General features: G+C 70.8%; 52 protein-coding genes (2 of these 52 only partly in view). 20 read left to right on the plus strand and 32 right to left on the minus strand.

All coding sequences use genetic code 11. From position 1 onward, the window contains the following. The 11 genes from ACIRC0_RS12705 to uvrC all read right to left on the minus strand — a co-directional run. Positions 1-541, minus strand: the 5' end (the start) of a protein-coding gene (locus ACIRC0_RS12705) for an MFS transporter (RefSeq protein ID WP_403615000.1). The gene continues 707 nt to the left of window position 1, outside the view; the window shows 541 of its 1,248 coding nt (coding positions 1-541); its start codon is at positions 539-541; the stop codon falls past the left edge of the window. A gap of 232 nt (positions 542-773) precedes the next feature. Next, on the minus strand, positions 774-1,109 hold the full coding sequence (locus ACIRC0_RS12710) for an RNA polymerase-binding protein RbpA (protein WP_003957010.1): 336 nt from the start codon (positions 1,107-1,109) through the stop codon (positions 774-776). Between the two features lie 221 nt (positions 1,110-1,330). Continuing rightward, positions 1,331-1,567: a preprotein translocase subunit SecG gene (gene secG / locus ACIRC0_RS12715; RefSeq protein WP_103844742.1), complete on the minus strand. Its 237-nt coding sequence runs from the start codon at positions 1,565-1,567 to the stop codon at positions 1,331-1,333. A gap of 98 nt (positions 1,568-1,665) precedes the next feature. Next, complete coding sequence (gene tpiA / locus ACIRC0_RS12720; protein WP_403615003.1) at positions 1,666-2,442, minus strand: triose-phosphate isomerase; 777 nt, start codon at positions 2,440-2,442, stop codon at positions 1,666-1,668. A 3-nt stretch (positions 2,443-2,445) separates the two neighbouring features. After that, positions 2,446-3,657 (minus strand): phosphoglycerate kinase, encoded by a 1,212-nt coding sequence (locus tag ACIRC0_RS12725; RefSeq protein WP_403615006.1) that lies wholly within the window; start codon positions 3,655-3,657, stop codon positions 2,446-2,448. A 177-nt stretch (positions 3,658-3,834) separates the two neighbouring features. Beyond that, positions 3,835-4,842 carry a type I glyceraldehyde-3-phosphate dehydrogenase gene (gene gap / locus ACIRC0_RS12730; protein ID WP_403615009.1) on the minus strand — a complete coding sequence of 336 codons (1,008 nt, stop codon included), beginning with the start codon at positions 4,840-4,842 and terminating at the stop codon, positions 3,835-3,837. Positions 4,843-5,067: 225 nt separating this feature from the next. Then, positions 5,068-8,022 (minus strand): M14 family zinc carboxypeptidase, encoded by a 2,955-nt coding sequence (locus ACIRC0_RS12735; protein WP_403615012.1) that lies wholly within the window; start codon positions 8,020-8,022, stop codon positions 5,068-5,070. Positions 8,023-8,172: 150 nt separating this feature from the next. After that, the gene (gene whiA / locus ACIRC0_RS12740) at positions 8,173-9,162 is read right to left on the minus strand and encodes a DNA-binding protein WhiA (protein WP_103844738.1); all 990 of its coding nucleotides are present in this window, start codon (positions 9,160-9,162) and stop codon (positions 8,173-8,175) included. Continuing rightward, on the minus strand, positions 9,153-10,196 hold the full coding sequence (yvcK, locus tag ACIRC0_RS12745; protein ID WP_403615016.1) for a uridine diphosphate-N-acetylglucosamine-binding protein YvcK: 1,044 nt from the start codon (positions 10,194-10,196) through the stop codon (positions 9,153-9,155). Before yvcK ends, whiA begins: the two co-directional genes overlap by 10 nt. Further along, positions 10,193-11,215: an RNase adapter RapZ gene (gene rapZ, locus ACIRC0_RS12750; RefSeq protein ID WP_403615018.1), complete on the minus strand. Its 1,023-nt coding sequence runs from the start codon at positions 11,213-11,215 to the stop codon at positions 10,193-10,195. Before rapZ ends, yvcK begins: the two co-directional genes overlap by 4 nt. Continuing rightward, the gene (uvrC, locus tag ACIRC0_RS12755) at positions 11,212-13,245 is read right to left on the minus strand and encodes an excinuclease ABC subunit UvrC (protein ID WP_403615021.1); all 2,034 of its coding nucleotides are present in this window, start codon (positions 13,243-13,245) and stop codon (positions 11,212-11,214) included. The genes rapZ and uvrC overlap by 4 nt, the downstream gene beginning before the upstream one ends. A gap of 462 nt (positions 13,246-13,707) precedes the next feature. Between uvrC and ACIRC0_RS12760 the strand changes: the two genes are divergently transcribed. After that, complete coding sequence (locus ACIRC0_RS12760; RefSeq protein WP_403615023.1) at positions 13,708-14,655, plus strand: hypothetical protein; 948 nt, start codon at positions 13,708-13,710, stop codon at positions 14,653-14,655. Positions 14,656-14,674: 19 nt separating this feature from the next. Here ACIRC0_RS12760 and ACIRC0_RS12765 read toward each other — a convergent pair whose 3' ends face one another. Next, a complete protein-coding gene (locus ACIRC0_RS12765; RefSeq protein WP_403615025.1) occupies positions 14,675-15,106 on the minus strand; it encodes a Rieske 2Fe-2S domain-containing protein in 432 nt (143 codons plus the stop codon). Between the two features lie 286 nt (positions 15,107-15,392). Between ACIRC0_RS12765 and ACIRC0_RS12770 the strand changes: the two genes are divergently transcribed. After that, positions 15,393-16,598, plus strand: a complete 1,206-nt coding sequence (locus ACIRC0_RS12770) for a LacI family DNA-binding transcriptional regulator (RefSeq protein ID WP_403615027.1) — start codon at positions 15,393-15,395, stop codon at positions 16,596-16,598. Then, entirely contained in the window at positions 16,595-17,506 is a 912-nt protein-coding gene (locus ACIRC0_RS12775) for a carbohydrate kinase (protein ID WP_403615030.1), read from the plus strand. Before ACIRC0_RS12770 ends, ACIRC0_RS12775 begins: the two co-directional genes overlap by 4 nt. 107 nt (positions 17,507-17,613) lie before the next feature. Here ACIRC0_RS12775 and uvrA read toward each other — a convergent pair whose 3' ends face one another. Then, the gene (gene uvrA, locus ACIRC0_RS12780) at positions 17,614-20,652 is read right to left on the minus strand and encodes an excinuclease ABC subunit UvrA (RefSeq protein ID WP_403615033.1); all 3,039 of its coding nucleotides are present in this window, start codon (positions 20,650-20,652) and stop codon (positions 17,614-17,616) included. A 221-nt stretch (positions 20,653-20,873) separates the two neighbouring features. Here uvrA and ACIRC0_RS12785 point away from each other — a divergent pair, with 221 nt between their 5' ends. From ACIRC0_RS12785 to ACIRC0_RS12805, 5 genes are all read left to right on the plus strand, one after another. Further along, entirely contained in the window at positions 20,874-21,560 is a 687-nt protein-coding gene (locus tag ACIRC0_RS12785; protein WP_403615035.1) for a maleylpyruvate isomerase family mycothiol-dependent enzyme, read from the plus strand. Between the two features lie 45 nt (positions 21,561-21,605). After that, positions 21,606-22,262 (plus strand): MBL fold metallo-hydrolase, encoded by a 657-nt coding sequence (locus ACIRC0_RS12790; protein ID WP_403615038.1) that lies wholly within the window; start codon positions 21,606-21,608, stop codon positions 22,260-22,262. Positions 22,263-22,571: 309 nt separating this feature from the next. Beyond that, positions 22,572-23,459 carry an ABC transporter substrate-binding protein gene (locus ACIRC0_RS12795; protein WP_403615041.1) on the plus strand — a complete coding sequence of 296 codons (888 nt, stop codon included), beginning with the start codon at positions 22,572-22,574 and terminating at the stop codon, positions 23,457-23,459. 44 nt (positions 23,460-23,503) lie between these two features. Continuing rightward, the gene (locus tag ACIRC0_RS12800; protein WP_403616469.1) at positions 23,504-24,385 is read left to right on the plus strand and encodes an amino acid ABC transporter permease; all 882 of its coding nucleotides are present in this window, start codon (positions 23,504-23,506) and stop codon (positions 24,383-24,385) included. A 62-nt stretch (positions 24,386-24,447) separates the two neighbouring features. Continuing rightward, the gene (locus tag ACIRC0_RS12805) at positions 24,448-25,176 is read left to right on the plus strand and encodes an amino acid ABC transporter ATP-binding protein (protein WP_403616472.1); all 729 of its coding nucleotides are present in this window, start codon (positions 24,448-24,450) and stop codon (positions 25,174-25,176) included. Positions 25,177-25,198: 22 nt separating this feature from the next. Here ACIRC0_RS12805 and aroQ read toward each other — a convergent pair whose 3' ends face one another. After that, complete coding sequence (aroQ, locus tag ACIRC0_RS12810; RefSeq protein WP_403615044.1) at positions 25,199-25,672, minus strand: type II 3-dehydroquinate dehydratase; 474 nt, start codon at positions 25,670-25,672, stop codon at positions 25,199-25,201. 291 nt (positions 25,673-25,963) lie between these two features. On the opposite strand from aroQ, the gene ACIRC0_RS12815 reads away from it, so the two are divergent. Further along, a complete protein-coding gene (locus ACIRC0_RS12815; RefSeq protein WP_403615047.1) occupies positions 25,964-27,235 on the plus strand; it encodes an MFS transporter in 1,272 nt (423 codons plus the stop codon). Positions 27,236-27,273: 38 nt separating this feature from the next. Here ACIRC0_RS12815 and ACIRC0_RS12820 read toward each other — a convergent pair whose 3' ends face one another. The 6 genes from ACIRC0_RS12820 to ACIRC0_RS12845 form a co-directional block, all read right to left on the minus strand. Next, positions 27,274-28,374 carry a calcium:proton antiporter gene (locus ACIRC0_RS12820; protein ID WP_403615049.1) on the minus strand — a complete coding sequence of 367 codons (1,101 nt, stop codon included), beginning with the start codon at positions 28,372-28,374 and terminating at the stop codon, positions 27,274-27,276. Between the two features lie 217 nt (positions 28,375-28,591). Beyond that, the gene (locus ACIRC0_RS12825) at positions 28,592-29,584 is read right to left on the minus strand and encodes a TerC family protein (protein WP_403615052.1); all 993 of its coding nucleotides are present in this window, start codon (positions 29,582-29,584) and stop codon (positions 28,592-28,594) included. 297 nt (positions 29,585-29,881) lie between these two features. Further along, entirely contained in the window at positions 29,882-31,837 is a 1,956-nt protein-coding gene (locus tag ACIRC0_RS12830) for a TerD family protein (protein ID WP_403615055.1), read from the minus strand. Between the two features lie 46 nt (positions 31,838-31,883). Beyond that, entirely contained in the window at positions 31,884-32,462 is a 579-nt protein-coding gene (locus tag ACIRC0_RS12835; RefSeq protein WP_403615058.1) for a TerD family protein, read from the minus strand. Positions 32,463-32,620: 158 nt separating this feature from the next. After that, complete coding sequence (uvrB, locus tag ACIRC0_RS12840; protein ID WP_403615061.1) at positions 32,621-34,765, minus strand: excinuclease ABC subunit UvrB; 2,145 nt, start codon at positions 34,763-34,765, stop codon at positions 32,621-32,623. Positions 34,766-34,805: 40 nt separating this feature from the next. After that, a complete protein-coding gene (locus ACIRC0_RS12845) occupies positions 34,806-35,675 on the minus strand; it encodes an MHYT domain-containing protein (RefSeq protein WP_403615063.1) in 870 nt (289 codons plus the stop codon). A gap of 275 nt (positions 35,676-35,950) precedes the next feature. On the opposite strand from ACIRC0_RS12845, the gene ACIRC0_RS12850 reads away from it, so the two are divergent. The 4 genes from ACIRC0_RS12850 to ACIRC0_RS12865 all read left to right on the plus strand — a co-directional run bounded on the left by ACIRC0_RS12850 (position 35,951) and on the right by ACIRC0_RS12865 (position 39,390). Beyond that, positions 35,951-36,823: a glycerophosphodiester phosphodiesterase gene (locus ACIRC0_RS12850; RefSeq protein WP_403615066.1), complete on the plus strand. Its 873-nt coding sequence runs from the start codon at positions 35,951-35,953 to the stop codon at positions 36,821-36,823. 88 nt (positions 36,824-36,911) lie between these two features. Further along, on the plus strand, positions 36,912-37,466 hold the full coding sequence (locus tag ACIRC0_RS12855) for a methylated-DNA--[protein]-cysteine S-methyltransferase (protein WP_403615068.1): 555 nt from the start codon (positions 36,912-36,914) through the stop codon (positions 37,464-37,466). A gap of 116 nt (positions 37,467-37,582) precedes the next feature. Then, positions 37,583-38,488 (plus strand): pseudouridine-5'-phosphate glycosidase, encoded by a 906-nt coding sequence (locus ACIRC0_RS12860; RefSeq protein ID WP_403615070.1) that lies wholly within the window; start codon positions 37,583-37,585, stop codon positions 38,486-38,488. Beyond that, entirely contained in the window at positions 38,485-39,390 is a 906-nt protein-coding gene (locus ACIRC0_RS12865; protein WP_403615073.1) for a carbohydrate kinase family protein, read from the plus strand. The genes ACIRC0_RS12860 and ACIRC0_RS12865 overlap by 4 nt, the downstream gene beginning before the upstream one ends. A gap of 55 nt (positions 39,391-39,445) precedes the next feature. Here ACIRC0_RS12865 and ACIRC0_RS12870 read toward each other — a convergent pair whose 3' ends face one another. After that, positions 39,446-40,240, minus strand: a complete 795-nt coding sequence (locus tag ACIRC0_RS12870) for a methyltransferase domain-containing protein (RefSeq protein ID WP_403615076.1) — start codon at positions 40,238-40,240, stop codon at positions 39,446-39,448. Positions 40,241-40,464: 224 nt separating this feature from the next. Between ACIRC0_RS12870 and corA the strand changes: the two genes are divergently transcribed. Next, positions 40,465-41,592, plus strand: coding sequence for a magnesium/cobalt transporter CorA (gene corA / locus ACIRC0_RS12875; protein WP_403615078.1), 1,128 nt, complete (start codon positions 40,465-40,467; stop codon positions 41,590-41,592). Between the two features lie 30 nt (positions 41,593-41,622). Here corA and ACIRC0_RS12880 read toward each other — a convergent pair whose 3' ends face one another. Together ACIRC0_RS12880 and ACIRC0_RS12885 are read right to left on the minus strand one after the other, a co-directional pair. Continuing rightward, positions 41,623-42,051 (minus strand): CBS domain-containing protein, encoded by a 429-nt coding sequence (locus ACIRC0_RS12880; protein ID WP_200416819.1) that lies wholly within the window; start codon positions 42,049-42,051, stop codon positions 41,623-41,625. 163 nt (positions 42,052-42,214) lie between these two features. After that, positions 42,215-42,856, minus strand: a complete 642-nt coding sequence (locus ACIRC0_RS12885) for a uridine kinase (RefSeq protein WP_403615082.1) — start codon at positions 42,854-42,856, stop codon at positions 42,215-42,217. A 191-nt stretch (positions 42,857-43,047) separates the two neighbouring features. Here ACIRC0_RS12885 and ACIRC0_RS12890 point away from each other — a divergent pair, with 191 nt between their 5' ends. The 3 genes from ACIRC0_RS12890 to ACIRC0_RS12900 all read left to right on the plus strand — a co-directional run bounded on the left by ACIRC0_RS12890 (position 43,048) and on the right by ACIRC0_RS12900 (position 45,853). Then, a complete protein-coding gene (locus ACIRC0_RS12890; protein WP_403615085.1) occupies positions 43,048-43,737 on the plus strand; it encodes a DUF2293 domain-containing protein in 690 nt (229 codons plus the stop codon). Between the two features lie 44 nt (positions 43,738-43,781). Then, a complete protein-coding gene (locus ACIRC0_RS12895; RefSeq protein ID WP_403615088.1) occupies positions 43,782-44,261 on the plus strand; it encodes a DUF1772 domain-containing protein in 480 nt (159 codons plus the stop codon). Between the two features lie 101 nt (positions 44,262-44,362). Further along, entirely contained in the window at positions 44,363-45,853 is a 1,491-nt protein-coding gene (locus ACIRC0_RS12900; RefSeq protein ID WP_403615090.1) for a glutamate synthase subunit beta, read from the plus strand. 163 nt (positions 45,854-46,016) lie between these two features. Here the strand turns inward: ACIRC0_RS12900 and ACIRC0_RS12905 are convergent, their stop codons facing one another. From ACIRC0_RS12905 to ACIRC0_RS12915, 3 genes are all read right to left on the minus strand, one after another. Further along, positions 46,017-46,832 (minus strand): SAM-dependent methyltransferase, encoded by an 816-nt coding sequence (locus ACIRC0_RS12905; protein ID WP_403615093.1) that lies wholly within the window; start codon positions 46,830-46,832, stop codon positions 46,017-46,019. Between the two features lie 88 nt (positions 46,833-46,920). Continuing rightward, positions 46,921-47,175, minus strand: coding sequence for a DUF397 domain-containing protein (locus ACIRC0_RS12910; RefSeq protein ID WP_403615096.1), 255 nt, complete (start codon positions 47,173-47,175; stop codon positions 46,921-46,923). Next, positions 47,176-48,036, minus strand: coding sequence for a helix-turn-helix domain-containing protein (locus ACIRC0_RS12915; RefSeq protein WP_403615099.1), 861 nt, complete (start codon positions 48,034-48,036; stop codon positions 47,176-47,178). A 260-nt stretch (positions 48,037-48,296) separates the two neighbouring features. Here ACIRC0_RS12915 and ACIRC0_RS12920 point away from each other — a divergent pair, with 260 nt between their 5' ends. Together ACIRC0_RS12920 and ACIRC0_RS12925 are read left to right on the plus strand one after the other, a co-directional pair. Continuing rightward, positions 48,297-49,055: an ATP-binding protein gene (locus ACIRC0_RS12920; RefSeq protein WP_403615101.1), complete on the plus strand. Its 759-nt coding sequence runs from the start codon at positions 48,297-48,299 to the stop codon at positions 49,053-49,055. Continuing rightward, positions 49,046-49,504: a hypothetical protein gene (locus ACIRC0_RS12925; RefSeq protein ID WP_403615104.1), complete on the plus strand. Its 459-nt coding sequence runs from the start codon at positions 49,046-49,048 to the stop codon at positions 49,502-49,504. The genes ACIRC0_RS12920 and ACIRC0_RS12925 overlap by 10 nt, the downstream gene beginning before the upstream one ends. A 266-nt stretch (positions 49,505-49,770) precedes the next feature. Here the strand turns inward: ACIRC0_RS12925 and ACIRC0_RS12930 are convergent, their stop codons facing one another. The 5 genes from ACIRC0_RS12930 to ACIRC0_RS12950 all read right to left on the minus strand — a co-directional run bounded on the left by ACIRC0_RS12930 (position 49,771) and on the right by ACIRC0_RS12950 (position 55,358). Then, on the minus strand, positions 49,771-49,944 hold the full coding sequence (locus tag ACIRC0_RS12930) for a hypothetical protein (RefSeq protein WP_403615107.1): 174 nt from the start codon (positions 49,942-49,944) through the stop codon (positions 49,771-49,773). Positions 49,945-50,240: 296 nt separating this feature from the next. After that, a complete protein-coding gene (locus ACIRC0_RS12935; RefSeq protein ID WP_403615109.1) occupies positions 50,241-52,106 on the minus strand; it encodes an FUSC family protein in 1,866 nt (621 codons plus the stop codon). Between the two features lie 179 nt (positions 52,107-52,285). Continuing rightward, positions 52,286-53,068 (minus strand): nucleotidyltransferase family protein, encoded by a 783-nt coding sequence (locus tag ACIRC0_RS12940; protein ID WP_403615111.1) that lies wholly within the window; start codon positions 53,066-53,068, stop codon positions 52,286-52,288. Positions 53,069-53,166: 98 nt separating this feature from the next. Continuing rightward, a complete protein-coding gene (locus tag ACIRC0_RS12945) occupies positions 53,167-53,877 on the minus strand; it encodes an aspartate/glutamate racemase family protein (protein WP_403615113.1) in 711 nt (236 codons plus the stop codon). A 2-nt stretch (positions 53,878-53,879) separates the two neighbouring features. After that, a complete protein-coding gene (locus ACIRC0_RS12950; protein ID WP_403615116.1) occupies positions 53,880-55,358 on the minus strand; it encodes an NCS1 family nucleobase:cation symporter-1 in 1,479 nt (492 codons plus the stop codon). A 279-nt stretch (positions 55,359-55,637) separates the two neighbouring features. On the opposite strand from ACIRC0_RS12950, the gene ACIRC0_RS12955 reads away from it, so the two are divergent. After that, positions 55,638-56,294 (plus strand): GntR family transcriptional regulator, encoded by a 657-nt coding sequence (locus ACIRC0_RS12955; RefSeq protein ID WP_403615118.1) that lies wholly within the window; start codon positions 55,638-55,640, stop codon positions 56,292-56,294. Between the two features lie 55 nt (positions 56,295-56,349). On the opposite strand, the gene ACIRC0_RS12960 is transcribed toward ACIRC0_RS12955, so the two are convergent. Next, positions 56,350-56,758, minus strand: partial view of a uracil-DNA glycosylase gene (locus tag ACIRC0_RS12960; RefSeq protein WP_403615120.1) — the 3' portion only. The gene runs 293 nt beyond the window's last position; 409 of the gene's 702 nt are visible here — the last part of the coding sequence; its start codon lies off the right edge, out of view; the stop codon is at positions 56,350-56,352.

Genomic DNA, 56,758 nt, shown 5'->3' on the forward strand with positions numbered 1-56,758 from the left:
CCGTGAAGGGCATGAACGCTCCGGCCGCCAGGAGCAGCGGCACGAACGGGCCCGCCAGCAGACCGCCCGCGAGCTGCTGTCCGGTCATGAGCCGGGCGTTGGCGCTGCCCAGGGCCTCGCGGTCGACCAGGGAGGGCAGCAGGGCAGTGGAGGCGTTGTCGAAGAGGGTCTGGAGGGTGGTGAGCGTGAAGGCGAGGAGCAGCAGCAGCGGGATCGAGGCGTGCCCGAGCCCCACGACGAGCGCGAAGGCCGCGACGAGCAGTCCGCGCACGGTGTCGACGGCCCACATCGCCCGCCGCTGGTCCACCCGGTCGGCCACGGCGCCGCCGAGCAGCCCGAACAGCAGCCACGGGACATAGCCGCAGGCGGTGACCGAGGCGACGACGAGCGGTTCGTCCGTGAACCGGACGGCGAGCAGGGGCAGCGCCGCCGTCCGCAGCGCGTCCCCGAACCGGGAGACCACCGCAGCGGTCCACAGCCGCCCGAACCCTCCACGCCACGCGGGCCGCCGTAGGGTGCCCGCCACCTCGACCGCTGCCATCGTCCCCCCTCACGATTCGCCGATGCACAAACCGTAGAGGGCACCACTGACAATCGGGCTGAGCTGCGGAAACAGGCCGCTCGGGACTCTCCGGAGCGCACCCCGTGCGGGGCTGCCCCGGCCGTACGAGGCGCCGGCCCGCGGCCTGTGCCGGGCCGCTCCGGCGGCACGCGCTACCGCGGTACCGAACGCGCACCGGCCAGGTGCCCGCACGGCCCCGGCCGGTGAACTCCTAGATTTCGCCCCGCAGTTTGGCGAGCGCCTCGGCGAGGATCGCCTCGCCGTCCGCGTCGCTGCGCCGCTCCCGTACATACGCGAGGTGCGTCTTGTACGGCTCGGTGCGCGGCGGGTCCGGCGGGTTGTCCCGGTCCTGTCCGGCCGGGAAGCCGCAGCGGGGGCAGTCCCAGGTGTCGGGAACCTGCGCGTCGCTGGCGAAGCTGGGCTGCGTCTCGTGCCCGTTGGAGCACCAGAAGGAGATGCGCAGACGCGGCGCGGACTCGCCGCGCTCGGCCTCGCCCATCGGCCCCGCCCCGACCCGGCTTCCTCGGATCGCGTTGCCACTTGCCACGGTCGTAACTCCCTGCGTGATGGTGCCGCGAAGCGAGTCGGCGTTTCGCTTCGCTGCGAGCGCCTCAGTCTACGTAAGGCCCAACGCGCGTCCAGTGATGGGAGTTACCCCCGCCCCCAGACGCAAGCCCCATGATAGGCCGGGTCCGAAGACCCGTACCGAACATGGGGCGTTACGTGCTCTATGTGCGTTTTATGCGGACCTGCCGAAGCCGGCCGACGCTAGTGGTTGGTCTTCATCAGGATGCCGAGCACCACGATGCAGGCGAGCCAGAGCAGACCGATCACGATGGTGATCCGGTCGAGGTTGCGCTCGGCGACCGACGAGCCGCCGACGGAGGACTGCATGCCGCCACCGAACATGTCGGAGAGGCCGCCGCCCTTCCCCTTGTGCATCAGCACCAGCAGCATCAGCAACAGGCTGAAGACGATCAGGGCGATCGAGAACCCCAGAACCACGGCTGGACCAACTTCCTCGGACTCGGATGGACGACGGGGGCGGGGTGGCAGGCCACCTCGCCCCCGCAAGGGTACGACGGATCGCCCCTAAGACACACTCACTGGTCGCGGAAGCGGACGATCTTGACGAACTCGTCGGCGTCGAGCGAGGCGCCGCCGACCAGCGCGCCGTCGATGTCGGGCTTCGCCATGATCTCGGCGACGTTGCCGGACTTCACCGAGCCGCCGTACTGGATGCGGACCTGGTCGGCCACCTCCTGGGAGTACAGCTCGGCGATCTTGCCGCGGATCGCCGCGCAAACCTCCTGCGCGTCGTCGGAGCCGCAGACCTTGCCGGTCCCGATGGCCCAGACGGGCTCGTAGGCGATCACGACGGTCTCGGCCTGCTCGGCCGGGAGGTCCTTCAGACCGCCCTCGACCTGGGCGAGGGTGTGAGAGACGTGCTCGCCCTCCTCGCGGACCTCCAGCTCCTCACCGACGCACAGGATCGGGGTCAGGCCGTGCTTGTAGGCGGCCTTGACCTTGGCGTTCACAAGAGCGTCGCTCTCGCCGTGGTACTGGCGGCGCTCGGAGTGCCCGATCACCACGTAGGTGCACTTCAGCTTGGCCAGCATCGAGCCCGAGATCTCACCGGTGTAGGCACCGGAGTCGTGCGCCGAGAGGTCCTGGGCACCGTACTTGATCTTGAGCTTGTCCCCGTCGACCAGGGTCTGCACGGAGCGCAGGTCCGTGAAGGGCGGCAGGACGGCGACCTCGACGGCCTCGTAGTCCTTGTCCGCGAGGGCGAAGGCGAGCTTCTGGACGTGGGCGATGGCCTCGAGGTGGTTGAGGTTCATCTTCCAGTTGCCCGCCATCAGCGGCGTGCGGGTGCTCAAGGTTCAGTCCTCCAGTGCGGCGAGGCCGGGGAGCGTCTTGCCCTCGAGGTATTCGAGGGAGGCGCCGCCACCGGTCGAGATGTGACCGAATGCCGATTCGTCGAATCCCAGGATGCGGACGGCCGCGGCGGAGTCGCCGCCGCCGACCACGGTGAAGCCCTGGGAGTCGACGAGGGCCTGGGCGACCGCCTTGGTGCCCGCGGCGAAGTCGGGGTGCTCGAAGACGCCCATCGGGCCGTTCCAGAAGACGGTGGCCGCGTCGGCGAGCTTCGAGGCGTACAGCTTGCGGGTCTCCGGACCGATGTCCAGACCCTCCTGGTCGGCCGGGATCGCGTCCGCGGCGACGGCGGTGGGGTTGGCCGGGGCCTTGGTCTTCAGGTCCGGGAAGTCGGGCGAGACGAGGGCGTCGACGGGCAGGACCAGCTCGACGCCGGTCTTCTCGGCGCGCTCGATGTATTCCTGGACGACCGGGATCTGGTCCTCCTGCAGCAGCGACTTGCCGACCTCGTAGCCCTTGGCCTTGAGGAAGGTGTACGCCATGCCGCCGCCGACGAGGAGACGGTCGGCCTTGCCGAGCAGCTGGTCGATGACGGCCAGCTTGTCGGAGACCTTGGCGCCGCCGAGAGCGACGACGTAGGGCCGCTGGACGTCCTCGGTGAGCTTCTTCAGGACGCCGACCTCGGTGGCGATGAGGTAGCCGGCGTAGTGCGGCAGCCGGGCCGGGAGGTCGTAGACGGAGGCGTGCTTGCGGTGGACCGCGCCGAAGCCGTCGCTCACGTACACATCGGCGAGGGCGGCGAGCCGGTCCGCGAACTCACCGCGCTCGGTGTCGTCCTTGGACGTCTCGCCGGGGTTGAAGCGCAGGTTCTCGATGACCGCGACCTGACCCGGCTGGAGGCCGTCGACCGCATCGTGGGCGGCGGGGCCGACGGTGTCCTGGGCGAACGCCACGGGCGCCTTGAGGAGTTCACCGAGGCGCTCGGCGGCGGGCAGCAGGGAGAAGGCCGGGTCCGGGGCGCCCTTGGGGCGGCCCAGGTGGGAGGCGACGACCACCTTGGCGCCCGCCTCGGCGAGGGCCTTGACGGTGGGCAGGACGGCGCGGATGCGGCCGTCGTCGGTGATGAGGCCGTCGGCGAGCGGCACGTTGAGGTCGGCGCGGACGAAGACCCGCTTGTTGTCCACGCCTTCGGAGAGAAGTTCGTCGATCGTCTTCATGGGTCGGACTCCTGGGGAAAGCTCTTGATCGTACGAGGGCTGATCGGTCCGGACGGCCGGTCGGGGCCGATCGATCCGTGGGCGCGCCGGGGCTCGCCGCACGTGCGTCAGGGCTCGGGCAGCGCGACCGTGCGCTGCCCGAGCCCTGCTACCGCATGGGATGCCTGCTTGAAGCGATCAGAGCTGGTTGCCGACGAAGACCGTCAGGTCGACGAGGCGGTTGGAGTAGCCCCACTCGTTGTCGTACCAACCGATGACCTTCACGTTCTTGCCCTCCTGGACCATGGTCAGGGAGGAGTCGAAGGTGCAGGACGCCGGGGCGTTGACGATGTCGGAGGAGACGATCTCGTCCTCGGTGTACTCGAGGATGCCCTTCAGCTCGCCCTCGGCGGCCTTCTGGAAGGCGGCGTTGATCTCTTCCTTGGTGACCTCGCGGCCGAGCTCGACGACCAGGTCGGTGACCGAGCCGGTCGGGACCGGGACGCGCATGGCGATGCCGTCCAGCTTGCCCTTGAGCTGCGGCAGGACCAGGGCGGTGGCCTTGGCGGCGCCCGTGGTGGTCGGGATGATGTTCTCCGCGGCGGCACGGGCGCGGCGCAGGTCCTTGTGCGGGAAGTCCAGGATGCGCTGGTCGTTCGTGTACGCGTGCACCGTGGTCATCAGACCCTTGACGATGCCGAAGTTCTCGTCCAGGACCTTCGCCATCGGCGCCACACAGTTGGTGGTGCAGGAGGCGTTGGAGATGACGTGGTGGTTCGCCGGGTCGTACTTGTCCTGGTTGACGCCCATCACGATGGTGACGTCCTCGTTCTTGGCCGGAGCCGAGATGATGACCTTCTTGGCGCCACCGGCGATGTGCTTCTCGGCGTCTTCCTTCTTGGTGAAGATGCCGGTCGACTCGATGACGATGTCGACGCCCAGCTCACCCCACGGGATGTCGGCGGGGTTGCGCTCGGACAGGACCTTGATGGTCCTGCCGCCGACGGTGATGGTGTCCTCGGTGTGGGACACCTCCTCCTTGAGGCGGCCGAGGATGGTGTCGTACTTCAGCAGGTGAGCGGTGGTCGCGGTGTCACCCAGGTCGTTGACAGCCACGATCTCGATGTCTGCACCCTGCTCCAGCAGCGCGCGGAAGTAGTTACGACCGATGCGGCCAAAGCCGTTGATGCCTACGCGGATCGTCACGAACCGATCTCCTCGTTGGTACGCCGGGTTCGACGCCGGCGAGCTGTATGGGATGTCCCCGACCGCCTACGACCCTACCTCCCTGAGGCTGCCGTGGTGACATCGAGATGCCTCATACACGGCAGGGCGGTCCGTACCCGCCAGTAGGGGTACGGACCGCCCGGGCACGAAGGCCCCGCCACTCTTTCCGGCGACATGGGACCAACTGCCGTTGACTACCGGCCGTCAGAGGCCGAGCGCGTTGAGTGCCTTGCCGATCAGGGCCGTCCGGCCGGCCGCGGAGGTCAGGTGCTCCAGGCCGAAGCCGAGCAGCACCGTGCGGTCCGTGGTGACCGCTCCGTAGGTGCTGAACAGGGTTCCGGTGCGCGCCCAGTCCTTGAGGACGGCCGGGCTGCCGGCGGGCGGTCCCGCCACGTGCCAGGCTCCGAGTGACGTCTCGAAGCCCTCCGTCTCGACGGCCGTTCCGCCGACGACGAGCGAGGCCTCGTCGGCGAGGACGCCGTGGCCGCCGGTGCCCGGGTCGGTGATGTAGCTCAGCGAGACCTCGACCGTCTTCCCCGCGTACGCGCTCAGGTCGAAGCTCACCTGCTGCCAGCCGTTGGACGCGCCGGTCAGGCTGTGCCACGCGCCGGTGGTGCCCTTCGCGCCGCAGCCGCCCGACGCCACGGTCAGATAGTGCTTGAGCCAGGGGTGCTCGCCCACCAGGAACCCGGCCTCGCAGTCTGCCGGTACGGCGTCGCTCGTCGCGCCGCCGGCCTCCGGCAGCGTGGTCCAGTCGTCGGCCCCGACGGTGTGGACCTCGACCACGGCGTGGTCGTAGCCCGGTTCGGTGTCCCACAGCAGCCGGGTCCGCAGGGTGGGTGCGTCGCCCGCGCTCACCTTGGTGAGGTCGACGGTGCGGGTGAGCCGCTTGTAGGCGTTGTCGGTGTGGGCGGCCGCGGCCATGTACGAGCCCGCGTAGGGCTGGTACGGGTTGGCCGCCCCGGTGAACAGGCCCGCCCCCGCACTGGCGAACTGCGGGTACTTGTCCGCGGGCAGTTCCTCGGAGGTGACGCCGTACGCCCCCGCCTTGTCCAGCGGGTTGCCGGGCGCGTCGCCGAGGCCGGCGGTGAAGCCGCCGAGCTTGCCGGAGCCTGCGAATCCGGTGACCCCCGGCGCCGGCGTACGCGAGTAGGCGCCGAGGTAGTACTGGCTGAAGTCGTCCGAGAGGTTGCCGTCGCCGAGGTCGACGGTGCCGCCCGCCTGCTCCCCCGCCTCGATCAGCTTGCCGCCCTCGTTGAGGTAGGCGCGCAGCTGGAGCTGGGTGGCGTTGCCCGGGACACTCGCGCCCGTGTAGTGGACGACGGCCTTGAAGTGGTCGAGCACCCCGAGCGCGTCGGGCGCCCCCTGGGTGGCGACGTCCCAGACGATCGCCTTGCTGCCCGCTGCCTTCAGGGCGTCCACGTAGGTCTGCGCCTGGGTGGCCTTGGCGCCCTCCTCGGCGACGACGAGGACGTCCGCCTTGGGCCGCTCGGCCACGGTGTAGGTGAAGTGCTTACCGGCCGTCTTCCGCCCACCGCGGGTCTCGCCGGTGAACCAGACCTCGACCTTGTCGCCCGGGTCGCCGCCTCGGACCTTGGCCCGGTACTCGTCGAAGTAGAGGTTGTCGTCGCCGCCGTAGGTGTCCCCGCCCCTCCAGGGCCTGAGCGCCCGGCTCTCGACGCGGCCGCCGTTGACGCGGTACTTCAGCTCCTTGTCGCGTACGGACTTGCGTACGACGACGGAGACCTCCTGGTCGGCGCCGCGCGCGTAGGAGGTGGAGAACGCCGCCGGGGTGAAGTCGGGAGCGTCGATGCCGACCGAGGAGGATGGCCGGTCCGGGTGGGAAGCGGTCTCGGCGACGGAGAGCGCGAACGGGATGTTCTTCTGGAACTCCTGCTGGATCAGCTTCTCGTCGTCGGGGAAGTTGAAGACGGACTCGCAGTCGGCGGCGTTCCAGGCGTCGTTCGGGTCGATTGCGGACGCGGTCTGGCAGGTGGACATCTCGGGGGTGAACATCGCCATGCCGTTGACGTTCGACGCGTGGCCGTCCGCCTCGCCGTTGGTGGTGTACAGCTCCGAGGACACCTGCGAGTGGTAGCCGGGGATCGCGGGCTTGTCCGGGGTGCCGGCGAGCGCCTTGTAGAGGACGTCGTCGGGGGTCGGGGTCGCCACCTGCCAGCCGACGCCGTAGAGAAGCAGTTCGGCGGCGGAGTGGTAGTTGATGCCGTATTTGAATCCGATGCGCTTCTCGAACCTGTCGAGCGCCCGGGTCTCGGGCTCGGACTCAGGGCTCGCGCCGCGGTAGGTCTCACTGGTGGGCAGGGGGGACGAACCCTCGTCGTCGTAGCCCCACTTGTAGGCGAAGTTGCGGTTGAGGTCGACTCCGTCTCCGACACCGATCACGCCGTCGCCGTTGACGTCCCGCAGGTTCTTGCGCCACAGACGGGTGTCCGGGCCCTTGAACGTGTAGTCGTAGCCGTCCGGGTTGGCCGAGAGGACGAACCATAGTTCGGTGGAGTCGACGATCTTCTTGATGCGCTTGTCCGTGGCGTAGTGGTCCAGGTAGTAGTGCATCAGCCGGCGGGTCATCTCCGGAGTGATCCACTCGCGTGCGTGCTGGTTGGACATGTACAGCACGGAGGGCTTGGAGCCGTCCCTGGACTTCCTCGCGTTCCTGGTCAGTTTGAGCGCGAGAATGTCCTGGCCGTTGATCGTCCTGCCGAGGGAGACGACCTTGGTGAGACCGGGGTGGGCCTGGCCGGTTCTGACCATCTCTTCCTTCAGACCGCCGCTGCCGCTGTACGGGCGGAACACGCCCTCGGCCGCGTTCTCGACGCGCGTCTCGGCCTTGGCCGACAGTGTGTGTTCGGTGAGGCGGACGCCCTGCTTCCTGAGCTTCCCGGCCTGCTTCTCGGTGAGGTAGACCTCGACGGTGCTCCTGCGGCTGCCGGTCACCTGTTCGCCGAGTTCGTGGCCGTCCTGGCCGGCCTCCAGTAGCAGGGGTATCTGCTTCTCGGTGACCGTGGCGCGGAAGACCCTGACCTCGTCCGGGTCGGGTGCGGAGGACGTCCCGCTCTGTGCCTGGGCGATGGGTGCGAGGCCCGCTGCACCGAGCAGGAGTGTGCCGACAGCGAGGATCGATCTCGCTCTGTGTCTCATGGATCCCCCTAGCAATGGTTCGCCACAGCGGCGAATCAGGTGCCAGGCTCATGACAATCCATGATCGAGTCAAGGGCGCCTCAAGGACGGACGAAGGCCGGTGGCGGCGCCTCAAGTGGGCGTCGGCACCGGCCGGTTGGGCTTACGGGGTCACCCCACCATGTTGTCCGCCATCTCCTCCGTGAGGTTGGACTCCGTGCCCGGGATGCCGAGGTCCGCGGCGCGCTTGTCGGCCATCGCCAGCAGCCGGCGGATACGGCCCGCGACCGCGTCCTTGGTCAGCGGGGGGTCGGCAAGGGCGCCCAGCTCCTCCAGCGATGCCTGCTTGTGCTCCATGCGCAGCCGGCCCGCGGCCGCGAGGTGCTCGGGGACCTCGTCGCCGAGGATCTCCAGGGCGCGCGCCACCCGTGCGCCGGCGGCGACCGCGGCGCGGGCCGAGCGGCGCAGGTTGGCGTCGTCGAAGTTGGCGAGGCGGTTGGCCGTGGCGCGGACCTCGCGGCGCATCCGCCGCTCCTCCCAGGCCAGTACCGACTCGTGCGCACCGAGGCGGGTCAGCAGGGCGCCGATCGCGTCGCCGTCCCGTACGACCACCCGGTCCACGCCGCGCACCTCGCGGGCCTTCGCGGCGATCGACAGCCGCCGGGCGGCACCCACCAGGGCGAGCGCGGCCTCGGGGCCGGGGCAGGTGACCTCCAGGGACGACGAGCGGCCGGGCTCCGTCAGCGAGCCGTGCGCCAGGAACGCGCCGCGCCAGGCCGCCTCCGCGTCACACGTGGCCCCGGATACCACCTGCGGGGGCAGGCCGCGGATCGGGCGGCCCCGCCCGTCCACGAGGCCGGTCTGGCGGGCCAGCTGGTCACCGCCCGCCACCACCCGCACCACGTAGCGGGAGCCGCGGCGCAGACCTCCGGGCGCCATCACGATCAGCTCGGAGCTGTGACCGAAGATCTCGAGGATGTCCCGCTTGAGCCGTCGGGCCGCCATCGCGGTGTCCAGCTCCGCCTCGATCACGATGCGGCCGCTGACCAGGTGGAGTCCGCCCGCGAAGCGCAGGATCGCCGAGACCTCCGCTTTCCTGCAGCAGGTCCGGGTGACGGGAAGCCGGGAGATCTCGTCCTTCACCGCTGCCGTCATCGCCATGGGCCGATCCTTCCATGCATCCGAAAAATACGGTCGTACGCGGCGGCCAACAGCTCCGGGTCGTGCCGCGGGGTTCCGTCGGTCCGGGCCACCGGGGCCAGCTCGACCGCGGCACCGAACCGCTGGGCGGCCTCGGTCAGCAAGGCGCGGTCGAGCACGGCGGCCTGGTCGGCCAACACCACATCCAGGGCGAGTTTAGGGGCGTGTCGTCCCAAAACCTCCAAATGACGCTGCGGGGAGAAGCCCTCGGTCTCTCCGGGCTGCGGGGCGAGGTTCAGAGAGAGGACCCGGCGCGCCTTCGTCTCGACGAGGGCGTCCAGGAGCTCGGGGACCAGCAGATGCGGAATCACCGAGGAGAACCAGGACCCGGGACCGAGCACCACCCAGTCGGCGTCCAGGACCGCTTCGACGGCCTCCGGGACGGCGGGCGGGTCGTTCGGCACCAGGTGCACGGACTGCACCTCGCCCGGGGTGAGCGCGACGGTCGCCTGGCCCCGTACGGTGTCGATCTCGTCCGGGCGCTCCGGGTCGTGGCCCTTGACCAGCGCCTGGAGCTCCAGCGGAACAGCGGACATGGGCAGCACCCGGCCATGCGCGCCCAGCAGCTTGCCGACCAGGTCCAGGGCCTGGACGTGGTCGCCGAGCTGCTCCCACAGGGCCACGATCAGCAGGTTGCCGACCGCGTGGTCGTGCAGGTCGCCCTTGGAGTGGAAGCGGTGCTGGATGACCCGGGCCCAGGTCTGGCCCCAGTCGTCGTCGCCGCACAGCGCGGCCAGCGCCTTGCGCAGGTCCCCGGGCGGGAGCACGCCCAGCTCGTCACGCAGACGCCCGCTGGAGCCGCCGTCGTCGGCGACGGTGACGACGGCGGTGAGGTCGCCGGTGATCCGGCGCAGCGCGGCGAGCGAGGCGGACAGGCCCATGCCGCCGCCGAGGGCGACCACCTTGGGCTGGGCACCACGGCGGCGCGCCCGGCCGCCACGGCCCTCGGGCACCACTCGGCGTAGCCTGCTCAGCCGCGGAGTACGTCCGGTCACTCGCGCCCCATGTCCCGGTGCACGACCACGGTCTCCACTCCCTCGGCGGCCAGGCGGGCGGCCAGCTTCTCCGACATGGCGACGGAGCGGTGCTTGCCGCCGGTGCAGCCGATGGCGATGGTCACGTAGCGCTTGCCCTCGCGGCGGTAACCGGCTGCGATCAGCCGCAGCAGCTCGGCGTAGCGGTCGAGGAACTCCTTGGCGCCCGGCTGGTTGAAGACGTACGCGGCCACCTCCTCGTTGAGGCCGGTGTAGGGGCGCAGCTCCGGTACCCAGTGCGGGTTGGGCAGGAAGCGCATGTCGGCGACGAGGTCGGCGTCGACCGGGAGGCCGTACTTGAAGCCGAAGGACATGACAGTGGCCCTCAGCTCGGGCTCCTCCTCCCCGGCGAACTGGGCGTCCATCTTGGCGCGCAGCTCGTGGACGTTCAGGCTGGAGGTGTCTATCACGAGGTCGGCGTCGCCGCGCAGCTCGCGCAGCAGCTCGCGCTCGGCGGCGATGCCGTCGACGATGCGGCCGTCGCCCTGGAGGGGGTGCGGACGGCGCACGGACTCGAAACGGCGCACCAGGGCCTCGTCGGAGGACTCCAGGAAGACGATCCGCCGGGTGACGTTCTTCGCCTCCAGGTCCGCGAGGGACTCGCGGAGGTTGTCGAAGAAGCGGCGGCCTCGGACGTCGACGACGACCGCGATCCGGGCGACGTTGCCCTGGGAGCGGGCGCCCAGCTCCACCATGGTGGGGATCAGGGCGGGCGGCAGGTTGTCGACGACGAACCAGCCGAGGTCCTCCAGACACTTGGCGGCCGTCGAACGGCCGGCGCCGGACATGCCGGAGATGATCACCAGCTCGGGGATGGCCGCCTCGGGGATCCCGGCCGTTTCACTGCCCGTACTCACCTGTGCTCCGTTGTCCTGGGCGGCCTGCTGCCGCCCCTGGTCCTGGCCCGACTCCCTGGGATCCGGGCGATCCGGCTGGTTCAGCGCCGGTCGTTCTTCTGCATGCTGGTCGTGCTCGGTCATGTCTCCTGCCCCCGTCGCTCGTGCGGGGCGCCCGCGGACACGGGTTCCCCGGTGGAACCCGCCGTCGTAACGGGTTCCTCCTCTTCCATGATCTCTCCAGTCGCCATGTTGACGGCGGGTGCGGCCGGGGCCGCCTGGGCGAGGGCCACGGCGATGGTCTCGGCCGTCTTGCGGCCGATGCCGGGAACCTCCTGAATCTGGTCGACTGTCGCGGAACGCAGTCTCTTCACCGAGCCGAAGTGCTTGATCAGCGCCTGCTTGCGGGTCTCGCCGAGGCCCGGCACGTCGTCCAGGGGGCTCGACCTGAGGCGCTTGGTCCGCTTGCTGCGCTGGTAGGTGATCGCGAAGCGGTGGGCCTCGTCCCGGACCCGCTGGAGCAGGTAGAGACCCTCGCTGGTGCGGGGCAGGACCACCGGGTCCTCCTCGTCCGGCAGCCACACCTCCTCCAGTCGCTTGGCGAGGCCGCACACGGCGATGTCGTCGATGCCGAGCTCGTCCAGGGCCCGCCGGGCCGCGGCGACCTGCGGCTGCCCGCCGTCGACGACGACGAGCTGCGGCGGGTAGGCGAACCGCTTGGGCCGCCCGTCGTCCTCGGCGGGCGCCTCGCCGTCCGCCCACTCCCCCGTCTTCTCCTTCTCGGCCAGGTAGCGCCGGAAGCGGCGGGTGATCACCTCGTGCATGGACCGGACGTCGTCCTGCCCCGCGAAGCCCTTGATCTGGAAGCGGCGGTACTCGCTCTTGCGCTGCAGCCCGTCCTCGAAGACGACCATGGAGGCCACGACGTCCTCGCCCTGCAGGTGAGAGATGTCGTAGCACTCGATCCTGAGGGGGGCGCTGTCCAGGTCGAGGGCGCCGGCGATCTCCTCCAGGGCGCGGGAGCGGGTGGTCAGGTCGGAGGCGCGCTTGGTCTTGTGCAGCGCGAGCGCCTGCTGGGCGTTGCGCTGCACGGTCTCCATCAGCGCCTTCTTGTCGCCGCGCTGCGGGATGCGCAGCGACACGTTCGACCCGCGCCGGCCGGTGAGCCAGTCCTGGACGGGCTCTATCGGGTCGGGCAGCGCGGGGACGAGGACCTCCTTGGGCACCGAGTCGCCCGTCTCGTCGCCGTAGAGCTGCTGGAGGGCGTGCTCGACGAGGGCGCCGGTGGTGATCTCCTCGACCTTGTCGGTGACCCAGCCGCGCTGGCCGCGCACGCGTCCGCCGCGCACGTGGAAGATCTGCACGGCTGCTTCGAGTTCGTCCTCGGCGACCGCGATGAGGTCGGCGTCGGTCGCGTCCGTGAGCACGACCGCGTTCTTCTCCATGGCCTTCTTCAGGGCCTCTATGTCGTCGCGCAGTCGGGCGGCCCGCTCGTACTCCATCTCCTCGGCCGCCTCCATCATCTGCTTCTCCAGACGACGGAGGTACGTCCCCGTGCGGCCCGCCATGAAGTCGCAGAACTCCTCGGCGAGTTCGCCGTGGTCCTCGGGGGAGATCCGGCCCACACAGGGCGCGGAGCACTTGCCGATGTAGCCGAGCAGGCAGGGGCGGCCGGTGCGGGCCGCGTTCTTGAAGACGCCGGCCGAGCAGGTGCGCACGGGGAAGACGCGCAGCAGCAGGTCCACGGTGTCGCGGATCGCCCAGGCGTGCGAGTACGGCCCGAAGTACCGCACGCCCTTGCGCTTCTGGCCGCGCATCACCTGCACGCGCGGGAACTCCTCGTTCATCGTCACCGCGAGGTACGGGTAGCTCTTGTCGTCGCGGTACTTGACGTTGAACCGGGGGTCGAACTCCTTGATCCAGGTGTACTCCAGCTGCAGGGCCTCGACCTCCGTGGACACCACGGTCCACTCCACGGACGCGGCCGTGGTGACCATGGTGCGGGTGCGCGGGTGGAGGTTCGCCAGGTCCTGGAAGTAGTTCGCCAGGCGCTGACGCAGGCTTTTCGCCTTTCCGACGTAGATCACCCGGCGGTGCTCGTCACGGAACCTGTAGACCCCGGGAGAGTCCGGGATCTCTCCTGGCTTGGGGCGGTAGCTGGAGGGGTCGGCCATGTCTCACACCCTACTGGCGGGGGCCGACAGCGCGGCGCCCCTGTGGACGGCGGCCTGGGTGGCACAGGCCGGCTCGAGCGGGACGTCCCGGCCGACGGCCACCCCACCGGCGACGGTCCGCCCCGCGGCCCGCCGGGGCTGCCCACGGCCGGCGGCGGGCGGCGCCCGGGGCGCCGGGAACGCCGGTCGCACGTCGGACACCCTCCGCTGCCGCGCAGCCACCCACGGTTCCAGGAGCGGGGGTTCGTGCCCGTCCCACCGAGCGCGTTCCGGACACCGCCCGGCGAGGGGCCGGCATCAGGTGTTGTCGGGGCTTGGTCAACACGCTTCAATGCGGGGAAACTTCGGGCCGCGAACGGAGAGGTTCGCTTGTGAACGAGCCTCGCACGCCCCGGCGCCCCGGCACGACCCTGCGCACGGTCTGACCAGCCGTCGCGCACATTCACAGAAAGGCCCCCCTGTATGCGGCACGGCACACAGCATGCGGACGTCGTCCCGGTGGAGTTGGAGGCGGCTCTGCGCGGCGGCCCCTTCCACGTCGCACTGCGCGCCGCGATCGCTGCCCGAGGACTGCCGCTGCAGCGCGTGCAGCACCACCTGTCGCGGCACGGGGTCAGGGTCGGAGTGACGAGCCTGAGCTACTGGCAGCAGGGTGCGCGCCGCCCCCAGCGGCCCGAGTCCCTGCGCGCGGTGCGTGCCCTGGAGGAGATCCTGCAGCTGCCGGACGAGTCCTTGATCCGGCTGCTCGCCACCTCCGACGAGGAGCCGGGTCCCGACCGTCCCGCGGGCCGTTCTTACCGGGCCCTGGTGGAGGCCTCGGGCGTCCTGGAACAGCTCCTCGCCGAGCTGGAGTCGCCGCTCGACGACGGACTGCTCACCATCGGCCACCACGACCGGGTGCGCATAGGATCACGCCGGGAACTGCTGGCACGGGAGTCGCACCACATCGTGCGCGCCCACCGGGACGGGGTCGACCGGTACATCGCCGTCCACCACGGCGATCCGGGGTGCGCCCCCGAGCGGGTCGCGGTGCACGCCCTCGAGAACTGCCGCACGGGACGTGTGCGCCGGCACCACGACACGGGCCTGCTGGTCGCCGAGCTGCTCTTCGACACGCGGCTCCACTCCGGCGATACGTTTCTCTTCCGCTACGCCTTCGAGGACGGCACCGCGGGCACCTCCTGCGAACACGTCCGCGGGTTCCGCGTGCCGGGCGGGCAGTACGCGCTCCAGGTGCGCTTCGACGAGACGGCGCTGCCGGTGCGCTGCCACCGGTTCACCCAGCAGTCCGCGGCCGCCCCGCGCAGCGGCCGCCAGGAGCTGCGACTGAGCGGGCTCCACCACTCGGTGCACCTGGTGGAGCCGCGGGTGCGGTCGGGGATCGTGGGGATCTGCTGGGACTGGGACTGACCCGGGCCGGGCGGGCGTTTCAGGCCGCCGGGCCCGCCACGATCCCGCCGTTCTTCACCTGTACGGGCAGCTCGTGCAGCGGCTCGGTGGCCGGGGCCTGCACCACCTTGCCGGTGAGGGCGTCGAACTCGCTCCCGTGGCAGGGGCAGACGAGCGTCGTCCCGGAGAGTTTGTTGATGGGGCACCCCGCGTGCGTGCAGATCGTGCTGTACGCCTTCAGGGAGCCGTCCGCCGCGCGGCTCACCACCACGTTCTCGTCCCGGTACAGCTTCGCGCCGCCCTTGGGGACCTCGCTCTCGGCGCCCAGCGCGACCGGTGCGGTCGGAGTCGCGTCCGGTGCCGTTCCGCCCTCGCCGGCCGCCGAACAGGCCGCGAGGCCGAGTCCGGCGACCGGGGTGAGCGCCGCCCCGCGCAGGACGGTGCGACGGGTCGCGGAGGGACGGGTGGGCATGGCATCTCCACTGGTCGGGGTTGGCCCCGCCAGGACGGCGCGGGCACACCGACGATAGCGGCACGAATTATTCCGCTTTCGGCCGGGGCGCAGGGCCCGCGCACGGAGACCGGCAGCGCCGGGGCGACAGCCATGGCACAGAGCCGAGGCGGCGAGCCCGCAGCCGGACGAGCCCGCACACGCCCCGAAGTGACGTAAACGCTTGCGCAAGCGTTTACGTCGGCCGCCGAATGGGATACGTTCGCCGCCGGGCCTGAGAAGGGAAGACGGCCGAGGAGGGGACCCGATGGCAACCATGGCCGATGTCGCACGGAGTGCGGGCGTGTCCGTCGCGACCGTCTCGCACGTCCTGAACGGCACCCGCCCGGTACTGCCCCGCACCCGCCAGGCGGTGCTGGACGCCATCGACGAGCTGGGCTACACACCGAACACCCTCGCCCGTTCCCTGGTGACCTCGCGCACCCGGTCGATCGGGCTCGCCGTGTCGGCGATCAGCAACCCGTACTTCACGGAGATCCTCCAAGGCGTGGAGGCCGCCGCCCTGGAACGGGGCTACAGCCTGCTCATCGCCGATCCGCACGACGACCCGGAGCACGAGCGCAAGGTGGTCCAGCTGCTGCACGAGCGCCGCGTCGACGGCCTGATCGTCGCGCCCTCGGCGGACCCGCGCGGGCTCCTCGCCCTTCTGGGACGGCACGGCGTACCGACCGTGTTCCTGGACCGGCTGGTCGACGGCATCCCCGTCCCCACGGTCACGCACCGGCAGAACGCGACCACCCGAAACGGCGCCCCCGAGGACACGGCTGCCGAGCCCGCTGCCAAAGCCGGGGACGCCGGGGCCGGCGACGCCGGGGCCGGGGACGCCGCTGGGGCCGGAGACGCCGCCGAGCCGGGCGAGTCCTCGGCCGCGGCCTTCCGCTTCGACCAGGTCTGTGCCGAGAACGCCGAGCCCATGGCCCACCTCGTCACCCACCTCGTCCGGCTCGGCCACCGGCGCATCGGCCTTGTCGCGGGCCTGCCCGGCCTCAGCACCACCTCCGAGCGGATCAGCGGTTACCGGCACGCCCTTGCGGCCGCCGGGCTGCCGTACGACGAGCGGCTGGTGGTCCACGGTGACTCCGCGGCCGAGGGCGCGGAGCGCGCCACCGCCGCCCTGCTGACGCTCGCGGCGCCACCCACCGCCCTGGTCACCGCCAACAACGCGATGACCATCGGTGCGCTGCGCACCCTGCGCACACGGGGCCTGTCCGTACCGGACGACCTGGCGCTCGCCTGCTTCGACGACTTCCCCTGGGCGGATCTGTTCTCCCCCCGGCTGACCGCGGTCTCCCAGCCCAGCCGGGAGATCGGCGCCCGGGCCGTACGGCTCCTCCTGGACCGGCTCGAGGCCCCGGACCGTCCCTCCCGCACCGTGCGGCTCCCCTGCGCCTTCGTCCACCGCACGTCGTGCGGCTGTCCCGACACCCCGTCCCAGAAGGGAACCCTCTCGTGATCGTCGTCGCCGGTGAGGCCCTGATCGACCTGGTCCCGCAGGGCCGGGGCGCACTCGCACCGTTGCAGCCGGCGCTGGGCGGCGGCCCGTACAACACCGCCGTCGCGCTCGGCCGGCTGGGCTCCCCCACCGCCTTCTGCTCCCGTACCTCCTACGACGCCTTCGGCGAGGCCCTGCTCGACGGGCTGCGCCAGGCGGGCGTGGACGTGTCGGCCGTACAACGCGGCACCGAGCCGACCACGCTGGCGGCCGCCACGATCGACGAGCACGGCTCGGCCAGCTACTCCTTCTACGTGGAGGGCACCGCCGACCGGCTCTTCACGGCACCGGCGCGCCTTCCCGAGGGCACGCGGGCCGTGTCGTTCGGTACCTGCTCGCTGGTCCTGGAACCGGGGGCGAGCGCGTACGAGGAGTTGATGCGCAACGCCGCGGCGCAGGGTGTGTTCACAGCCCTCGACCCGAACATCCGCGCAGGCCTGATCCCGGACCCCGACGCCTATCGGGCCCGTTTCAAGAGCTGGCTGCCGTCGGTTTCGCTGCTCAAGCTCTCCGCGGAGGACGCCGCGTGGCTGGGCGGCAGCCCACGGGAATGGCTCGCCTCCGGCCCCGCCGCTGTGGTGATCACCCATGGCGGCGACGGGATCACCGCGTACACCGGGGACGGGGCGGAGTACACCGTGCCGGGGGTGCGGGTCGACGTCGTGGACACGATCGGCGCCGGCGACACCGTCAACGCGGCCCTTCTGCACGGCCTGGCCGCCCGCGATGCCCTCTCCCCCGCCGCCATGGCGAGCCTGGGCGCCGACGGCTGGACGGAACTGCTGGGCTTCGCGGCCCGCGCCGCGGCGATCACCTGCTCCCGGGCCGGCGCGGAACCGCCCTACGCGTCCGAACTCGCGGGCGCTTAGCTCTTGGAGTCGAGTCGGCCGTACCTGCGGTTCGTGAAGCCGCATGGGCAGGGCAACCGGCTGTGCGACGTGCGGCGCCCCGCGGGGCGCCGCACGTTCGGTGTCTGTCAGGCCTTGCGTGCCCGCGTGGTCCTCTTCGCGGGTGCCGCCTTCTTCGTGGTGGTGGCGGCCTTCTTGGTCGCCGTGTTGTTGGCGGTCGTCACGGCCTTGGCCGTCGCCGTCTTCTTCGCCGTCGAGCCCGCGGCGACCGCGTTCTTGGCCGCGCTCCTGCGCGGTGCCTTCACCGAGGCGGCGTCGCTGATGCGCTCGGCGCCGAGGATCTCGCGCAGGAACTTGCCGGTGTGGCTGGCCGGGATGCCGGCGACCTCCTCCGGCGTGCCCTCGGCCACGACCAGGCCGCCGCCCGCGCCGCCCTCGGGACCCATGTCGACGACCCAGTCGGCGGTCTTGATGACGTCGAGGTTGTGCTCGATGACGATGACCGTGTTGCCCTTGTCGACCAGGCCGCCGAGCACCTTGAGCAGCTTGCTGATGTCCTCGAAGTGCAGGCCGGTGGTCGGCTCGTCCAGAACGTAGACGGTGCGTCCGGTGGACCGCTTCTGCAGCTCGCTGGCCAGTTTCACGCGCTGGGCCTCACCGCCGGACAGGGTCGTCGCGGACTGGCCGAGTCGGACGTAGCCGAGACCGACGTCGTTCAGCGTCCTGAGGTGACGGGAGATCGCCGGGACCGCCTCGAAGAAGTTCATGGCCTCCTCGATCGGCATGTTCAGGACGTCGGCGATGGACTTGCCCTTGTAGTGGACCTCCAGGGTCTCCCGGTTGTAGCGGGCGCCGTGGCAGACCTCGCACGGGACGTAGACGTCCGGGAGGAAGTTCATCTCGATCTTGATGGTGCCGTCGCCCGCGCAGTTCTCGCAGCGGCCGCCCTTGACGTTGAAGGAGAAGCGACCGGGCTGGTAGCCGCGGACCTTCGCCTCGGTGGTCTCGGCGAACAGCTTGCGGATGTGGTCGAAGACACCGGTGTACGTCGCCGGGTTCGAGCGCGGAGTGCGGCCGATGGGCGACTGGTCGACGTGCACGACCTTGTCGACGAGGTCGTCGCCGTCCACGCGCGTGTGCCGCCCGGGGACGTTCCGCGCGCCGTTCAGCTCACGGGCCAGGTGCGTGTACAGGATGTCGTTGACCAGCGTGGACTTGCCGGAGCCTGACACACCCGTGACCGCCGTGAACACGCCCAGCGGGAAGGACACGTCGATGTCCTGGAGGTTGTTCTCCCGGGCGCCGTGCACCGTCAGCTGCCGCGAGGGGTCGCGGGGACGCCGGATGTCCGGCAGCGGGATCGCCTTCTTGCCCGACAGGTACTGGCCGGTCTGCGACTCGTCGTTGGCGAGCAGCTCCTTCAGGGAGCCGCTGTGCACGACCTTGCCGCCGTGCTCGCCCGCGCCGGGGCCGATGTCGACGACCCAGTCGGCGGTCTTGATGGTGTCCTCGTCGTGCTCCACGACGATGAGCGTGTTGCCCATGTCGCGCAGCCTGACCAGGGTCTCGATCAGCCGGTGGTTGTCGCGCTGGTGCAGGCCGATGGACGGCTCGTCGAGCACGTACAGCACGCCGACGAGGCCGGAGCCGATCTGGGTGGCCAGACGGATGCGCTGGGCCTCGCCGCCGGAGAGGGTGCCGGCCGCGCGGTTCAGCGAGAGGTAGTCCAGGCCGACGTCGACCAGGAACCGCAGTCGCTCGTTGACCTCCTTCAGGACCCGCTCGGCGATCTTCTTGTCCCGGGCGTCGAGCTTCAGCTCGCGCAGGAAGTCCGCGCAGTCGCTGATCGACATCGCGGAGACCTCGGCGATCGACTTGTCCATGATCGTGACCGCGAGGACGACCGGCTTCAGGCGGGTGCCCTGACAGCTGGGGCAGGGCACCTCACGCATGTACCCCTCGAACCGCTCACGGCTCGCGTCGCTCTCGGCCTCGCTGTGCCGGCGCCGCACGAAGGGCACCGCGCCCTCGAAGGGCGTGGTGTACACGCGTTCGCGCCCGTACCGGTTGCGGTAGCGCACCTCGATCTGCGTCTTGTGGCCGTAGAGCAGGGCCTTCTTGGCGCGCTGCGGCAGGCCCGCGAAGGGGATGTCCGTCCGGAATCCCAGCGCGTCCGCGAGGGCGCCGATGAGGCGGCCGAAGTAGTCCTTGGTGTGCCCGTGCGACCAGGGGTGGATGGCGCCCTCGTCGAGGGTCTTCTCCTCGTCGGGGACGATCAGCTCGGGGTCGACCTCCATGCGCGTGCCGATGCCGGTGCACTCGGGGCAGGCGCCGAAGGGCGAGTTGAAGGAGAAGGAGCGGGGTTCCAGCTCCTCGAAGGACAGGTCGTCGTACGGGCAGTAGAGGTGCTCCGAGTACATGCGCTCGCGCTCGGGGTCGTCCTCGGGGAGGTCGACGAAGTCGAGCACGACCATGCCGCCGGACAGGCCGAGCGCGGTCTCCACGGAGTCGGTGAGGCGGCGCTTGGCGGAGTCCTTGACGGTGAGGCGGTCGACGACCACCTCGATGGTGTGCTTCTCCTGCTTCTTCAGCGTGGGCGGCTGGGACAGCTGGATCGTCTCGCCGTCCACCCGGGCGCGGCTGTAGCCCTTGGTCTGGAGATCGGCGAAGAGGTCGACGAACTCACCCTTGCGCTCGCGCACCAGCGGCGAGAGCACCTGGAAGCGGCTCCCCTCCGGCAGCTCCAGGACTCTGTCGACGATGGCCTGAGGGGACTGGCGCGAGATCGGGCGACCGCACTCGGGGCAGTGCGGCTTGCCGATGCGCGCGAACAGCAGACGCAGGTAGTCGTAGACCTCGGTGATCGTGCCGACCGTCGAGCGGGGGTTGCGCGAAGTCGACTTCTGGTCGATCGAGACGGCCGGCGACAGGCCCTCGATGAAGTCGACGTCCGGCTTGTCCATCTGCCCGAGGAACTGCCGGGCGTACGAGGACAGCGACTCCACGTAACGGCGCTGCCCCTCGGCGAAGATCGTGTCGAAGGCCAGCGAGGACTTGCCCGACCCCGACAGGCCCGTGAAGACGATGAGCGCGTCACGTGGCAGGTCGAGCGAGACATTCTTCAGGTTGTGCTCGCGCGCTCCACGGACGATGAGACGGTCGGCCACGCCGGTCCGCACCTTTCTTGAGAGAAGCGACAGGGGCGAGGCCCCCGCTTTCCCAGACTAGGGGGAGCCACTGACAACGCCGGTCGGATTCCAGGGTTCACAACAATCCCCGGCCATCCAGCATGCCCGACGCCGGACTCGACCATATAGCACGTGCATTCGATTTGCGGGTCGGGGCCACCTCCTTCACCCGAAGGAGTGGCGGGGCTAGGGTCGGCGTCATGATGGATCACGCGCGCGACCTGGCATCTGTACGCGATGCGACCGAGCGACTGCTGACCGCAGCCACCAAACTGGACAACGCCGCTGTGGCCGAACCGTCACGGCTGCCCGGCTGGAGCCGCGGCCATGTCCTCGCCCACCTCGCCCGCAACGCGGACGCCCTTGTGAACGTGCTGCAGGGGCGTCCCATGTACGCGTCGGCCGAATCCCGGGACGCCGACATCGAACGGGACGCTCCACGGCCCCTGGACGTCCAGCTCGCCGACCTGCGCGAGAGCGAGGCCCGCTTCCAGGAGGCGGGAGCCGCCCCCGCGGACTGGTCGCGCACGGTCGAGCTGCGCAACGGGGTCACCGACAAGGCGGCCCGGGTGCCGTTCAGGCGCTGGGTCGAGGTGGAACTGCACCATGTCGATCTCGGGATCGGGTACGAACTGGAGGACCTGCCGGCGGAGTTCGTCGAGCGGGAGATCGGCTTCCTCGCGGAGCGTTTCACCGGACACCCCGATGTGCCGCCGACGCACGTCACCGACGGCACGCGCGCGTGGAGCACGGGCCGCGAGGCGGCCGAGCCCGAGGTCACCGTCCGGGGCCCCGCACCCGACCTGCTCGGCTGGCTCTCCGGCCGCCGCGACGGAGCCTCCCTCACAGCCGAGGGAGGACCACTGCCGACGCTTCCGCCGCTGTAGGTCTCGGACGGCCACCGCGGCCCTTGGCCGCTATAGGCTGCGGATATGACGTACAGCGGACAGGTGACGGTCGGCGGCCCGGCGGATGTGCACGAGCTGAAGGACCTGATGATCACCAAGATCGCGGTCGGCCCGATGGACAACAACGCCTATCTGCTGCGCTGCCGCGCCACCGACGAGCAGTTGCTGATCGACGCGGCCAACGACGCCAGGACGCTCCTCGGCATGATCGGTGACGACGGCATCGCGTCCGTCGTCACCACCCACCGGCACGCCGACCACTGGCAGGCGCTCGCCGAGGTCGTGGCGACCACGGGTGCGCGCACCTACGCGGGCCGGGACGACGCCGAGGGGATTCCCGTGCCGACCGACGTCCTGGTCGACGACGGCGACACGATCCGGGTGGGGCGCGTGGAACTCACCGCGCGCCACCTGGTGGGCCACACACCCGGCTCGATCGTCCTCGTCTACGACGACCCGCACGGCCACCCGCACGTGTTCACCGGGGACTGCCTCTTCCCGGGCGGTGTGGGCAACACGCACAGGGACCCGAAGGCCTTCGCCAGCTTGATCCACGATGTCGAGACGAAGATCTTCGACGTGCTGCCGGACGAGACCTGGGTATACCCCGGGCACGGCAACGACACCACGCTGGGCGACGAGCGCCCGCACCTGCCGGAGTGGCACGCCCGCGGATGGTGAACGGCCCAGCTGTTGTGCGCCCGGCGTGACAGCCGGGCGCACGCGCCCCGTGTGAACCGTTCGCACGCGCTGGTCTCGTGCGCGCGCTCCCGGCACGCCCAATGGTGCAGTCCACTGGAAGCAGCCCCGCACAGGATGACGGCTCCTGCGCGGTGACGGGCCGCCGGTCTCCCGATCCCCGCCCTCGACCGGCGGCCCCGGCCCGCGTTCCGCCCCAGCGTTCACAGGAATGCAACACTCGTTCCCACCATGCGGACAGTTGCTGACCTGACCTCGACAAACAGGGCGTCGCGCTGCCAATCTCCGGCCATGCATCTCGCCCAACGCGCCCTGCGCCGCGCCGCGTCCGGCGCCACCGTTGCCCTGCTCGTCGCCCTTGCCGTGGGCTGCGCCCCGCAGCCGGAGGAGAACGCTTCACCAAAGGCGTCAGGGACGGGCGCCCAGACGTGCGCGAAGGGCAAGTTGGCCACGAAGGCGTCCGGGAAGCTGACGATCGCGACCGACGAGCCCGCCTACGAGCCCTGGTTCAAGGACGACAAGCCGGCCAACGGCAAGGGCTTCGAGTCGGCCGTCGCCTACGCCGTGGCGCAGCAGCTCGGCTACAGCCAGAGCACCGTCGTGTGGCAGACCGTCCCCTTCAACAAGGCCTTCGCCCCTGGGGAGAAGACCTTCGACTTCGACATCAACCAGGTGTCGATCAGTGCCGAGCGCAAGAAGGCCGTGGACTTCTCCTCCGGCTACTACGACGTACGCCAGGCCGTCATCGCCCTGAAGGGTTCCAAGGCCGCGAAGGCGAGGAGCATCGCGGACCTGCAGGACGTCAAGCTGGGTGCGCAGGTCGGCACCACGAGCCTCGACTACATCACCAACGTGGTGAAGCCGAAGCGGCAGCCGGCCGCGTACGCCAAGAACGACCAGGCGAAGTCGGCCCTGAAGAACGGTCAGGTGGACGCCATCGTCACGGACCTGCCCACCGCGTTCTACATCACCGCGGCCGAGGTGACCGACGCGAAGATCGTCGGCCAGTTCGAGAACCAGGGCGGGACGCCCGAGCAGTTCGGGCTCGTCCTCGACAAGGGCAGCGCGCTCACCTCCTGCGTGACCTCCGCCGTGGACGCCCTGCGCAAGGACGGCACCCTGGCGAAGCTGGAGAAGCAGTGGCTGTCCGACGCCGTCGACGCTCCGGTGCTCAAGTGACCGCCGTCGAGGAGGAGTCGAGCGAGGACTCCGGCGAAGCCGGTATGCCGCGCACGGGGGTGGTGCCCGGCGGGGACGACACGTACGTCCCCTCGCGGCGGCGGATCGAGCGCGAGCGCCACAAGCGCGCACGCGCCCGGCGCGCCACCGCGATCGCGGCACTGTCGACGCTCGTCACCGCGGCCGTCGTCTACCTGATCGTCGTCAACGCGCCCGGCTGGCCGCGCACCAAGGAGACGTTCTTCGACGCGCACTACGCGCGCGAGGCGCTCCCGAAGGTGCTCGACGGGCTCTGGCTCAACGTACGTCTGCTGCTGGTGTGCGGTGTCGCGGTCCTCGTCCTCGGCATGCTGATCGCCGTCGCCCGTACCCTGCGCGGCCCGGTGTTCTTCCCGCTGCGCTTCCTGGCCGCCGCATACACCGACTTCTTCCGCGGACTGCCCCTGATCATCAACCTGATGATCGTGGTCCTGGGCGTGCCCGCACTACGGCTGCAGGGCGTGACCGTCGATCCGGTGCTGCTCGGCGGGACGGCGCTCACGCTCACGTACTCGGCGTACGTGGCCGAGGTGTTCCGAGCCGGCATCGAGTCCGTCCACCCCTCGCAGCGCGCCGCGGCCCGCTCCCTCGGCCTGACGAATCGCCAGGCGCTGCGCCATGTGGTGCTCCCCCAGGCAGTACGCCGCCAGGTGCCGCCCCTGCTCAACGATCTGGTGTCACTGCAGAAGGACACCGGGCTGGTCTCGATCGGCGGCGCGGTGGACGCCGTCCGGGCCTCCGACATCATCGTGGGCCGGAGCCTCAACTACACGCCGTACATCGTCGCGGGGCTTGTCTTCGTGGCGCTGACCATCCCGATGACCCGCTTCACCGACTGGGTGACCGCCCGGATGGACCGGCGGCGGGCGCAGGGAGGGAACCTGTGAGCGACATCCTCGAGAAGTCCGATGCCGGATCCGGTGCGCCGGGCGGCACCCCCGTGCTGCGCATGGAGTCCGTCCGCAAGACCTTCGGCGACTCGGTCGTTCTGCGGAACGTCGATCTGGAGGTCGCCCCGCACACGGTGACGGCCCTGATCGGCGCTTCCGGCTCGGGCAAGTCGACGCTGCTGCGCTGCGCGAACCTCCTGGAGGAGATCGACGACGGCGCCATCTGGCTGGACGGCGAGGAGATCACCGACCCGCGTGTCGACCAGGACGCCGTACGGCGCCGGATCGGCGTCGTCTTCCAGGCGTACAACCTCTTTCCGCACATGACCGTCCTGGAGAACATCACGCTCGCCCCGCGCCGGGTGCACGGCGTCGCCCGGGCGGCGGCCGAGGAGCACGCCCGCGAGCTGCTGGAGCGGCTCGGACTCGCTGCCAAGGCGACCGAGTTCCCGGACCGGCTCAGCGGCGGCCAGCAGCAGCGCGTCGCGATCGTGCGGGCGCTGGCCGTACGCCCCCGGCTGCTGCTCCTGGACGAGATCACCGCGGCCCTCGACCCGGAACTCGTGGGCGAGGTCCTCAGCGTCGTCCGGGACCTCAAGGACGACGGCATGACCATGGTGCTCGCCACTCACGAGATGGGCTTCGCCCGCGAGGTCGCGGACCAGGTCTGCTTCCTGGAGGGCGGCGTGGTCCTGGAGCGCGGCACGGCCGAGCAGGTCTTCGGCGATCCGCAGCAGGAGCGCACGCGGCGCTTCCTGCACCGGATCGTGGAGGCGGGGCGGCTCTGAGGCAGGGGCTACTCCCCCGAGGTCACGCCTCCGTCCGCCCCGTCCCCGCGAGCGTCGCGACACGCTCCACCGCGAACGCGTAGCCCTGCACCCCGCACCCGGCGATGACCCCGTCGGCCCTCAGGGACACGTAGGAGTGGTGCCGGAACTGCTCACGCTGGTGGATGTTGGAGATGTGGACCTCCACCACCGGCAGCCCGTCACAGGTGTTGAGGGCATCGAGGATCGCGACGGAGGTGTGCGAGTAGGCGGCCGGGTTGATCACGATGCCGGCGTGGTTCAGGCGCGCCTCGTGGATCCACTCCACCAGCTCGCCCTCGTGGTTGGACTGCCGGAAGTCCACCGTGCCGCCGTAGGCGGCCGCCGCCTTCACGCACAGCGCCTCGACGTCCGCGAGCGTGTCGGAGCCGTAGATCTCCGGCTGGCGCTGCCCGAGGAGGTTCAGGTTGGGGCCGTTGAGGATCATGATCGGGGCGTCGGCGAGGGTGCGGGGCACTTTTCCTCCGGTCCGTTTCAGGTCTCCCGGTCCTTGGTCGGACCGCTGATCAGCCCCCGGTCTATCACGAGGCGTCGAGCGCGTGATCCGGCCCGGTGCGGGCTGGGCCGGGCGCCGTGCGCGCGCAGGGCCCGCCTGGCGCATCAGGGCACCCGTCGACCGCGCCGTTCGCTCGGGCGCACGCCCGCCCCATCGGTCACGGCGCCGAGCCCCCGTGCGCCCCCGTAGCAATTGGTTACGGTGGGTAGTTGACTCGGCATGCACGATGCACGCTCAGTAAAGGCTCCCTCCATGCTCCGGCTCGCGGCCGCCTCGCTCGCCGGAACAGCCGTCGAGTTCTACGACTTCTTCGTCTACGGGACCGCGGCCGCCCTGGTCCTCGGCCCGCTGTTCTTCCCGACGTTCTCCCCGGTGGCGGGCACACTGGCGGCGTTCGGGACCTTCGGGGTCGGCTTCGTGGCGCGGCCGCTGGGCTCGGTGCTGTTCGGGCACATCGGGGACCGGCGCGGGAGACGGCCGGTTCTCATCGCCTCCCTGGTGCTGACCGGCACGGCGACGGTGGCGGTCGGCTGTCTTCCGACGTACGAGGTGATCGGTACGGCCGCTCCCGTGCTCCTTCTGGTCCTGCGCTTTCTGCAGGGTCTGGGGCTCGGCGGGGAGTGGGGCGGGGCGGTGCTGCTCACCGTGGAGCACGCGCCCGCCGGGCGGCGCGTGCTGTGGTCCAGCTTTCCGCAGATCGGCCCGTCCCTGGGTTTCCTGCTGGCCAATGGCGTGATGCTGGGGCTGTCGGCGACGTTGTCGGACGCGCAGTTCGCCTCCTGGGGATGGCGGATTCCCTTCTGGGCGGCGGGGGTGCTCGCGACGGCAGGTCTGTGGCTGCGCGGCGCGCTCGCCGAGAGCCCCCTCTTCCTGGACCTCGACGACCACGCGCGCGTGCCGCTCGTCGAGGTCGTGCGCCGCCACTGGCGGCTCGTCCTGCTGACGGCCGGCGCACTCGCGATCGGGTACGCGGTCTTCTACACCACGACGACCTGGTCCCTGGCGTTCGCCACGGAGCGGCTCGGTGTGAGCCGCACGGTCATGCTGGCCTGTGTCATGGCCACCGTCGTGGTGCAGGGGATCCTGACCCCGCTGTTCGCCCTCGTGGGCGATCGCTACGGGCGGCGTCCACTGTGTCTGACGGGCTGTGCCTGCACCGCGCTGTGGATGTTCCCCATGGTGGCGTTGCTCGCCACGGGTGAGCCCCTGCTGATGTTCCTGGGGTTCCTGGGGGCGGGGCTCGCCCTCATCACGATGTTCGCGGTGATCGCCGCGTATCTGCCGGAGCTGTTCGAGCCCCGGGTGCGCTGCACGGGTGCGGCCGTCGGTTACAACCTGGGCGGCGTGCTCGGCGGCGCCCTCACCCCGATCGTGGCCACCACGCTGGCCGAGCGCGGGGGCCGGGTGCCCTGGGGTGTCGGCGCCTATCTGACGGCCGTGGCCCTGCTCAGCCTCGGGTGCTTCGCACTGCTGCCGGAGACCCGCCCGGTGCAGGTGCCGGTGTCGGAGCCGGCTCCCGGATGAGGCGCTGGGGCAGACGATGGTCGCCTGTCGCGCCCCGGCTACGGATTGACCGCCAGTTCCAGGTACGCCGCGAACACCACCAGATGAACACCACCCTGAAGCGGCGTGGCCCGCCCGGGCACCACCGTCAGGGAGCTCACGACCACGGTCAGCGCCAGCAGCACCATGTGCACCGGGCCGAGACCGAGGACGAGCGGTCCGGGGAGCCACACGCTCGCCAGGGCGACCGCGGGGATGGTCAGGCCGATGCTGGCCAGCGCGGAGCCGAGACCCAGGTTGAGGCTGGTCTGCACCCGGTCGCGGCGCGCCGACCGCAGCGCGGCGATGGTCTCGGGCAGCAGCACGAGCAGCGCGATGACGACCCCGACCACGGCCTGCGGCATCCCGGCCGCCGCCACCCCGGATTCGATGGTGGGCGACACGCCCTTGGCGAGCCCGACGACCCCGACGAGGGCGAGGCCGAGCAGGCCCAGGCTGAGGGCCGCGGTACGCGCGGACGGCGCTTCCGCGTGGTCGTCCGCGTGGATCACCTCGCCCTGCCGGGTGATGGGGAGGAAGTAGTCGCGGTGACGCACGGTCTGGGTCGCCACGAACAGGCCGTACAACACCAGTGAGGAGAGCGCGGCGAAGGTGAGCTGGGCCGGGGAGAACTCCGGACCGGGCTTGCTGGTGGTGAACGTCGGCAGGACCAGGCTGAGGGTGGCGAGCGTCGCGACGGTGGCCAGGGCAGCGCCGGTGCCCTCGGGGTTGAAGACCGCGATTCCGTGGCGCAGAGAGGCGACGAGCAGGCACAGTCCGACGACGCCGTTGCAGGTGATCATCACGGCCGCGAAGACGGTGTCCCGGGCCAGGCTCGCGCTCTTGGCTCCGCCGTCCGCCATCAGGGCGACGATGAGCCCGACCTCGATGATCGTGACGGCGACCGCGAGAACGAGCGAGCCGAACGGCTCACCGACCCGGTGCGCGACCACTTCGGCATGGTGGACCGCGGCCAGCACGGACCCGGCGAGCACGAACGTGATCAACGCGACGACCGCGCCGGGCACGCCGCCGCCCCAGGTGAGGGCCAGCAGGACCACGGCGGCCACTGGCACGACGGCGGCCCACCGCGCCGCGAGTGACCGAAGCCCCACGATCATGCGGCGATCGTCGCAGACACGCCCGGAGCCCGCATTCCGGCTCCTGCCCACCGGATGACCCCGATGGCCACCTTGTGGTCTGTATGCACGTCACCGAGTCGGTCATGGCACTCCTGGGCGCGCCCCGCGCCGGGAATGCTCCGCACTCGCACGGTCGTCCGGAGGGGTGCCCGGCAAGGTGCTGGGCACCCCTGTCAGCCGTATCGGCCGTGACGCGTCAGGCCTCGACGCTGTCCTTGGCAGTGCTCTGTGTGGCCTTGTCCGTCGCGTCAGCCGCCGCCTCCTGTTTCCTGGAGGCGATCAGGCTGGTGATCGTCGTGACGATCAGGACGGCACAGATCACGCCGAGGGAGACCGGGATGGAGATCTCGGGGACATGGACCCCGGACTCGTGGAGCGCGTGCAGCACCAGCTTGACACCGATGAAGCCCAGGATGATCGACAGGCCGTAGGACAGGTGGACCAGCTTCTTGAGCAGACCGCCGATGAGGAAGTACAGCTGCCTCAGACCCATCAGCGCGAACGCGTTGGCCGTGAAGACGATGTACGGGTCCTGCGTCAGGCCGAAGATCGCCGGGATGGAGTCGAGGGCGAACAGTACGTCGGTGGTGCCGATCGCGAGCATCACGACCAGCATCGGCGTCATGACCCGCTTGCCGTTCTGCCGTATCCACAGCTTGGTGCCGTGGTAACGGTCGGCCACGCCGAAGCGGCGCTCGGCGGCCTTCAGCAGCTTGTTCTCCTCGTACTCCTCGTCCTTCTCATCGGCCCTCGCCTCCTGAATCAGCTTCCAGGCGGTCCAGATCAGGAACGCGCCGAACAGGTAGAAGATCCATGAGAAGGACGCGATGATCGCGGCGCCCGCGGCGATGAATGCCGCCCGCAGGACCAGGGCTATGAGCACCCCGACGAGGAGCACGCGCTGCTGGTACTGCGACGGCACCGCGAACTTCGCCATGATCAGGACGAAGACGAAGAGGTTGTCGACGCTCAGCGACTTCTCGGTGATGAAGCCGGCGAAGAACTCCCCGGCGGGCTGGCCGCCGCCGAAGACGAGCAGGCCCACCCCGAACAGGCCGGCGAGGGCGATCCAGACGACCGTCCAGATCCCGGCTTCCTTGATCGATACGTCGTGCGGCTTGCGGCCGATGAAGAAGTCGACCGCGATCAGGGCGGCAAGGCCCACAATTGTCAGGACCCACAGGGTCATCGAGACATCCACTGCGCCTCCGGTAGTACGTACGTCACGGCAAATGTCGGCGTCGTCGCCACCGGAGGTCTCTTCCACCCACCGTCGCGGGCGCATGATGCGCCCGGTGCCGTGGGCCGACGCCCCGGGATCTGGCCTGATCCGTACTGACGGGTGCGCCGCAGCAGATAGGGAGTACTCCCCTCCGTGCCATCAACAGTACCGGAATTACCAAGGAAAGGTAAAGCAATTGGCAAAAGAAAGGTCAAAGTACCTGGTCAAGGGCCGTCCGTAGCCCAGCGGGCAGAGGGGGACGCCTCAGCGGTTCCAGGAGCGACGGGCCTCGGCGACCTCGGTGAGCACTCGGTCGAGCACCTGGCTGCCCTTCGGAAGCCGCGGCGGCTCATAGGTCCAGGCGTGGCCGACCCAGGGGTCCGCGAGATGGTCGTCGGGCACCGCGGTGAGCCGCAGCAGTGAACGCCAGAGCGGGTCGAGCAGCGGCCCGTAGGCGGCGGCGTCCTCCCGGTCGGCGACCATCATCAGATGGACACCGACCTCCGGGCCTTCGTCCGCGAGGTAGCGCAGCTGGTTCACGGCCCGGTCGTCGAAGCCGTGCGGGAAGTCGTTGACGACCAGCAGCTGCTGGGCCGTGTCGAGGCCGGGCGGCAGGGAGTCGGACGCGCCGCCCCGCGCCGCCATCTGCACCAGATCGACGCGCCGGGTGAGCCGGGTCAGCACGTCGGCCACCCCCGAGGCGCCGACGGCAGGCGCAGTGGCGAGCACCCCGGAGTTCACGAGGGGCGCGAGCGCGGAAGCGCCGGAGCCCGCCGGATCGATGACGTGCACCGCGAACGCGCCGGGCGGGTACACGGCAAGCAGCCGGGACGCGTGTGTGACCGCCACATCCATCGCGAGGCGGCGCAGCTCGTCCGGGTCCACGAGCGGGTCGGGGGATCCGGAACGGCCGCTGTCGATCCACAGACCGCGCTGCAGGGGCAGCCTGACCAGCATGGGAATGCGGAGGCTCTCGCTCTCCGGCAACTGCAGGTCGCCGAGGCGCACGGCCATGGGGAGCTCCCTCGGTACCCGGTAACCCTGCCAGACCGGGCTGTCCCAGCGTGCGAACGCCTCAGGCAGCGCCGGTTCGACGACGTCGGCCTCGGCGATGAGCTGCGTGAGGTCCCGGTCGAGCGCGGCTCTCGCCTGGTTGACGAGGTGGGCGTGCTTGGCCTCGGCCGCGTCGCGTGCGGCGTCGCCCTGCCCGCCGAGGCGGGCGCGCGGATCGGCCAGGGCCTTGTCCAGCTCGTGCTCCAGGCGCGAGTCGGCGAAGTCGACGGCGCTGCGGTACGCGGCCACCGTACGCGCCAGGTCCTCGAACATGCCCCACACCTGGTTGTACAGGCGCTCCTCCAGGGACCAGCCGGTCGCGTCGCCCGCGACCGGCTGCGCGACCTGACCGGCCGGCGCGGAGGGCGGGGGTGGCGGCGTGGCCTGGCGACCGGGGTGGTGGTAGTCGACCGGCCCGCCGAGAGCGGGCTGTGCGACAGGGAGCGGGGCGTCGGTGGCGTCGTACGGGGATCCCTGCTGCGGTACGCGGGGAGGCCCCTGGTGCTGTGCCGGCGCCACGGTGCCGGCCGGTCCCTGGGGAGGCGCGGGGGCGGTCGCCTGCCGTGTGCGGTCGCCCTTGGGCGGGCGCGGCGGAGGCGGGGCCACCGAGCGGGCCAGGCCCTGGACCACCGCTTCGTTGATGCCGTCCGCGAGCTGCCGGGCTTCGGGCAGGCCCTGGTCCGTGAAGAGCGCGGCGAGCCCGCCCGCGTACCCCTGGCCGACCGCACGCACCTTCCAGCCACCCTGCCTGCGGTAGAGCTCCAGTGCGATGACTGCGGACTCGGAGTCCAGGCCGGTGATGCTGTAGGTGGCGACCTGCGAGCCGTCGAGGCCGGTGACCGCCACGGAGGGAGCGGCGACGGTGCCGAACCGCACCGGGCCGCCGATGCCGGTCGGCAGGGCCAGCAGCACCGTGACGCGATGCACGCGCTCTGGGAGGGCGTCCAGGTCGAAGGCGAGGCGGTGGTCGGCTGCCGCCTGCCTGGAAACCTCCAGACCCGGCAGGATGGGTTTGCCCGGATGGGCCACCCACTCTGTGCCGGGCACCCTGCCCTGCTCGTCGCTGAGCGCGGCCCCGGCCACGATCGGCGTGCCGGCCGACACCCGGACCTCAAGTCGGACCTGGGGAAGCGGATGGTTCTGCCCCCGGACCAGCTCGGCCGTCATCGCCTCGTCCCCCCGCGTCGCTTCTTGTGCCGGGCGTCCGGCCGGCCTACAGATGCGGCAGGATCGCCGGCATCAGGTCCTGGAAGGTGCGGCCGTTGGCCGCGGTGCCGAGAGCCGTCATCGTCCAGCCCCCGCCCGCACGGTGCACCTTCGCCATGATCTGCGCGGTGTAGGCGCCGCCGCCCGCCAGCGTGTAGCGGGCCAGTTCCTGGCCGTTGGTCTCGTCGACGAGGCGGCAGAACGCGTTCTGCACCTCCTGGAACGTCTGGCCCGTGAACGAGTTCACGGTGAAGACGATCTGGTCGATGTGGACCGGGACGCGCTGGAGGTCGACGAGGATCGCCTCGTCGTCTCCGCCCTGGCCCACACCGCCGACGAGGTTGTCACCGGTGTGCCGGACGGAACCGTCGTCGCTCACGAGGTGGCGGAAGAAGACCACGTCCACGGGCTGCTTGTCCGCGAACAGGACCGCTGACGCGTCCAGGTCGATCTCCCGGGTGCGCGAACCGAACAGCCCGCGTCGGGGAGCGGCCTGCCAGCCGAGTCCCATGCGCACCGCGGTCAGCGTGCCTCCGTCGTTCTTCTGAAGACTGATGGCCTGACCCTTGGTCAAGTTGACGGTCACGCGCTGTTCCCCTCTCGAGCGTCCCCTGTTGGCCGCGGACTCCGCGGATGTCAAAACCCTACGCAGCGGCACTGACAGTGCCGAACCCCGGCTCGCTCTTTGTGTCGGTCTTGCAACACACCGCGCGCGTGCCGGGGTCCGGCACGGTGGTGGGGACGTCAGGCCAGCCCCGCCTCCCTCATCTGACGCAGTTCCTTCTTCATCTCGGAGACTTCGTCACGCAGCCGGGCCGCGATCTCGAACTGCAGGTCCGCGGCGGCGGCGCGCATCCGCTCGGTCAGCTCCTCGATCTGCTGGGCGAGTTCGGCGGCCGGGCGGTCGGTCGGGACCGTCTCCTTGGCCTTCGCCTTGCCCTTGGCCGGCTTGGCCCCCTTGACGGCGTGGTTGGCGAGTGCGGGCACCGGGCTCTTGGTGCCCTTGCCGTCCTTCGCCTTGCGGTAGCCCGTGCCCAGCAGCTGTTCCGTGTCGACGTCCTCGCGGGCGATCTGCGCCACGATGTCGTTGATCTTCTTGCGGAGCGGCTGCGGATCGATGCCGTTCGCCGTGTTGTACGCGACCTGCTTCTCCCGGCGGCGGTTGGTCTCGTCGATGGCCTTCTCCATCGCCGGGGTGATCTTGTCGGCGTACATGTGGACCTGGCCGGAGACGTTGCGCGCCGCGCGGCCGATGGTCTGGATGAGCGAGGTGCCCGAGCGCAGGAAGCCCTCCTTGTCGGCGTCGAGGATCGCCACCAGGGAGACCTCCGGGAGGTCGAGTCCCTCCCTGAGGAGGTTGATGCCGACCAGGACGTCGAACTCGCCCGACCGCAGCTCCCGCAGCAACTCCACACGGCGCAGGGTGTCGACGTCGCTGTGCAGGTAGCGCACCTGGATGCCGAGCTCCAGGAAGTAGTCGGTGAGGTCCTCGGCCATCTTCTTGGTGAGCGTGGTGACCAGGACGCGCTCGTCCTTCTCGGTGCGCTTGCGGATCTCGTGCACCAGGTCGTCGATCTGGCCCTCGGTGGGCTTGACCACCACCTCGGGGTCGACGAGGCCGGTGGGGCGGATGATCTGCTCGACGACGCCGTCCGAGCGGGACAGCTCGTACGTTCCCGGGGTCGCCGACAGGTACACGGTCTGGCCGATGCGCTCCTGGAACTCCTCCCACTTCAGCGGTCGGTTGTCGAGTGCGGAGGGCAGCCGGAAGCCGTGCTCGACGAGAGTGCGCTTGCGGGAGGCGTCGCCCTCGTACATGGCACCGATCTGCGGCACGGTGACGTGCGACTCGTCGATGACGAGCAGGAAGTCCTCCGGGAAGTAGTCCAGCAGCGTGTTCGGCGCGGAGCCGGGCTCGCGGGCGTCGAAGTGCATCGAGTAGTTCTCCACGCCGGAGCAGGTGCCGATCTGGCGGAGCATCTCGATGTCGTACGTCGTGCGCATCCGCAGCCGCTGGGCCTCGAGGAGCTTGCCCTGCTTGTCCAGCTCGGCGAGGCGCTCCTCCAACTCCTTCTCGATGCCTCTGATGGCCCGCTCCATGCGCTCGGGACCGGCGATGTAGTGGGAGGCAGGGAAGACGTACAGCTGCTCGTCGTCGCTGATGACCTCGCCGGTCAGCGGGTGGAGGGTGGACAGGGCCTCGATCTCGTCGCCGAACATCTCGATCCGGACGGCCAGCTCCTCGTAGACCGGGAAGATCTCGATGGTGTCGCCGCGCACCCGGAAGGTGCCGCGCGTGAACGCCATGTCGTTGCGCGCGTACTGGATGTCGACGAAGCGGCGCAGCAGCTCGTCGCGGTCGATCTCGTCGCCGACTCTGAGACTGACCATCCGGTCCACGTACTCCTGAGGAGTACCGAGGCCGTAGATGCAGGAGACGGAGGCGACCACGACCACGTCGCGACGGGTGAGCAGCGAGTTGGTGGCGGAGTGGCGCAGGCGCTCCACCTCCTCGTTGATCGAGGAGTCTTTCTCGATGTACGTGTCCGACTGAGGGACGTATGCCTCGGGCTGGTAGTAGTCGTAGTACGAGACGAAGTACTCGACCGCGTTGTTCGGCAACAGCTCGCGGAACTCGTTGGCCAGCTGCGCGGCCAGCGTCTTGTTCGGCGCCATCACCAGGGTGGGACGCTGAAGCCTCTCGATCATCCACGCGGTGGTCGCGGACTTGCCGGTGCCGGTCGCGCCCAGCAGGACGACATCCTTCTCACCTGCGCGGATGCGCTTTTCCAGCTCGGCGATGGCCGTGGGCTGGTCACCGCTGGGCTGGTAGGGGCTGACGACCTCGAAGGGCGCCACCGTGCGTTCGATCTGTGAAACGGGCCGCATGGAATCCACCGTACGACCCCGCACTGACAACGGGGGCCGGTCACCAGTCCTGAGAGGTGCGGGAGCCCCGGTGTCCGGCGCGCGGGGCGGAGCGGGACAGCGGACGGCGTCCCATGCCCGTGGGGGCCAGCTCGGGGTGAGCCGGTACGCCGGGCTTGCGCTCGACGATCCGTCCGGGCTTGCCCATGACCATCATCGGGTCGAAGAGCACGACGACGCCGGCCAGGACCAGGAAGACGATCGGGCCGATCATCATCGGGGCGAGCAGGGTCGCGGGCGAGTCGCCGCCCGGGCTTCCGGCGGCGCCGTGCAGGTGGACGCTGACGGCGGCCATGCCGGTGTAGTGCATGCCGCTGACGGCGAGTCCCATGACGAGGCTCGCGCCGATGCTCCAGAGGAATCCGCGGATCTGTCCGGCGGCCCACAGAGCGGCGGTCGCGGCGACGACCGCTATGACGACGGAGGCGGCGACGGTGAGGGTGTTGTACTCGAGCACGCCGTGCAGGCGCATCCCGGCCATGCCCAGATAGTGCATCGAGGCGATGCCCAGACCGGTGATGGTGCCGCCGGTGAAGAGCGCCACTCCGGTCGCGCCCCGGTAGCCCACGATGAAGACGCCGATCCCCACCATGACGATGGCGACGCCGAGGCTCGCGAAGGTGATCGCCTTGTCGTAGTGGATGGGGGTCTGCTTGACGGTGAACCCCATCATGGCGACGAAGTGCATGGTCCAGATGCCGGACCCGATGGCGGCCGATCCCAGGGCGAGCCAGCCGGGCCGCCAGGACTGGGCGACCAGCATCGATCTGGTGGTGCAGCGCAGACCGAGCGCGCCGCCGAGGCTGGCCATGAGGTACGCAACCACCGGTGTGACGAGTCCGTAGCTGAAGCCGTCGACGGTGCCCTGCATGCGCGGCTGCCCTTCCCACCCTGATGTTCTCTGATTTCCGGAAAGTACCCCCATCCCCAGGCCGTGACGACGGTCAGGGCTGAGGCAGAGAGTATGACCCTCACCGGGGCGGTCGAACGATTTTCCGGCAAAGAATCACGGCGCTTCCGCACTTGTGCGGCGCCTGTGACCAGTGTCGGGCAATCCCGGTCCACTTGCGTCCTTGCTGTGCCGAGCCACGGCCCCGTGCTGCCATTCTTGTGCTTTCCGTGACCGACAAGCCACCAGGAGTGAGCATGCACGCGCGCGTTGCCGCCGCCACGATCATGGCCCTCTTCGGGCTCGGCGTCGCCATACTGCCCACCCCGCACGCCCGCGCCACGGGCGGTCAGCGCCCGGTCGTCATCGCCCACCGCGGCGCTTCGGCGTACGCGCCGGAGAACACGCTGGCCGCCGTCGACAAGGCGGCCGCCATGGGCTTCAGCTGGATCGAGAACGACGTGCAGCGCACCAGGGACGGCCGGCTCGTCGTCATCCACGACGCCACGCTGGAGCGCACGACCGACGTCAAGCAGCTGTTCCCCGGCCGGTCGCCCTGGCGGGTGAAGGACTTCACCGCCGAGGAGATCGCACGCCTGGACGCGGGAAGCTGGTTCGGCCCCCCGTACGCAGGCGCGCGCGTGCCGACGCTGTGGCAGTACATGGCACGCGTGTCCCAGCGCCACCAGAACCTGCTCCTGGAGATCAAGAATCCCGAGCTGTATCCGGGGCTCGAGCGGCAGATCCTCAAGCTGCTCGCCAACGAGGGCTGGCTCGACGCGGACCACCTCAGGAACCGGCTGATCGTGCAGAGTTTCAGCGCGGACAGCGTGCGGATGGTCCACGACCTGCGCCCAGGGATCACAACCGCTTACCTGGGCACGCCGCCCACGACGGAGCTGCCGCTGTACGCGCGGTTCGCCGACCAGATCAACTCGACGCAGACCAAGCTTTCCGCCCGCTACGTCTCCGCGGTCCACGCCCTCAAGGGACCGCACGACCGGCCGATGAAGGTGTTCGCCTGGAACGTCGACACCGCGGAGGCGGCCCGGCGGGTGTCCGGCTTCGGCGTGGACGGCATCATCACGAACGCACCCGACGTGGTTCAGGCCGTGATCGGCGCTCACTGAACCGGTGGCGCGCTGCGCCCGCGGGGCGCACCGCGCCGCCCTGTCCGCGCCTGGGGTCGTTGTCAGTGCCGCGCCGTACGGTGGGCGCATGGACAGGCATGGGCAGGACGAGCAACAGCTGGTGTGGACCGTCGTCCCCACCGACATCGGCCCTCTGCTGCTGGCCGCCACACGCGAGGGCCTGGTGAACGTGGTGTTCCACGCCTCGGACACCGTGCGCGACAAGGCCCTGGAGCGGCTCGCGTCCCGGCTCGGGACCGAGCCCGTGGAGGACCCCCGTTCGCCGCTGCTGGCAGAGGCGATACGCCAGGTGACGGCCTACTTCGCGGGCAGGCTGCACGCCTTCGCGCTGCCCCTGGACTGGTCCCTGATCACCGGCTTCAACCGCCAGGTACTGCGCGAGCTGGCTTCCGGCGTGCCGTACGGCACGGTGGTGGGGTACGGCGACCTGGCAGGCCGGGTCGGTCAGCCGGGCGCCGCCCAGGCCGTGGGTGTGGCGATGGGATCGAATCCGCTGCCGGTGGTGGTGCCGTGCCACCGCGTGGTCGAGAGCGGCGGCGGCATCGGTGGGTTCGGAGGGGGTCTGGAGACCAAGCGGAAGCTGCTGGCGCTCGAAGGGGTCCTGCCGGAACCGCTGTTCTGATCGGGTCCGCGACCGTCATGCGCTCAGGTGGTGTCGCCTTCCGGACCTCGTAGGGGTTTGGCCGGGTGTGCCGCCCGCCAGAGATGAGAGAAGACCCGGAGACAGGAGGCAGGCGCGTGCTGGTGGTGTCCGAAGAGGTACGGGAGGCGCTCGCCGCCCGTCGGCCAGTGGTGGCTCTGGAGTCGACGATCATCGCGCACGGGCTGCCGCGCCCGCGCAATCTCCAGGTCGCGCTCGAGTTGGAGGACGTGGTCCGGCAGGAGGGCGCCGTCCCGGCGACGATCGCGGTGCTGGACGGGCGGCCCCATGTCGGCCTCGGCAAGGACCAGGTGGAGCGGGTCGCGAACGAGGACGGGATCCGCAAACTGGGCCATCGCGATCTGCCCCTCGCGGTGGCGGCGGGCGTCAGCGGGGCGACGACGGTGTCCGCGACGGCGCTGCTGGCCTCCCTCGCGGGCGTACGGGTGTTCGCCACGGGTGGGCTGGGCGGCGTCCACCGGGAGTGGACGGTGACGCAGGACGAGTCCGCCGACCTGGGCCTGCTGGCGCGGACCAGGATCACCGTGGTCTGCGCGGGCGTGAAGTCGATCCTGGACGTGCCTGCCACGCTTCAGCGCCTGGAGACGCTGGGTGTGGCGGTCGCCGGGTATCGCACGGACCGCTTCCCGGGCTTCTACCTGTCCGACTCCGGCCATCCGGTCGACTGGACGCTGGAGACGCCCGGGCAGGTGGCGGAGGTCATGCGGGCGCAGGACGCGCTCGGCACCCCCGAGTCGGCGCTCATCGTCGCCAATCCGGTACCGGAGGCGGAGCAGCTCGATCCGGAGCTTCACGCGCGCGTGCTCGCCGACGCGCTGACCGCGTGCCACGAGGAAGAGGTCACCGGTCAGGCGGTCACGCCGTTCCTGCTGGACTATCTGGTGCGGCACACCGACGGCGCGTCGCTCAGCGCCAATCTGGCGGCGGTGCGCGGGAACGTGCGGCTCGCGGCGCGCATCGCGTCGGCCTGGGCGGGGAGGTGAGCGGGGCTCTGCTGGTCGTCGGGGACGTCGTCACGGACGTCGTCGCACGGCACCTCGGCCCTCTCGCGTCGGGTACGGACACGGCCGCCGTCATCCGCACGCTGCCCGGTGGCGCGGGCGCGAACGTGGCGTGCTGGGCGGCTCGGTGGGGCTGTCCGGACGTGCGGCTGCTCGGACGCGTCGGGGCCGATTCCGCCGCCTGGCACGAGCGGGAGCTGACGGAATCGGGCGTACGGCCACACCTGGTCGTCGACCCCGAGGCCCTTACGGGAACGGTGATCTGTCTGGTGGACACGGGCGCCTCGGCGGAGCGGACGTTTCTCACGGACAGCGGGGCGTCGCTGCGGCTGGCCCCCGGTGACTGGTCGGACGAGCTGCTGGACGGTGTCGTACGACTGCACCTGTCGGGCTACCTGCTGTTCTCCGAACCCAGCCGGGCGCTGGCGACGGTGGTCCTGGAAGCGGCACGCGCGCGTGGAGTGCCGGTCAGCCTGGATCCGGCGTCGGCGGGGTTCCTCACCGAGCTGGGCGTGGACCGGTTCCTGGCGTTCGCCGAGGCCGTCGATGTACTGCTGCCCAGCCGGGACGAGGCGTGTCTGCTGACCGGACTGCCCGACCCGGCGGACGCGGCGGCCAAGCTGAGTCGCCATGTGCCCCTGGTGGTCACCAAGCAGGGTGCGCAGGGAGCACTGGTGGCCGCGTCGGGGGCAATCGCCGCGCGGATCCCGGCGGCCCCGGCCACGCCCCGGGACACGACGGGCGCGGGGGACGCGTTCACCGGGGCGTTCCTGGCGGCGCTGCTCGCGGGGGCCGAGCCGCAGGAGGCGGCGACGGAAGGGTGCGAGGCGGGGGCGAGGGCGGTGGAGACAGTGGGAGGGAGACCCCCGAGGAGCGCGCGGTAGCCCCGGCAGGCTCCACCGTACCCGGCGAGGCCCTTCCCCCTTCGCCTCCCGGCCCTTACTCCTTGCGGCCCCACGCCGAGATCATCGGAGCGGTCGCCAGGTCCATCGTGCCGGAGCCGACGTTGGCCAGGTGACGGTCGATGTCCTCGTCCGTGGCAAGGCCCGCGGAGACGAGCTGGTCGCGGATCTGCCGGATCGTCGCGGATTCGAGCGCCGCACAGTGCGGAGAGGTGAGAGGGAAGTAGGCGTCGGCCTCGACCCGGCTGAGACCCGCCTCCCGCAGCAGACGCGGGAGTCTGCGGCCGTAGGAGAGGTCGGCGCCGCGTTCGGCGAGCAGCGTACGGAAGCCCTCGCGCAGGCGGTTGGCGAGCCGCTGCTCGGGGCCGTACTCGTCCGGGCAGCTCAGGGGCTGCAGCGCCGGGTCCGCGTCCTCGATCAGAAGGCGTCCGCCGGGGCGCAGCGCCTTGATCATGGAATGCAAGGCTCTGTCCCTGTCCGGGACATGTACGAGGACGAGCCGGGCGTGCACGAGGTCGAAGTCCTCGCCGGGGGGTTCTTCCGTGCCCACGTCGTGAGTGCGAACCTCGATCGGAGGCTGCGCGGCCTGGGCCGCCCACGAGGTGTCGATGTCGGTCGCGACGACCTGCCCGGTCGGTCCGACCTTCTTGGCGAGCCAGGAGATCACGGAGGTGCCGCCGGCGCCGACCTCCCAGCACCGCCAGCCGAGTCCGATGCCGAACCCCTCGATGCGGCGGAAGGTCGTGGGGTCGAAAAGGGCGGACAACGCCTCGAACCGCCGGCCGGCCTCGGTCTGCCGGTTGTCCAGAAGGTATCCGTCGTTGTGCGTCATGCGGAGATCATCGCAGTCGGCGTGCCGGTCCACGCGAGGCGACGCTCCGCAGCGCCTCCCAGGCCCGAGCGCCTCCCTGGCCCGCCCAGAGCGGCGGGCCAGCCCAGGCACCAAAGCGGAATGTTCCATTTCCACAGGCTTCTCCGGCGATCGCGGCGGACTGGCAGACTGGCTCCGCGACGGCGCAGAGTGCGGCGCGAGGAGATCCACGCAAGGAGATCCAGATGTCCATGGCAGGGAATCTGCGGAAGGTCACGAGTCTCGGCAGGGTCGGCGGCCTCCGCAAGGTGGCACAGTTGGGGCGGCGGCGTGCGCGCGTCGATCTGAGCCACCCCGCCCGTTCGCCGCTCGGCTCCGCGGTGGTCAACTGCGTGACCTATCAGGACGGCGTGCGCGTTCCTGGGGGCGGTGATCTCGTCGAGGCCGTGGAGCGGGTCCGCAAGAGCGACGACGGTTTCGTCTGGCTGGGACTGCACGAGCCGACGGACCGGGAGATCGCGGGCATCGCCGAGCTCTTCGACCTGCACCCGCTGGCGGTCGAGGACGCCGTGGAGGCGCATCAGCGTCCGAAGCTGGAGCGGTACGGGGACACGCTGTTCGCGGTGTTCAAGACCGTCTGCTACGTCGAGCACAAGGAGTTGACGGCGACGAGCGAGGTGGTGAACACCGGCGAGATCATGGTGTTCATCGGCCCCGCCTTCGTCATCACGGTGCGGCACGGCCGGCACGGTTCGCTCGGCCCGCTGCGCGAGGAACTGGAGGCCAATCCGCAGCAGCTCGCGAAAGGGCCGGCCGCGGTGCTGCACGCGATCGCGGACCATGTGGTGGACGACTACCTCAGCGTCACGGACGCGGTGCAGGAGGACATCGACCAGGTCGAGACGGGCGTGTTCGCGGAGAACGGCGCACGGCTGGATCCGGGACGCATCTACCAGCTCAAGCGTGAACTTCTGGAGCTGAAACGTGCGGTGGCACCGTTGCACCGTCCCATCCAGGAGCTGGCCACCCGGCCGATCCGGGTGATCGACCCGGAGATACAGGCGTACTTCCGGGACGTATCCGACCATCTGCTGCGCGCCACCGAGCAGATAGCCGCGTTCGACGAGCTGCTCAACTCGATCCTGCAGGCGCATCTCGCCCAGGTGAGCGTCGCGCAGAACGAGGACATGCGGAAGATCACGGCCTGGGCCGCGCTGATCGCGGTGCCCACCATGGTCACCGGGGTCTACGGCATGAACTTCGCGTACATGCCGGAGCTGCACTGGAAGTTCGGCTACCCGCTGGTCCTCGTCGTGATAGCCGTGGCCTGTGTGGTGCTTTACCGAGGGTTCAAACGCAACGACTGGCTGTGACCCCGGCGTGGCTCCCAGCGGGTTGCCGGGTCAACGCGAGGCCGTCCTCGCGTAGACGCTCTCGACCCAGGTGGCGAGCTGATCATCCGTCAGGTGCTCGGCGAGGTCCGACTCGCTGATCATGCCGACGAGGCGCTTGTTGTGGATGACGGGAAGCCGGCGGATCTGGTGCTCCTCCATCTCGTGGAGCACGTCGCCGACATCGGCGTCCGCGTCGATCCAGCGTGGCGTGCCCTTGGCCAGGTCGCCCGCGGTCACGCGCGAGGGGTCGTGGCCCATGGCCACGCAGCCGACGACGATGTCGCGATCGGTGAGGATGCCGCACAGCCGCTCGTTCTCGTCGCTGATGGGCAGGGCACCGACGTTGAGTTCGCGCATCAGCTGGGCGGCGCGGTCCAGCGTCTCGTGGGCGGGGATCCACTGGGCACCACGGTGCATGATGTCTCCGGCGGTGGTCATGGCTACCTCCCGGGGCCGGTCGGCCGGCGCGGCACGGGACGCACCGCAGGTCCCGGCGCACTTCAATTCTCGCCGGGGCTTCGGGCGAACGCACCTGGAGCCACCGGACGGCAGGAGCGCCTCGGGGGGCGGCACGGAAGCGGCTCTCGCCGCCGGGCGGGTGTCAGCCGTTCCAGGCCGGGTGGCGGGGATCGTCCGCGCGGATCAGCACGTCGGCGACGGCGCCGGGGTCCGTCTCCGCCTCGTAGCGCTCGAACGCGGGCAGGGTCCAGTGTTCCGGCTCGGGCGTACGGCGGCGCAGCGCGCCCGGTGAGAGGAGCACGTGGACGGTCAGGTCGAAGGGGAACCAGTGCCGAAGGAGGAGGGGACCGTGGAGCAACAGCAGGCCACCGGGCGGAAGGTGGACGTAGGGGCTGCGGGTCGCACGGTCGGTGACCGGGTCCCAGAGGTCGGGCAGGACGCGGCCGTCACCGCCGGGCTCGAGGGGGCCGAAGACCTCACGCCACAGGGCGCCGGTGTCGAGCCAGCCGTCATAGTAGGAGTCCAGGTCCCGATGACCGTGCTCGAGGCGGACCGACGCGGGCCGCAGAAAGCCCTCCGCAGCGACGACGAGCGAGGGGCGGCCACGTACGCGCAGGGCGTCGGACACGCGCTGGGCGAGGTCACCGGGGCGCGCGGGCGGGGCGCCGTCGAAGGCGATGCGCGGCCAGGGGCTGCCGTCGCCCGGCTTCAGGTCGAGCAGCCGGTCGGCGAGGGTGTCGCCGAGCCGTTCCCAGGTGATCGCTTCGAGTCGCACAGGGCCCATGATGCCGCTCCACGCCGGCAAACCCACTTCACGGCTTGTCCCAGGCGGGCGGTACCGCGCTCGGCCGGAAGCGGAGCGCTGAAGCTGGGCAGGGGCCGTCGACGTCGCCCGCGGAGCCAGGTGGGAGAAGGCCAGAGGGCGAGCGGCGCCCGTTGCGGTCGGCGCCCGGATGGACGGGGAAGGAGACGGATATGGCACCGAGCCCAACTCCCTCGCCATGTGGCGCACTTCTGGTCTTCCAGCCGGTCAAGCGGCGACACTGTGCCGAGTGCCGGAGGGGACCGTTGCCGTTGCTGGTGCTGGAGGAGGGGGCGCCGTGGTGCCTGGAGTGCGCGGATCTCGGGCATCTGGTGTTCCTGCCGCGGGGTGATACGGCGCTGACCCGGCGGGCGCGGGAGGCGAGCGGCCTGTCGGCGGTGGTGGTGCGGTTCAACCGGCGCCGCGGCCGGTACGAGCGCCAGGGTGTGCTCGTCGAGGAGGCTGCGCTCGCCCTGGCCGAGGAGCGGTGCCTGGCGGACGCGGAGGCGCGGCGCAGGCGGCGGGCGCGGGACGCGCGGCGGCGGGCGGAGGAGGACGCGCGGTTCGCTCAGGCGTTCGCAGCGGAGATCCGGCGGCTGTTTCCCGGATGCCCGGCCGAGCGGGCGCGGGCGATCGCGGGGCATGCGTCGGTGCGCGGCAGTGGGCGGGTGGGGCGCAGCGCGGCGGGACGAGCCCTGTCCCCGGAGGCGGTCACGGCGGCGGTGCGGGCGTCCGTACGGCACTTGGAGACGCCGTACGACCAACTGCTGATGGACGGCGTGGCGCGGCCCGAGGCGCGACGGCGCATCGCGGCACGTGTGGAGGCGGTGCTGCGGGAGTGGAGTCTTCGAGAGGCGGCGTGATCCGGGGCCGCCCGGGTTCCGGGGAAAGCATGCGGGGAGTTGACATGATCGATGGGCCTTATTTCGTGCTGATCATGGTCGGGGTGCTCGCGGCCGGGCTGGTGGCGGGGGTGTGCTGCGCGTTCTCCACCTTTGTGATGAGGGGGCTCGGCTCGCTGCCCCCGGCGCAGGGGGTCGCCGCGATGAACGCGATCAACAGGGCCGCGATGGCACCGGCGTTCATGATCGTTTTCCTGGGGGCGGCGGTGCTGTGCGCCGTGCTCGCCGTGGTGACGGTCGTGCTCTGGCCGGACGACGGGAAGGCGGCGCTGCTGGTGGGCAGTGCCTTGTACCTCATAGGCGTCTTCGGAGTGACCGCCATGGCGAACGTCCCCCGCAACGACACCCTGCTGCGGATGGACCCCGGCTCTCCCGAGGCGGCCGTGTACTGGCGTGCGTACCTGAGGGAGTGGACGCTGTGGAACCACGTCCGGGCGGTCGCCGCGGCCGGCGCCGCGGTGTCCTACGTCCTGGCCCTCACCTGAGGCATCAGCCGTCGCGGAGGCCCCGATGGCAGGGCGCGCACGGGACCCCGGCGTCGTATCGTGGCACGAGACGATCCGGTATGGACGCAAGGGGGACGGCGATGGCCGATCCCAAGGGTTTTATGACCACACCCCGCGAGGAATGGCCCCGCAGGCCGGTCGAGGAACGGGTGCGGGACTGGAACGAGGTGTACGTCCCCGGTGCGCTGCTGCCGATCATCAGCCGGCAAGCGAACCGGTGCATGGACTGCGGGATCCCGTTCTGCCACGACGCCTGCCCGCTCGGAAACCTGATTCCCGAGTGGAACGACCTCGTCTCCCGCGAGGACTGGCGGGCGGCGAGCGACCGGCTGCATGCCACCAACAACTTCCCTGAGTTCACAGGGCGGTTGTGCCCGGCTCCCTGCGAAGCGGGCTGCGTGCTCGCCATCAACCAGCCCGCGGTCACCATCAAGAACGTGGAGGTGGCCATCGCCGACCGGGCCTGGGCGGAGGGGTTCGCACCACCGCGCCCGCCGGAGCGGCTGTCTGGGCGCACCGTCGCGGTCGTCGGATCCGGGCCCGCGGGCCTTGCCGCGGCCCAGCAGCTCACCCGGGCCGGTCACACCGTGGCCGTCTACGAGCGGGCGGACCGGATCGGGGGGCTGCTGCGATACGGGATACCGGCGTTCAAGATGGAGAAGCGGCATCTGGACCGCCGGCTGGAGCAGATGCGTGCGGAGGGGACGAAGTTCCGTACGTCCACGGTCATAGGGCAGGACATCGGGGCGGCGGAGCTGCGGTCGCGGTACGACGCCGTGGTGATCGCGACCGGCGCGACGGCCTGGCGTGAACTGGGCGTGACCGGACGCGAGTTGGCCGGAATCCATCAGGCGATGGAGTATCTGCCGCTGGCGGACCGGGTGTGCGAGGGGGATCTGGAGGTCTCGCCGCTGTCGGCGGCCGGGAAGCACGTGGTGATCGTGGGAGGTGGGGACACCGGAGCGGACTGTCTGGGGACGGCGGTGCGCGAACGGGCCGCGTCCGTGACCCAGCTCGACATCTATCCGCAGCCGGAGACGGAGCGGAACCAGGACGCCGAGCCATGGCCGACGTATCCGAAGATCTACCGGTTGTCCGCGGCGCACGAGGAGGCGCGCGATCTGCGTACGGCGCCAGCGGCGGACGCGGACGCACGGCTGTTCGCGGCGTCCACGCTCCGCTTCACGGGAGACGCGGACGGGCACGTTCGGGAGCTGCATCTGGTCGAGGTCGACGAGCGGCGCCGGCCGCTGCCGGGCTCGGATCGGACGCTGCCCGCCGACCTCGTACTGCTCGCGCTGGGGTTCTCGGGGCCCGACCGGAAGGACGGGATCATCGAGCAGCTCGGACTCGCACTCGACGCTCGCGGCACGATCGCGCGGAACGAGGACTTCGAGACGAGTGTCCCGGGCGTGTACGCCGCTGGGGACGCGGCGCGCGGGCAGTCACTGATCGTATGGGCGATCGCGGAGGGGCGGGCCGTGGCGGCGGCGGTGGACCGGCGGCTGTCCGGCGGGACGTCACGCCTGCCCGCACCGATCGGGCCGTACGACCGCCCGATGACGGCGTAAACCAGGCGGGACCCGCCGTGAACCCGGCGATGGACCCGCCGGGTGCTCGACCCGGACGACCGAGGGCGCGACCGCCACATACGGCCGTGCCTCGGCGAGCCGCGGTCGCGGCCGCTGTGGCGCCGCTGCGCCGCGCACGACGTGCCCTGGCCCTGCCGCCGGGCTATGCCTTGCGCCCCACCGCCCCATACCCCGGAATGACCCCGTCGTCCTGGCCAGGGACCGGTTCGCCGAGTTCCGGGTGCCATTTGTGGACCACCTCGACGCCGGGGTCGACGAGGTCGAGGCCGTCGAAGAAGCGGGCGAACTCCTCGCGGGAGCGGAGCGCCAGCGTGACCCCGGCCGCCTTGAGCTTCTCCGTGGCCGCCGCCGACTCCTCCGGGGTGAAGTCGGCCGTGGCGTGGGTCATCACCAGGTAGCTGCCGGAGGGCAGTTCGGACAGCAGGCGGCCGACCAGGTCGTGGGCGCCGTCCTCGTCGGAGACGAAGTGCAGCAGCGCGACAAGCGACAGCGCCACGGGCCGGGAGAAGTCCAGGACCTTCCTGGCTCCCTCGACGATGGCCGCGGGGTCCCGCATGTCGGCCTGCAGGTACTCGGTCGCGCCCTCGGGCGTGCTGCGCAGCAGGGCAGCCGCGTGGGCCAGCACGATCGGGTCGTTGTCGCAGTAGACGACGCGTGCCTCGGGCGTGATCCGCTGGGCTATCTGGTGCAGGTTCGGTTCGGTCGGGATGCCGGTGCCGATGTCCAGGAACTGCCGCACGCCGTTGTGGGCCAGCCAGCGTGTGGCGCGGTGCATGAACGCGCGGTTGACGCGTGCCATCACCGGCACCCTCGGGTCGAGGGCGAGCATCTGCCGGCCCATCTCCTCGTCGACGGGGTAGTTGTCCTTCCCGCCGAGGTACCAGTCGTACATGCGCGCGGGGTGCGGCTTGCTCGTATCGATGACGACGGCGTCCTGGGCGGGGTCCTGCCCGGTCATGAGGAACTCCGTAAGTGTCTGGGGAACTCAGTGGTCAACTGAACGCCAAGTTAGTGATGCGGATAACAACGTGGGGACAACAAGGTGGTTATGACAGCAGGAAGTCCGCCTCTCCCGCCTTGGCCCCCTCGATGAACGCGGTCATCTCGTCGGAGGTGTAGATCAGCGCGGGCCCATCCGGGTCCGTGGACTGGCGGACGGCGATCCGGCCGTCGGGGAGCTTCATCGCCTCCAGGCAGTTGCCGCCGTTGCCTCCGCTCCACGGCTTGTGCCAGCCCTCGCTGCCTAGTTCACGGGCCGGCATGCCGTTGTAGACGCGTTTGCGCGGCTTGATGCGGTCCATTCACAGCTCCTTGCGGAGATCCTCGAGGATCTCCTTCGTGCGTTGTGCAGGGGCGGCCTGGGCCGCCATGCGGTCCATGACCTCGAGGTGGGTCGCCACCTCGGCGCGCGCGTCCAGGTAGACGGCGCCGGTCAGGTACTCGCTGTAGACCATGTCCGGCAGTTCTGACATGGCGAACCGGAACAGGACGAAGGGCCCGTAGGTGCCGGGGTGCGGGCCCGAGGAGAACTCCAGCACCTGCAACGTCACATGGGGCAGTCGCGTGACCTCCAGCAGCCGTTCGACCTGGGCCCGCATGACCGCCGGACCGCCGACAGGGCGGCGCAGCGCGGTCTCTTCCATCACGACCCAGATACGGGGCGCGTCGTCGCGCGTGAGCAGTTCCTGACGCTGCATGCGCAACGCCACATGACGCTCGATGTCCTCGGGTCTGGTCTGCCCGATGGCGCCCGACTTCAGGACGCCCCGGGCGTACTCCTCGGTCTGCATGAGGCCGGGTACGAAATGGGGCTCGTACTGGCGGATGAGCGCGGCAGCGCCCTCCAGGCTGACGTACATCGAGAACCAGCCCGGGAGAATGTCGTGAAACCGCTGCCACCAGCCCGGCCTGTTGGCCTCCTCGGCCAGTTGGACGAAGGCCTCGGCCTCCTCGTCGCTCACCCCGTATGCCTTCAGCAGGAGTTGCAGGTAGGGGATTTTGAGGGCGACCTCGGCGGTCTCCATGCGGCGCACGGTGGCGGATGCGACGCGCAGGATGCGCGCGGCCTCCTCTCGCTTGAGGCCCGCACGTTCACGCAGGTCCAGCAGGCGTCGGCCGAGGACCACCTGACCGACCGTCGGCGCCGAGCGCGGCTCGCTCACCTCGCACCTCCTCCCGTCCTTGTGGCGCTGATTGCCCGGGCGGCACCGTTCGAACTCTTTCCGCACCGCCGCCCACACACGTTCGATTACGGTTCACGGACTTTCGACGCGGGCTCCGGACTCTGGCGTCCGCACTTCACATCCCAACTGGCGTCGTTCGGCGTGCCGTTGCGAGCAGTGTGCCATGCCCCTTCTCGGAGTCACACAGCACTCTGCAATTTTCAGAGTGACCCTTGCCAAGTGTCCATGTCACGGCGATAGTGGCAAGCGTGATTCCGCCCGCGTCGTTAGGGACAGACGCCCCCGCAGACCGGTCCGGCCTGGGTGGCGCCTCCGGGCTGCGCCCCGGCGCGGCCGCCGAACGCCGGTTCCGCTTCGAGCTGGCCGCGCACCCGGCCTCCGTGGCACGGGCCCGGCAGCTGACGCGTGCCCGGCTGGCCGGTTGGGCGGTGTGCGAAGACACGTGCGACACTGCCGCACTGGTCGTCTCCGAACTGGTGACCAACGCGATCGTGCACACCGCTGGGGAGCACGTCGTATGTGAACTGCACGACGAGGACGACCTGCTGCGCATAGCCGTGCGCGACGAGGGTTGCGCCCCCGGCGAGCCGCGGCCCGGTCGGCAGCGCCCCGAGGAGGAGCACGGTAGGGGATTGCTTCTCGTCGCGGCTCTGTGCCGCGCCTGGGGCGCCCAGGAGGCGGGGCCCGGGTTGCTGGTCTGGGCGGAACTGGCACGCGAGGCCGAGCAGTCGGCGCCCGCCCGACTCCCCCGCTCGACGCAGCCGTCCCGGGACCTGTCGTGTTCCGGCGACAGGTCCCGGGCGCGGGAGGAGGCGATGCGGCCCGCTCCCGGCAGGGAAGGCGCGACGGCGCGGTCCGACCCGGGGTGGAGCGCCAAGAAGCCACCCGCGGACGGCGGGGCGCGCTTCGATCTCGGCTGGAGTGCCAAGCGGCTCCCCGCGGACGGTCGGGGTTCCGAGGCGGAGCCGTTCCTTGGGACGGGGACCGCATGGGTGTGAGGGGGACGCATACCGCGGGCCATGGGGTCACCCGGGTCCTGACCCTGGACTCGCTGGCCCGTCTCCACCGGGCGCGGCGGGCGTCCGGCGCGGCGTCCAGCCGGCTCCCTCTGCCCGACGGCATGACCGTCCCGCTCGGCTGCGATGCTGTGGCCGTGCCCGCTCGCTACGGGCCCCTGGTGCTGTCCAGGCTGCCGCGGCTGGGCTGTGTGTACGCCGACCGGGCCGACTGGTGGTGGATCGTGCCGTCCGACTCCGACGTCGCCCTGGACTGGCCGGCACCCGCCCGCTACGCCCGCGGCGCGCTCGTCCCGGACGCGGAGAGCGTTCCCGAACTCATCCGCCGCGCGGACGACAGCGTGCCGTACACACCGCCGATCCCCCTGTATCTGGCGCTGTGCCGGATCACGGGCACTCCTCCGGCCTGGGCACGCCCGATCAGCGCGTGACCGTACGGCCGCCCCACGACCTCGGGCCGCGCACAACGGCATGACGCACGCACGCGCGCCTTGCGAATGCACGCGGGGTGCCCCTGACGCTTGCATGCGGGGGTCTCCCAGACGGTTGCAGGCGGGGGTGCCCTAGACGGTTGCAGGCGTGCTGCTCACGGCTGCAGACGTGCCGCTGACGACTGAGGCGTGCCCCTGACGACTGAGGCGCGCCGCCCACGACTGCGTCGCGTACGCGCCCCTGTCGAACCCGACCGGTGCGGCGGTCACTCGGCGGCGTCGGCCCCCCGCACGACCACCAGGAACGCGTCCGTCATGAGGTCCATCACGACCTCCGCGGGCTGCCCCTCCAGGCGCCGCGACTGCGCGAACTCCTCCGCCGGCCACGAGCCCCGCGGCCCGCCGGCGGGGAAGCGCGCCAGCACTGTTCGCCCGTTCACCCTGCACCTCCTTGCAACGCCGTGTCTCGGCGAGCCGATCACGGTCGGCTCCTAGAGTTAAACGCATGCGCCTGGGTGAACGGCGCGTTAAGTGACGCTACTGAGACGCATTTGACACGCGGTCCATGCGAAATCGGGGCGAATTCATTGGAACAGCCTGATTTGTCGGAGGCTCGGGCCTTTCGCGCGACGGCCACGACCGCGAGGATGCCGCGACCGCGACCGCGGCGCTGCCAGGTACCGGGTGCCGGGCGCCGGGCGCCGGATAGTCCCCCTGGAAGCCGCGACGGCTTGCGCTACACCGCCAGGGGCAGCCGCGGGGACTCCTCCGTGCCCAGGCCGGCACGCGCGCGGCGCTCGGCGAGTTCGTCGAGCAGTTCGGCGAGCCGTTGGCGGTGCCGGGGCGTGAGGCGTCCGCTGTCGTCCAGGTGCACGGCACACGCGGTGGTGGTGTCGACGAGTCGTTCGAGCGTGGCGGCCACCTCGTCCGTGCCCTCGGTGTGGCGGGCGAGGGCGGGGTGCTCGGCGGCGGCGAGGTCGATCGCGAGGCGGGCCTCGGCGAGCGCGCGGTAGGCCTCGCGGCGCAGCGCCCAGCGCCCGGCGCGGTCGTGCTCCCGGGTCAGGACGTGCGCGAGGTAGGCGTGTGCGGCGTCCACCGCGCGTACCAGCCGGGCCCGTACCGTGCCGCCGCGCTGCCCCGGCGCCGGCAGGTGCCCGACGAGCAGCACGATCGCGCAGGCCAGCAGCGTCTCCCCGATGCGGCTCCAGGAGGCCTGCGACTCGCCGCCGACCATGACCAGGGCGAGGACGAGGACGGTGACGACGGCGGTCTGCGCGGCGAAGTGCCGTGTGGCGACCGGGATGAGCGCCCCGCACAGCGCCACGATCGTGACGAGCCCAGCGGGCCGGGGCACGACGGCGGCGAGGGCGGCGAAGACGACGGCACCCAGCACCGTCCCGGCCGCCCGGCACAGCACACGGGAGACCAGCGGCCCGAGGTCGGGCTTGACGAGGAAGACGGCGGTGGCGGGCAGCCAGTACCAGTGGGTGTGGTGCCCGTACCAATGGGTGCGATGCAGGGCCTGCGCGATGGCGGCGCTGGCGCCGAAGCTGAGGGCGACGCGGAGTCCGTACTCGCGTCCCCCGGCGCCGAGGACGGTGCGCAGCACCGAGGCGGCGGTACGGCGCCGGGCGTGCAGGCCGCGTCCGTCGTCGCCCCGGTCGAAGGTGTCGGCGGCGTGCAGGAGGGCGTCGTCGAGGGCGCGCAGCGCGGGGGCGTTGCGGGTCGGCGCGGGCAACGGTCCGGTGTGCGTGTTGCCGCGCACGGCGGCAGCGAGGCGGCGCGGCCCCTGCGCTGCCCGCGCGGGAACGGCGTCCCCGGCCCAGGCGAGCGCGGTGGCGGCCTCGGCGAGAGGGAGAGCGGCGGCGTACTGCGCGTGCAGGCGCCGTTCGGCGGAGGAGGACGCGTACCGACGCAGCCGGGGGCCGGCGAGGGCATCCTGGGCGTGGTCGAGGGCGGCGGTCAGGGCCGCCCTCCGCGCGGTGGCGTCCGGGGTGCCGGTGGCGAGGAGCAGGTCGGCGATGGCGTCGTACACCCCGGCGACGGCGTCGCGTTCCCCGTCGAAGCGGTAGTCGCCGGTGGTCGCGCCGGGCGTGGGCAGCGCCAGGCGCAGCGCGAGCAGCCAGCCGGCGCCGGCGAGGAAGGCGAGGGCCCGCTGCCAGCCGCTCTCGGGCAGCGGCATCCCGGCGCCGATGGCGGCGCCGACGAGCAGTTGCGTACCGGCCCCCGAGGCGACGGGCCCCACGGCGCTGACGGCTCCGGCGACGAGTCCGAGGACGGTGAGCACAAGAGTGAGGAGGACGGCTTCGGTGTGCTGCCCGGCGTACGTCCCGGCGAGCAGCCCGCAGGCTCCCGCGAGTGCGGGCACCCCGAGCCGCTGCACGGAGGTCCGCCGGCTGCCGGGCCGGTCGTTGATCCCGGCGAGCATGGCCCCGAGGGCGGCGAGGACACCGGCCGACGTACGCCCGACGAGCAGGGCGGCCGACAGCAGCGGCCCCGCGGCGAGCGCACCGCGCACGACGGCGCTCCAGGGCACGGGACCGCGCTGGGCGCGCAGGGCGTGGGCGAGCCAAGGCGGCAGGGCGAACACGGGACGCGACACAGGGCTCCTGTCCGGACGAGGGCGGGGGTGTGCCTTCGGGCGACGGTGGCCGGGCGGTGTGGAGTCCACGGTAGGGCGTGTTCTTGGAACGAAAAGGACGTGAGCGTTTCGGCGGTGTGAAAGGGCGGGCGGGGGGCGTGTTCTTTATGAACGCAACCCCACGCCGCCGACGGCGTCACTCACACCCGGATGAGTGCCTCTGCCGCAGCGACCGACCGGGTCAGCGACTCCGGGTCCGGGCCAAGGCCCGCGATGATGTCGTCAGCCGCTCTGAGCCCCGCACGGTCCACGAGTCGTTTTTCGTTGGTCACCCATTCCCCGCGCGAAGCGAGAACAGCATGTGCCGCTTGGGCGGTTGCCACCGCGACGGCACCGGCGACCTCCGTCCGCCGCCCGGCCGGGGCGTGGTTGGCCTTGGCGTATGCGAGCGTCGCCCGTGCCGTTCCGAGCCATCGCGCGTACGCGCTCGTGCGCAGCTTCTCCGGGTAGCGGGCGGGGCGTGGGACCGCTCCGCGCAGGACGCGGTTGACGGCCAGTTCGGCCACCAGCAGGTACGTCGGGATTCCGGCCAGATGGAACAGCAGCGGCTCGACCTGGAACCGCCCCTCTTCCGCGTCCGTGAGGACGCGGTCGACAACGTCCAGGTCCCGGTAGTGGATGTCCACGCGGCGGCCCTCGATCGTCAGCCAGGCGCCGCCGTTGAAGACGCCGCCGCCCCAGCCGCCGATCTCCGAGACCTCGCCCTCCCAGCCGACGGACCGAAGGTCGTCGGGGTCGAACGGGCCCCGGTAATAGACGGCCAGATCCCAGTCGCTGGCCGGGGTGTGGGTGCCCTGGGCGCGGGAGCCGCCGAGGGCGACGGCACGGACCGCGGGGAGGGCGGCCAGGCGGTCCGCCACGGCGCCGAGGAACGTGTCGTCGTCTTCGGTCACCGTCTGCGTCACCGAGGCGTTCTCGTTCACCCGGCCCCCTTCGTCGCAGGTACGACGCCCACGCTAGTCCGGCGGGAGCGGTACGTCGCCGGGATTTCGAGCGGTTGCGGTGGCGGGACCGTCCTGCCTCACCCCCGTCCCCACACCCTCCGTTTCGGCAGTGGCCTCGCCCAGCTGCCCGCCCGGCTCGTGCTCAGGCCCAAGGAGACCAGGGACTCCGCGAGCTTCACCGCCGCGGCCACCCCGTCGACCACCGGAAGCCCCAGCTTCTCCCCCACCGCCCGCTGCAGCCCGGTCATCCCGGCGCAGCCCAGGACCAGGACCTCGGCGCCGGCCGCGCGGGCCCGTTCGGCGGCGGTCACGAAGGCCTCCTCGGTGCGGGCCGTGTCGCCGAGGTCGAGGACGCCGATGCCGGTGCCGACCACGGCGGCGCAGTTCTGCAGGACGCCCGCCGTGTACAGGCTGTCCTCGATCTGCCCGCACGAGCGTTCCAGGGTGGTGACGACTCCGTACCGCCGCCCGAGCAGGCACGCCAGGTGGGCGGCGGCTTCGGTGATGTCGACGACCGGCACGTCCAGCAGTTCCCGCGCGCCCTCGCGGCCGTGCTCTCCGAAGCCCGCCATGACCACGGCGTCGCACGGGCCCTCGTAGGTGCGCAGTGCGTCGAGGACGGCGGCGGCCGAGAGGTAGCTGTCGAGCCAGCCCTCCGCGGACTCGGGCCCCCATGCGGGGGTCAGTCCGGTCACGGTGGTGCCCGGGCCGGCGGCGGCCCGGGCACCACGGAGGATCTCCTCGGTCATCTCCTGCGTGGTGTTGCAGTTGGTGACGACGATCCGCACGCTCAGCCCTCCACGAGGGCTGCGGCCGGAGCGACGGCCGGAGCGGTGCGCTCGGATCGGCACAGCACCAGGTACAGCGCCGCGGACAGCGCGGTCCCGATGAACCACGAGTACGGGGCCACGGCGCTGAAGTCCTTGACCAGCGCAAGCACCGCCGCGACCGCCGCCGAAGGCAGGAACGCCCACAGCGCCTTGGGGTTGACCCCCTTGCGGTAGTAGTAGCGGGACCCGGGTTCGGCGCTGAAGAGCTGGTCGACGTCGATGCGGCCGCGCTTCACCCAGTAGTAGTCGAGCATGATCACACCGAACAGCGGGCCGAGGAAGGCGCCGAGGCCGCCGAGGAAGTAGTTGACGACGGTGGGGTTGGAGAAGAGGTTCCAGGGGGTGACGACCAGCGCGGCGACCGTGCTGATCATGCCGCCGACCTTGAAGCTGATCTTCTGCGGCCAGACGTTGGCCAGGTCGTAGGCGGGTGAGACGAAGTTGGCGACGATGTTGACGCCCATGGTGGCGACGGCGAAGGTGAAGGCCGCCAGGACCAGCACCCAGGTGTTGCCGATCTTCGCGACGAGCATCGCCGGGTCGGTGATGGCCTCGCCGAACACCTTGATGGAACCGGCCGTGACGATGACCGACACGATCACGAAGGCCGTCGAGTTGACCGGCAGGCCCCAGAAGTTGCCGCGCTTGACGGTTGTGTAGCCGGGTGCGAAGCGGGAGAAGTCGCAGAAGTTGAGCATCAGGGTGCCGTAGGTGGCGAGGATGAGCCCGACGGCGCCGAACCACTGCCGCCACTGCTCGCCCACGGAGACCGGGTGAGGCGTGGAGGTGAGCGAGATGCTCCAGTCGGCCTTCGCGAGGATCCAGACCGCCAGCGCGATCATCACCAGCCAGATGGCGGGACCGCAGAAGTCCTGGAACTTCCGTACCGACTCCATGCCCCGGCTGATGATCAGCGCCTGGATCAGCCACAGGGCGACGAACGACGTCCAGCCGAGCGCGTTGAGGCCGAGGAAGGAGTGGTGGGTCCACGACGTGAGGCCCGGCCAGGCCGCGAGCAGCATGACGTTGACGGCGACGGACGCGAGGTAGGTCTGGATGCCGTACCACATGATGGCGATCACGGCCCTGATCAGGGCGGGGATGTTGGCGCCCCAGACCCCGAAACTGATCCGGCTGACGACCGGGAACGGGACCCCGTGCCGCTGGCCGATCCTGCCCATCATGTTCATCCCGAGGTAGATGAGGACGAAGCCGACGAGCAGGGAGGTGAAGATCTGCCAGACGTTCATGCCGAGGACCAGCAGGCCGGCGGCGAAGGTGTAGTTGCCGAGGTTGTGGACGTCGGACATCCACATGGCGAACAGATCGAAGACCTTCCACTTACGCTCGGCGGCGGGTGCGAGGTCTTCGTTGGTGAGGCGGGGGTCGGGGACGAACGCTGGGGCGCCGGTGGCTTCGGCGCGGTCGGCGAGGGACACGGGGCCTCCATGGGCGAGGGGACGGAGGGGCCTTTCAGTACGATCCGTGCGGGTCGATGGTGGGGAGGGGACGTCCGGGTGAGGGCCGGATGCCGGTGCGGTCCCGGTGAGGTCAGGGTGCTGGGTGAGGGACCGGGTGCCGGTGCTCCTCGAGCAGGAACCAGGGCGAGTTGTTTGGTATACCAAACTGCCGTCATGGTCTCGCCGTCAACCGTTCCGACCGATGTCCGTCTCGTTACGGCTCCGTAAAACACCCTCCGAGTCCGCGAAGATGACCCCATGACGAAGATCGAACCCCTGGGTGCGGTGCGCGAGCGGGTGCTCGCCACACTGCGGCAGGAGATCATCGCGGGGCGGCTGCGCCCGGGCGACCGCCTCGTCGAGCGCGAGCTCGCCGAGCGGTTCGGGGTCTCGCGCGTCCCGGTCCGGGAGGCGATCCGCGCACTGGTCGCCGAGGGGTTCGTGCTCTTCGAGACACCGCGCAGAACCGTTGTGCGGCGGCTGACCCCGACCGACGTCAAGGAGCTCTTCGAGCTGCGCGAGGCCCTCGAGGTCTACGCGGCCGGGCTCGCCTCGGCCCGGGCGGGCGAGAAGGACCTCGCGGAACTGGCGGAGCTGCTGGACCAGGCGGCGGCCGCGACCGCCGCCGGCGACGCCGAGACGATCACGGACATCAACACCCGTTTCCACGACCGGATCCTCGCCATGGCCGGCAACAGCCTGCTGATCTCGGTCATGGAACCGGTCGACGGACGACTGCGCTGGCTCACCCGCCAGAACGAGGAGTGGCCCCAGCTCCTGACCGAACACCGCGAGCTGTACGAGGCGATCGCCTCCGGCGACCCGGACCGGGCCCGCGCCCACGCCCTCGCCCATGTGCGCGCCAACTACCGCTCCACGGTGCGGCACCTGTTCGGAGACGGGGAGCTGCCCTAGGTGTATGGAGCCGCGTGAACGACCGTGCGGGTCAATACACCTAAGGACCTGTCGTCTACGGCTTGGCCGGCAGCCCCGCCGCGTCCGCCGCCGTGCGCAGTACGTCCCGCAGCATCCGGGGCGTGAGCCGACCCGTGAAGGTGTTGCGCTGGCTGACGTGGAAGCAGCCGAACAGTTCCAGTCCTTCCAGTGACACCCGGGCCCCGTGCCCGAAGGCGGGCCGCGGCCGGGGTATGGCCCAGCCGGCCTCACCGAGCGCGGTCAGCGCGGCCTGCCAGCCGAAGGAGCCGAGCGCGACCACGGACCGGAGCGACGGACGCAGCAGCCGCAGCTCCTGCACGAGCCACGGTCGGCAGGTGTCCCGTTCCTCGGGCGTCGGCTTGTTGGCGGGCGGAGCGCAGTGCACGGGCGCGGTGACGCGTACGCCGTACAGCTCCAGGCCGTCGTCGGCGGACACCGACGTG

It is taken from the genome of Streptomyces sp. NPDC093984 (assembly GCF_044764595.1).
GTDB classification, from domain to species: Bacteria; Actinomycetota; Actinomycetes; order Streptomycetales; family Streptomycetaceae; genus Streptomyces; species Streptomyces cynarae.

Bases quoted from the DNA above. Each gene is read 5' to 3' on its own strand.
- ACIRC0_RS12725 (WP_403615006.1), bottom strand. From the start codon at position 3,657: ATGAAGACGATCGACGAACTTCTCTCCGAAGGCGTGGACAACAAGCGG.
- ACIRC0_RS12735 (WP_403615012.1), bottom strand. From the start codon at position 8,022: ATGAGACACAGAGCGAGATCGATCCTCGCTGTCGGCACACTCCTGCTC.
- whiA (WP_103844738.1), bottom strand. From the start codon at position 9,162: ATGGCGATGACGGCAGCGGTGAAGGACGAGATCTCCCGGCTTCCCGTC.
- rapZ (WP_403615018.1), bottom strand. From the start codon at position 11,215: ATGACCGAGCACGACCAGCATGCAGAAGAACGACCGGCGCTGAACCAG.
- uvrC (WP_403615021.1), bottom strand. From the start codon at position 13,245: ATGGCCGACCCCTCCAGCTACCGCCCCAAGCCAGGAGAGATCCCGGAC.
- ACIRC0_RS12760 (WP_403615023.1), top strand. From the start codon at position 13,708: ATGCGGCACGGCACACAGCATGCGGACGTCGTCCCGGTGGAGTTGGAG.
- ACIRC0_RS12765 (WP_403615025.1), bottom strand. From the start codon at position 15,106: ATGCCCACCCGTCCCTCCGCGACCCGTCGCACCGTCCTGCGCGGGGCG.
- ACIRC0_RS12770 (WP_403615027.1), top strand. From the start codon at position 15,393: ATGGCAACCATGGCCGATGTCGCACGGAGTGCGGGCGTGTCCGTCGCG.
- ACIRC0_RS12785 (WP_403615035.1), top strand. From the start codon at position 20,874: ATGATGGATCACGCGCGCGACCTGGCATCTGTACGCGATGCGACCGAG.
- ACIRC0_RS12790 (WP_403615038.1), top strand. From the start codon at position 21,606: ATGACGTACAGCGGACAGGTGACGGTCGGCGGCCCGGCGGATGTGCAC.
- ACIRC0_RS12795 (WP_403615041.1), top strand. From the start codon at position 22,572: ATGCATCTCGCCCAACGCGCCCTGCGCCGCGCCGCGTCCGGCGCCACC.
- ACIRC0_RS12800 (WP_403616469.1), top strand. From the start codon at position 23,504: ATGCCGCGCACGGGGGTGGTGCCCGGCGGGGACGACACGTACGTCCCC.
- ACIRC0_RS12805 (WP_403616472.1), top strand. From the start codon at position 24,448: ATGGAGTCCGTCCGCAAGACCTTCGGCGACTCGGTCGTTCTGCGGAAC.
- ACIRC0_RS12815 (WP_403615047.1), top strand. From the start codon at position 25,964: ATGCTCCGGCTCGCGGCCGCCTCGCTCGCCGGAACAGCCGTCGAGTTC.
- ACIRC0_RS12820 (WP_403615049.1), bottom strand. From the start codon at position 28,374: ATGATCGTGGGGCTTCGGTCACTCGCGGCGCGGTGGGCCGCCGTCGTG.
- ACIRC0_RS12825 (WP_403615052.1), bottom strand. From the start codon at position 29,584: ATGACCCTGTGGGTCCTGACAATTGTGGGCCTTGCCGCCCTGATCGCG.
- ACIRC0_RS12830 (WP_403615055.1), bottom strand. From the start codon at position 31,837: ATGACGGCCGAGCTGGTCCGGGGGCAGAACCATCCGCTTCCCCAGGTC.
- uvrB (WP_403615061.1), bottom strand. From the start codon at position 34,765: ATGCGGCCCGTTTCACAGATCGAACGCACGGTGGCGCCCTTCGAGGTC.
- ACIRC0_RS12845 (WP_403615063.1), bottom strand. From the start codon at position 35,675: ATGCAGGGCACCGTCGACGGCTTCAGCTACGGACTCGTCACACCGGTG.
- ACIRC0_RS12850 (WP_403615066.1), top strand. From the start codon at position 35,951: ATGCACGCGCGCGTTGCCGCCGCCACGATCATGGCCCTCTTCGGGCTC.
- ACIRC0_RS12855 (WP_403615068.1), top strand. From the start codon at position 36,912: ATGGACAGGCATGGGCAGGACGAGCAACAGCTGGTGTGGACCGTCGTC.
- ACIRC0_RS12870 (WP_403615076.1), bottom strand. From the start codon at position 40,240: ATGACGCACAACGACGGATACCTTCTGGACAACCGGCAGACCGAGGCC.
- corA (WP_403615078.1), top strand. From the start codon at position 40,465: ATGTCCATGGCAGGGAATCTGCGGAAGGTCACGAGTCTCGGCAGGGTC.
- ACIRC0_RS12880 (WP_200416819.1), bottom strand. From the start codon at position 42,051: ATGACCACCGCCGGAGACATCATGCACCGTGGTGCCCAGTGGATCCCC.
- ACIRC0_RS12885 (WP_403615082.1), bottom strand. From the start codon at position 42,856: ATGGGCCCTGTGCGACTCGAAGCGATCACCTGGGAACGGCTCGGCGAC.
- ACIRC0_RS12890 (WP_403615085.1), top strand. From the start codon at position 43,048: ATGGCACCGAGCCCAACTCCCTCGCCATGTGGCGCACTTCTGGTCTTC.
- ACIRC0_RS12895 (WP_403615088.1), top strand. From the start codon at position 43,782: ATGATCGATGGGCCTTATTTCGTGCTGATCATGGTCGGGGTGCTCGCG.
- ACIRC0_RS12900 (WP_403615090.1), top strand. From the start codon at position 44,363: ATGGCCGATCCCAAGGGTTTTATGACCACACCCCGCGAGGAATGGCCC.
- ACIRC0_RS12905 (WP_403615093.1), bottom strand. From the start codon at position 46,832: ATGACCGGGCAGGACCCCGCCCAGGACGCCGTCGTCATCGATACGAGC.
- ACIRC0_RS12910 (WP_403615096.1), bottom strand. From the start codon at position 47,175: ATGGACCGCATCAAGCCGCGCAAACGCGTCTACAACGGCATGCCGGCC.
- ACIRC0_RS12925 (WP_403615104.1), top strand. From the start codon at position 49,046: ATGGGTGTGAGGGGGACGCATACCGCGGGCCATGGGGTCACCCGGGTC.
- ACIRC0_RS12955 (WP_403615118.1), top strand. From the start codon at position 55,638: ATGACGAAGATCGAACCCCTGGGTGCGGTGCGCGAGCGGGTGCTCGCC.